The sequence below is a fragment of the Saccharothrix ecbatanensis genome (assembly GCF_014205015.1).
GTDB lineage: Bacteria > Actinomycetota > Actinomycetes > Mycobacteriales > Pseudonocardiaceae > Actinosynnema > Actinosynnema ecbatanense.
On record NZ_JACHMO010000001.1, the window covers coordinates 8,303,357 to 8,360,049 of the forward strand.

General features: G+C 70.5%; 56 protein-coding genes and 1 pseudogene (2 of these 57 running past the window's edge). 31 read left to right on the forward strand and 26 right to left on the reverse strand.

What is annotated here, in order from left to right:
- Together xseA and F4560_RS36765 are read right to left on the reverse strand one after the other, a co-directional pair.
- Positions 1-944, reverse strand: partial view of an exodeoxyribonuclease VII large subunit gene (xseA, locus tag F4560_RS36760; RefSeq protein WP_184927678.1) — the 5' portion only. 388 nt of this gene lie to the left of the window's left edge; 944 of the gene's 1,332 nt are visible here — the first part of the coding sequence; its start codon is at positions 942-944; its stop codon lies off the left edge, out of view.
- Positions 941-1,426 (reverse strand): lipid droplet-associated protein, encoded by a 486-nt coding sequence (locus tag F4560_RS36765; protein WP_184927679.1) that lies wholly within the window; start codon positions 1,424-1,426, stop codon positions 941-943. The genes xseA and F4560_RS36765 overlap by 4 nt, the downstream gene beginning before the upstream one ends.
- A gap of 85 nt (positions 1,427-1,511) precedes the next feature.
- On the opposite strand from F4560_RS36765, the gene F4560_RS36770 reads away from it, so the two are divergent.
- The gene (locus F4560_RS36770) at positions 1,512-2,456 is read left to right on the forward strand and encodes a 4-hydroxy-3-methylbut-2-enyl diphosphate reductase (protein ID WP_184927680.1); all 945 of its coding nucleotides are present in this window, start codon (positions 1,512-1,514) and stop codon (positions 2,454-2,456) included.
- A 69-nt stretch (positions 2,457-2,525) separates the two neighbouring features.
- Here F4560_RS36770 and F4560_RS45180 read toward each other — a convergent pair whose 3' ends face one another.
- The gene (locus F4560_RS45180) at positions 2,526-2,720 is read right to left on the reverse strand and encodes a hypothetical protein (protein ID WP_246479275.1); all 195 of its coding nucleotides are present in this window, start codon (positions 2,718-2,720) and stop codon (positions 2,526-2,528) included.
- Here F4560_RS45180 and F4560_RS45185 point away from each other — a divergent pair.
- Both F4560_RS45185 and F4560_RS36780 read left to right on the forward strand, forming a co-directional pair.
- Positions 2,685-2,849 carry an IS3 family transposase gene (locus F4560_RS45185; RefSeq protein WP_246479064.1) on the forward strand — a complete coding sequence of 55 codons (165 nt, stop codon included), beginning with the start codon at positions 2,685-2,687 and terminating at the stop codon, positions 2,847-2,849. The two genes, F4560_RS45180 and F4560_RS45185, sit on opposite strands and share 36 nt — an antisense overlap.
- Positions 2,850-2,896: 47 nt before the next feature.
- Entirely contained in the window at positions 2,897-4,795 is a 1,899-nt protein-coding gene (locus F4560_RS36780; RefSeq protein ID WP_184927682.1) for an ABC transporter ATP-binding protein, read from the forward strand.
- On the opposite strand, the gene F4560_RS36785 is transcribed toward F4560_RS36780, so the two are convergent.
- From F4560_RS36785 to F4560_RS36800, 4 genes are all read right to left on the reverse strand, one after another.
- Positions 4,792-5,187, reverse strand: coding sequence for a VOC family protein (locus F4560_RS36785; RefSeq protein WP_221483769.1), 396 nt, complete (start codon positions 5,185-5,187; stop codon positions 4,792-4,794). The two genes, F4560_RS36780 and F4560_RS36785, sit on opposite strands and share 4 nt — an antisense overlap.
- A 128-nt stretch (positions 5,188-5,315) precedes the next feature.
- A complete protein-coding gene (locus F4560_RS36790; protein ID WP_312869689.1) occupies positions 5,316-6,323 on the reverse strand; it encodes a PLL family lectin in 1,008 nt (335 codons plus the stop codon).
- A 220-nt stretch (positions 6,324-6,543) separates the two neighbouring features.
- Complete coding sequence (locus F4560_RS36795; RefSeq protein WP_184927684.1) at positions 6,544-9,423, reverse strand: AAA family ATPase; 2,880 nt, start codon at positions 9,421-9,423, stop codon at positions 6,544-6,546.
- Positions 9,420-10,562 (reverse strand): metallophosphoesterase family protein, encoded by a 1,143-nt coding sequence (locus F4560_RS36800; RefSeq protein WP_184927685.1) that lies wholly within the window; start codon positions 10,560-10,562, stop codon positions 9,420-9,422. The genes F4560_RS36795 and F4560_RS36800 overlap by 4 nt, the downstream gene beginning before the upstream one ends.
- Positions 10,563-10,659: 97 nt before the next feature.
- Between F4560_RS36800 and F4560_RS36805 the strand changes: the two genes are divergently transcribed.
- Positions 10,660-11,598: a DNA recombination protein RmuC gene (locus F4560_RS36805; protein WP_184927686.1), complete on the forward strand. Its 939-nt coding sequence runs from the start codon at positions 10,660-10,662 to the stop codon at positions 11,596-11,598.
- 38 nt (positions 11,599-11,636) lie between these two features.
- Positions 11,637-12,431 (forward strand): DUF6542 domain-containing protein, encoded by a 795-nt coding sequence (locus tag F4560_RS36810; protein WP_184927687.1) that lies wholly within the window; start codon positions 11,637-11,639, stop codon positions 12,429-12,431.
- Positions 12,432-12,439: 8 nt separating this feature from the next.
- Here F4560_RS36810 and F4560_RS36815 read toward each other — a convergent pair whose 3' ends face one another.
- Together F4560_RS36815 and F4560_RS36820 are read right to left on the reverse strand one after the other, a co-directional pair.
- Entirely contained in the window at positions 12,440-12,937 is a 498-nt protein-coding gene (locus tag F4560_RS36815) for a methylated-DNA--[protein]-cysteine S-methyltransferase (protein ID WP_312869690.1), read from the reverse strand.
- Positions 12,934-14,238: an AlkA N-terminal domain-containing protein gene (locus tag F4560_RS36820; RefSeq protein WP_184927688.1), complete on the reverse strand. Its 1,305-nt coding sequence runs from the start codon at positions 14,236-14,238 to the stop codon at positions 12,934-12,936. The genes F4560_RS36815 and F4560_RS36820 overlap by 4 nt, the downstream gene beginning before the upstream one ends.
- An 80-nt stretch (positions 14,239-14,318) precedes the next feature.
- On the opposite strand from F4560_RS36820, the gene ychF reads away from it, so the two are divergent.
- Complete coding sequence (gene ychF, locus F4560_RS36825) at positions 14,319-15,398, forward strand: redox-regulated ATPase YchF (protein ID WP_184927689.1); 1,080 nt, start codon at positions 14,319-14,321, stop codon at positions 15,396-15,398.
- A 9-nt stretch (positions 15,399-15,407) separates the two neighbouring features.
- On the opposite strand, the gene F4560_RS36830 is transcribed toward ychF, so the two are convergent.
- Positions 15,408-16,034 (reverse strand): Uma2 family endonuclease, encoded by a 627-nt coding sequence (locus tag F4560_RS36830; protein ID WP_184927690.1) that lies wholly within the window; start codon positions 16,032-16,034, stop codon positions 15,408-15,410.
- Positions 16,035-16,402: 368 nt separating this feature from the next.
- Between F4560_RS36830 and F4560_RS36835 the strand changes: the two genes are divergently transcribed.
- A complete protein-coding gene (locus F4560_RS36835) occupies positions 16,403-17,626 on the forward strand; it encodes a mannosyltransferase (RefSeq protein ID WP_221483770.1) in 1,224 nt (407 codons plus the stop codon).
- On the opposite strand, the gene F4560_RS36840 is transcribed toward F4560_RS36835, so the two are convergent.
- Entirely contained in the window at positions 17,582-17,875 is a 294-nt protein-coding gene (locus F4560_RS36840) for a 4a-hydroxytetrahydrobiopterin dehydratase (RefSeq protein ID WP_184927692.1), read from the reverse strand. The two genes, F4560_RS36835 and F4560_RS36840, sit on opposite strands and share 45 nt — an antisense overlap.
- Positions 17,876-18,012: 137 nt before the next feature.
- Between F4560_RS36840 and F4560_RS36845 the strand changes: the two genes are divergently transcribed.
- From F4560_RS36845 to F4560_RS36855, 3 genes are read left to right on the forward strand one after another with little or no spacing between them, the layout of a single operon-like run.
- Positions 18,013-19,047: a thiamine ABC transporter substrate-binding protein gene (locus F4560_RS36845; protein ID WP_184929615.1), complete on the forward strand. Its 1,035-nt coding sequence runs from the start codon at positions 18,013-18,015 to the stop codon at positions 19,045-19,047.
- Complete coding sequence (locus F4560_RS36850; RefSeq protein WP_376775382.1) at positions 19,023-20,636, forward strand: ABC transporter permease; 1,614 nt, start codon at positions 19,023-19,025, stop codon at positions 20,634-20,636. Before F4560_RS36845 ends, F4560_RS36850 begins: the two co-directional genes overlap by 25 nt.
- On the forward strand, positions 20,636-21,622 hold the full coding sequence (locus F4560_RS36855; RefSeq protein WP_184927693.1) for an ABC transporter ATP-binding protein: 987 nt from the start codon (positions 20,636-20,638) through the stop codon (positions 21,620-21,622). Before F4560_RS36850 ends, F4560_RS36855 begins: the two co-directional genes overlap by 1 nt.
- Before the next feature lie 243 nt (positions 21,623-21,865).
- Here the strand turns inward: F4560_RS36855 and F4560_RS36860 are convergent, their stop codons facing one another.
- The 4 genes from F4560_RS36860 to F4560_RS36875 are packed head-to-tail and all read right to left on the reverse strand — an operon-like array spanning position 21,866 to position 25,371.
- Positions 21,866-22,393, reverse strand: coding sequence for a GNAT family N-acetyltransferase (locus F4560_RS36860; RefSeq protein WP_184927694.1), 528 nt, complete (start codon positions 22,391-22,393; stop codon positions 21,866-21,868).
- Between the two features lie 4 nt (positions 22,394-22,397).
- The gene (locus F4560_RS36865; RefSeq protein WP_184927695.1) at positions 22,398-23,231 is read right to left on the reverse strand and encodes an ABC transporter permease; all 834 of its coding nucleotides are present in this window, start codon (positions 23,229-23,231) and stop codon (positions 22,398-22,400) included.
- On the reverse strand, positions 23,228-24,247 hold the full coding sequence (locus tag F4560_RS36870; RefSeq protein ID WP_184927696.1) for an ABC transporter ATP-binding protein: 1,020 nt from the start codon (positions 24,245-24,247) through the stop codon (positions 23,228-23,230). The genes F4560_RS36865 and F4560_RS36870 overlap by 4 nt, the downstream gene beginning before the upstream one ends.
- On the reverse strand, positions 24,244-25,371 hold the full coding sequence (locus F4560_RS36875) for a LolA family protein (protein WP_184927697.1): 1,128 nt from the start codon (positions 25,369-25,371) through the stop codon (positions 24,244-24,246). The genes F4560_RS36870 and F4560_RS36875 overlap by 4 nt, the downstream gene beginning before the upstream one ends.
- Positions 25,372-25,500: 129 nt before the next feature.
- Between F4560_RS36875 and F4560_RS36880 the strand changes: the two genes are divergently transcribed.
- From F4560_RS36880 to F4560_RS36890, 3 genes are all read left to right on the forward strand, one after another.
- Entirely contained in the window at positions 25,501-26,235 is a 735-nt protein-coding gene (locus tag F4560_RS36880; RefSeq protein ID WP_184927698.1) for a response regulator transcription factor, read from the forward strand.
- Positions 26,232-27,497 (forward strand): sensor histidine kinase, encoded by a 1,266-nt coding sequence (locus F4560_RS36885; protein WP_184927699.1) that lies wholly within the window; start codon positions 26,232-26,234, stop codon positions 27,495-27,497. Before F4560_RS36880 ends, F4560_RS36885 begins: the two co-directional genes overlap by 4 nt.
- 79 nt (positions 27,498-27,576) lie before the next feature.
- On the forward strand, positions 27,577-28,389 hold the full coding sequence (locus tag F4560_RS36890; RefSeq protein WP_312869692.1) for an NUDIX domain-containing protein: 813 nt from the start codon (positions 27,577-27,579) through the stop codon (positions 28,387-28,389).
- Positions 28,390-28,682: 293 nt separating this feature from the next.
- Here F4560_RS36890 and trpS read toward each other — a convergent pair whose 3' ends face one another.
- The gene (trpS, locus tag F4560_RS36895) at positions 28,683-29,648 is read right to left on the reverse strand and encodes a tryptophan--tRNA ligase (RefSeq protein WP_184927701.1); all 966 of its coding nucleotides are present in this window, start codon (positions 29,646-29,648) and stop codon (positions 28,683-28,685) included.
- Between the two features lie 188 nt (positions 29,649-29,836).
- On the opposite strand from trpS, the gene F4560_RS36900 reads away from it, so the two are divergent.
- Entirely contained in the window at positions 29,837-30,136 is a 300-nt protein-coding gene (locus F4560_RS36900; protein WP_033440072.1) for a YciI family protein, read from the forward strand.
- A 165-nt stretch (positions 30,137-30,301) separates the two neighbouring features.
- Here the strand turns inward: F4560_RS36900 and F4560_RS36905 are convergent, their stop codons facing one another.
- Entirely contained in the window at positions 30,302-30,511 is a 210-nt protein-coding gene (locus F4560_RS36905) for a hypothetical protein (RefSeq protein ID WP_184927702.1), read from the reverse strand.
- A gap of 147 nt (positions 30,512-30,658) precedes the next feature.
- Between F4560_RS36905 and typA the strand changes: the two genes are divergently transcribed.
- The 10 genes from typA (at position 30,659) to F4560_RS36955 (ending at position 42,796) form a co-directional block, all read left to right on the forward strand.
- A complete protein-coding gene (typA, locus tag F4560_RS36910; protein WP_184927703.1) occupies positions 30,659-32,560 on the forward strand; it encodes a translational GTPase TypA in 1,902 nt (633 codons plus the stop codon).
- A 118-nt stretch (positions 32,561-32,678) separates the two neighbouring features.
- Positions 32,679-34,325 (forward strand): ABC transporter family substrate-binding protein, encoded by a 1,647-nt coding sequence (locus F4560_RS36915; protein WP_446692423.1) that lies wholly within the window; start codon positions 32,679-32,681, stop codon positions 34,323-34,325.
- A gap of 291 nt (positions 34,326-34,616) precedes the next feature.
- On the forward strand, positions 34,617-36,434 hold the full coding sequence (locus F4560_RS36920; protein ID WP_184927705.1) for an ABC transporter family substrate-binding protein: 1,818 nt from the start codon (positions 34,617-34,619) through the stop codon (positions 36,432-36,434).
- 145 nt (positions 36,435-36,579) lie between these two features.
- Positions 36,580-37,578, forward strand: coding sequence for an ABC transporter permease (locus F4560_RS36925; protein ID WP_184927706.1), 999 nt, complete (start codon positions 36,580-36,582; stop codon positions 37,576-37,578).
- A complete protein-coding gene (locus tag F4560_RS36930) occupies positions 37,571-38,527 on the forward strand; it encodes an ABC transporter permease (RefSeq protein ID WP_184927707.1) in 957 nt (318 codons plus the stop codon). Before F4560_RS36925 ends, F4560_RS36930 begins: the two co-directional genes overlap by 8 nt.
- Positions 38,524-39,708: an ABC transporter ATP-binding protein gene (locus F4560_RS36935; RefSeq protein WP_184927708.1), complete on the forward strand. Its 1,185-nt coding sequence runs from the start codon at positions 38,524-38,526 to the stop codon at positions 39,706-39,708. Before F4560_RS36930 ends, F4560_RS36935 begins: the two co-directional genes overlap by 4 nt.
- Entirely contained in the window at positions 39,705-40,769 is a 1,065-nt protein-coding gene (locus tag F4560_RS36940; protein WP_184927709.1) for an ABC transporter ATP-binding protein, read from the forward strand. Before F4560_RS36935 ends, F4560_RS36940 begins: the two co-directional genes overlap by 4 nt.
- A gap of 92 nt (positions 40,770-40,861) precedes the next feature.
- Positions 40,862-41,701, forward strand: a complete 840-nt coding sequence (mshB, locus tag F4560_RS36945) for an N-acetyl-1-D-myo-inositol-2-amino-2-deoxy-alpha-D-glucopyranoside deacetylase (protein ID WP_184927710.1) — start codon at positions 40,862-40,864, stop codon at positions 41,699-41,701.
- The gene (locus F4560_RS36950; protein WP_184927711.1) at positions 41,698-42,090 is read left to right on the forward strand and encodes a hypothetical protein; all 393 of its coding nucleotides are present in this window, start codon (positions 41,698-41,700) and stop codon (positions 42,088-42,090) included. Before mshB ends, F4560_RS36950 begins: the two co-directional genes overlap by 4 nt.
- Positions 42,071-42,796, forward strand: a complete 726-nt coding sequence (locus tag F4560_RS36955; protein ID WP_184927712.1) for a hypothetical protein — start codon at positions 42,071-42,073, stop codon at positions 42,794-42,796. Before F4560_RS36950 ends, F4560_RS36955 begins: the two co-directional genes overlap by 20 nt.
- On the opposite strand, the gene F4560_RS36960 is transcribed toward F4560_RS36955, so the two are convergent.
- Positions 42,772-43,530, reverse strand: coding sequence for a GNAT family N-acetyltransferase (locus F4560_RS36960; RefSeq protein WP_184927713.1), 759 nt, complete (start codon positions 43,528-43,530; stop codon positions 42,772-42,774). The genes F4560_RS36955 and F4560_RS36960 overlap by 25 nt on opposite strands.
- A 146-nt stretch (positions 43,531-43,676) precedes the next feature.
- Here F4560_RS36960 and fdxA point away from each other — a divergent pair, with 146 nt between their 5' ends.
- Together fdxA and dapC are read left to right on the forward strand one after the other, a co-directional pair.
- Complete coding sequence (gene fdxA / locus F4560_RS36965; RefSeq protein WP_221483771.1) at positions 43,677-44,003, forward strand: ferredoxin; 327 nt, start codon at positions 43,677-43,679, stop codon at positions 44,001-44,003.
- Positions 44,000-45,118, forward strand: a complete 1,119-nt coding sequence (gene dapC / locus F4560_RS36970; RefSeq protein ID WP_312869695.1) for a succinyldiaminopimelate transaminase — start codon at positions 44,000-44,002, stop codon at positions 45,116-45,118. Before fdxA ends, dapC begins: the two co-directional genes overlap by 4 nt.
- A gap of 212 nt (positions 45,119-45,330) precedes the next feature.
- Here dapC and dapD read toward each other — a convergent pair whose 3' ends face one another.
- Positions 45,331-46,302, reverse strand: coding sequence for a 2,3,4,5-tetrahydropyridine-2,6-dicarboxylate N-succinyltransferase (gene dapD, locus F4560_RS36975; protein WP_312869696.1), 972 nt, complete (start codon positions 46,300-46,302; stop codon positions 45,331-45,333).
- Between the two features lie 25 nt (positions 46,303-46,327).
- On the opposite strand from dapD, the gene dapE reads away from it, so the two are divergent.
- Genes dapE through F4560_RS36990 form a run of 3 tightly spaced genes read left to right on the forward strand, consistent with a single transcriptional unit; the run spans position 46,328 to position 48,718 of the window.
- The gene (dapE, locus tag F4560_RS36980) at positions 46,328-47,389 is read left to right on the forward strand and encodes a succinyl-diaminopimelate desuccinylase (protein WP_184927716.1); all 1,062 of its coding nucleotides are present in this window, start codon (positions 46,328-46,330) and stop codon (positions 47,387-47,389) included.
- 28 nt (positions 47,390-47,417) lie between these two features.
- Positions 47,418-48,185: an LOG family protein gene (locus F4560_RS36985; protein WP_184927717.1), complete on the forward strand. Its 768-nt coding sequence runs from the start codon at positions 47,418-47,420 to the stop codon at positions 48,183-48,185.
- Positions 48,182-48,718, forward strand: a complete 537-nt coding sequence (locus F4560_RS36990) for an LOG family protein (RefSeq protein ID WP_246477931.1) — start codon at positions 48,182-48,184, stop codon at positions 48,716-48,718. The genes F4560_RS36985 and F4560_RS36990 overlap by 4 nt, the downstream gene beginning before the upstream one ends.
- Here the strand turns inward: F4560_RS36990 and F4560_RS36995 are convergent.
- Genes F4560_RS36995 through F4560_RS37005 form a run of 3 tightly spaced genes read right to left on the reverse strand, consistent with a single transcriptional unit; the run spans position 48,715 to position 50,342 of the window.
- Positions 48,715-49,758, reverse strand: coding sequence for a DNA glycosylase AlkZ-like family protein (locus F4560_RS36995; protein WP_184927718.1), 1,044 nt, complete (start codon positions 49,756-49,758; stop codon positions 48,715-48,717). The genes F4560_RS36990 and F4560_RS36995 overlap by 4 nt on opposite strands.
- Positions 49,751-50,122, reverse strand: coding sequence for a DUF3224 domain-containing protein (locus F4560_RS37000; protein WP_184927719.1), 372 nt, complete (start codon positions 50,120-50,122; stop codon positions 49,751-49,753). Before F4560_RS37000 ends, F4560_RS36995 begins: the two co-directional genes overlap by 8 nt.
- Positions 50,123-50,162: 40 nt before the next feature.
- Positions 50,163-50,342 (reverse strand): hypothetical protein, encoded by a 180-nt coding sequence (locus F4560_RS37005; RefSeq protein ID WP_221483772.1) that lies wholly within the window; start codon positions 50,340-50,342, stop codon positions 50,163-50,165.
- A gap of 106 nt (positions 50,343-50,448) precedes the next feature.
- Here F4560_RS37005 and folP point away from each other — a divergent pair, with 106 nt between their 5' ends.
- Together folP and F4560_RS37015 are read left to right on the forward strand one after the other, a co-directional pair.
- Positions 50,449-51,309 carry a dihydropteroate synthase gene (folP, locus tag F4560_RS37010; RefSeq protein WP_184927720.1) on the forward strand — a complete coding sequence of 287 codons (861 nt, stop codon included), beginning with the start codon at positions 50,449-50,451 and terminating at the stop codon, positions 51,307-51,309.
- Positions 51,309-52,208, forward strand: coding sequence for a glucosyl-3-phosphoglycerate synthase (locus F4560_RS37015; RefSeq protein WP_184927721.1), 900 nt, complete (start codon positions 51,309-51,311; stop codon positions 52,206-52,208). Before folP ends, F4560_RS37015 begins: the two co-directional genes overlap by 1 nt.
- Before the next feature lie 197 nt (positions 52,209-52,405).
- Here the strand turns inward: F4560_RS37015 and F4560_RS46385 are convergent.
- The 4 genes and pseudogenes from F4560_RS46385 to F4560_RS37035 all read right to left on the reverse strand — a co-directional run.
- Positions 52,406-53,593 (reverse strand): annotated as a pseudogene (locus tag F4560_RS46385) (ATP-binding cassette domain-containing protein); the annotation flags it as partial.
- Entirely contained in the window at positions 53,590-55,359 is a 1,770-nt protein-coding gene (gene cydD / locus F4560_RS37025) for a thiol reductant ABC exporter subunit CydD (protein WP_184927722.1), read from the reverse strand. The gene cydD and the pseudogene F4560_RS46385, both read right to left, overlap by 4 nt.
- Positions 55,346-56,191 (reverse strand): cytochrome d ubiquinol oxidase subunit II, encoded by an 846-nt coding sequence (locus F4560_RS37030; protein WP_184927723.1) that lies wholly within the window; start codon positions 56,189-56,191, stop codon positions 55,346-55,348. The genes cydD and F4560_RS37030 overlap by 14 nt, the downstream gene beginning before the upstream one ends.
- 40 nt (positions 56,192-56,231) lie before the next feature.
- Positions 56,232-56,693, reverse strand: partial view of a cytochrome ubiquinol oxidase subunit I gene (locus F4560_RS37035; RefSeq protein ID WP_184927724.1) — the end only. It continues 705 nt past the right edge of the window; only the last 462 of its 1,167 coding nucleotides appear in the window; its start codon lies off the right edge, out of view; the stop codon is at positions 56,232-56,234.

Sequence of the window (56,693 nt, forward strand, 5' to 3'; positions counted from 1 at the left end):
TCGGAAAGCGCGGGTCGGGTCCGCAGCGACGCGAGCAGCTTGCGTTCCCGGTCCACCCAGCCGTGCAGCGCGCGACGGCTGCGGTCGCGCAGTTGGCGGATCCGCTCGTTCTCCTCCGCGACGTCCGGGACGACCCGCTTGCCCGCGTCGGTCGGCGTGGAGCAGCGCACGTCCGCCACGTAGTCCACCAACGGGGTGTCCGGCTCGTGCCCGATCGCGGACAGCACGGGCGTGCGGCACTGCGACACGGCCCGGCACAGCGCCTCGTCGGAGAACGGCAGCAGGTCTTCCACGCTGCCGCCGCCGCGGGCCAGCACGATGACGTCCACTTCGGCGTCGCGGTCCAGAGTCGACAGTGCGGTGAGGATCTGCGGTACGGCCAAAGCCCCTTGCACCGCAACGGTGATCACGCGGAACCGCGCTCCGGGCCAGCGGGCGTGCGCGTTGGTCAGCACGTCCCGTTCGGCGGCCGACGCGCGGCCCGTGACGAGGCCGATCTTGTTCGGCAGGAACGGCGGTTTGCGCTTGCGGCGCGGGTCGAACAGGCCTTCGGCGTCGAGCAGCTTGCGGAGGCGTTCGATCCGGGCCAGCAGCTCGCCGATGCCGACCTGCCGGATCTCGTCCACGCGCAGGCTCAGCGTGCCGCGGTTGGGGAAGAAGTTCGGCTTGCCGTGCACGACAACCCGGCTGCCCTCGGTCAGCTGGAGCTCGCGCACCATGCCGACGGGCGCGGTCAGCTGCATCGACATGTCGACCGACGGGTCACGCAGGGTGAGGAACGCGGTCGCCGTGCCAGGTCGTGCGCTGAGCTGCGTGACCTGGCCCTCGACCCACACGTCGCCGAGTCGGTTGATCCAGTCGAAGATCTTGCGCGCGACCGTCCGCACCGGCCACGGGTGCTCGGGGCTGGACTTCTCGGTGACGGGCGGCTTCTCCGGGTTCACCGGTTCTTGAGGTTCGCGATGCGACGGGTGAGCATGCCGGTGAACTCGGGGCGGGCGGCGTGCGTGCGCTCGTGCGCCAGCAGCTGATCGAGGTCCTCCGCGGTCAACGTTCGCAGACGGGCCCTGAGCTGCGCCAACGACAACTCGTCGTAGTTCGGCAGCACGGCCGGCGGCTCGGCGGCCAGCGCCTGCTCTTCCTCGGCCCACGGGTCGTCGGCACGCACGGGCGGCGTCTCGGGCTCGTCCTCGTCGAAGGTCGCCCACTCGGGTTCCGGCTCCGGCTGCTTGAGCATGGCCAGCACTTCGTCGCCCTTGATTGCGAGTTCCGTCACCTCCTGCTGGACCCGCATGGTCAGCCGCATGGCCTCGCTGATGACGGTGACCGGCAGGCCCGCGAGTTGCATCGGAAGCTTCCGGACCTGCTCGACGGCGGTGACCGCCAGTCCCGCGGCGAGGCGGACGGTCAGCGGCAGTTGCTTCATGCCTACAGCCTGCCGCAGTCGGAGGTCCGATGCCTACATTCGGCGCGCCATACGCTGAGAGCGGTCACGCCGTACCCTGGGACCCATGGACAAGCGAGTGCTCCTGGCGAAGCCGCGCGGCTACTGCGCCGGTGTGGATCGTGCGGTCGTGACCGTGGAGAAGGCGCTGGAGCAGTACGGCGCTCCGGTCTACGTGCGCAAGGAGATCGTCCACAACAAGCACGTCGTGGAGACGCTGTCCCGTCGTGGCGCGATCTTCGTGGACGAGACCGACGAGGTGCCCGAGGGCGCGCTCGTGGTGTTCTCGGCGCACGGCGTGTCGCCCGCGGTGCACGAGGAGGCCGAGGCCCGGCAGCTCCGCACCATCGACGCCACGTGCCCGTTGGTGACGAAGGTGCACTACGAGGCCAAGCGGTTCGCCCGTGAGGACTACGACATCCTGCTCATCGGCCACGAAGGACACGAAGAGGTCGAGGGCACCTACGGCGAGGCGCCGGAGCACATCCAGCTCGTGGACACCGCTGAGGACGTCGACAAGGTCGTCGTGCGCGACCCGTCCAAGGTGATCTGGCTGTCCCAGACGACGTTGTCGGTGGACGAGACGATGGTGCGGGTGCGCCAGCTCCAGGACCGGTTCCCGGATCTCCAGGCGCCGCCGTCGGACGACATCTGCTACGCGACGTCGAACCGGCAGACCGCGGTGAAGACCATGGCGCCGGAGTGCGACCTGGTGCTGGTGGTCGGGTCGAAGAACTCGTCCAACTCGGTGCGGCTGGTCGAGGTGGCGTTGCAGGCGGGCGCCCGGGCGTCGTACCTGATCGACTACGCGAACGAGGTCGACCTGGCGTGGCTGGAGGGCGTGACGACGGTCGGTGTGACGTCGGGCGCGTCGGTGCCGGACATCCTGGTGATGGAGCTGCTGGAGTTCCTGGCCGGGCACGGCTACGGGAACGTCGAGGAGATCACCACGGCGAACGAGAAGATCGCCTTCGCCCTGCCGCGCGAACTGCGCAAGGACATGGTCCGCTAGGACGTTCGACTTACGGGAAGCGCCCACGCCGGTGTTCTGCGGCGGGGGCGCTTCGTGGTTCTGCCGTCGTCACGCCGCGCCGTCGAACCCGCCGTTCTTGGCGGCGGTGACGAACGCGGCTTCGTCGATCACCGCGACCAACTCCAGCGCCGAGAACTTCTTCGGCCACGTGAAGAAGAACTGTTCCACCACGACCGGTTCGACACCGTCGAGGAGTCCACCACCGCCCTGGACGACTACCTCGACTGGTACAACACCACCCACATCTCCACCACGCTCAAGGGCCTGAGCCCGGTCCGACATCCGGGGACCAGTTCACCCAGGGGACCCCTGCTTTCATTCTGCCGGCGGGGTACGACAATTTCGGCCTCCGGGCGGGTTGAGCTGCGCTGACGGTGAAAGCGGTTGGCGGGGTGGGGGAGTTCGCGTTTGCTGGGTGGATGAGCGTTGGGTCGACGAGCACGGTGCTGATCGGGGTGGAGAACGTGGCCACCCCCAAGTGGGCCCGGCGCCGGGGTGGGACGTCCGTCAGCCTCGGCAAGGCGTTGCGGAGCCTGCCGTCGGCCGTGTCGATGGTGGTGCGGCTCGCCTGGCGCACCTCGCCCCGGCTGACTGTGCTGGCAGGCGTCGTGCACGTCCTGTCCGGCTGCGTGACCGCGTTCGGGCTCCTCGCCACGGCCGACGTGTTCTCAGCCCTGCTGCGCGAAGGCCCTACGCCGCAGCGGATCACCGAAGCCTTGCCCGCGCTGGCCGTGGTGGTCGGGTCGTTCGTCGTCCGCGCACTGCTCGACACGGCGGTCGCGGCGGTCGAGAGTTCGTTGCGGCCCAGGGTCGCCCGTGAGGCCAACGACGAGGTGAAGTCCGTCCTCGTGCGGGCGTCGCTGCTCGCGTTCGAGGACGCGGACTTCCGCGAGCTGGCACGGCAGGGCGGTCGGCGCGGCGTCCGGTCGCTGGAAAGCAGCCTGCGCTACCTGGCGGACCTGGTGTCCGGCGGTATCTCGCTGATCGCGGCCATCGTCACGGTCGGGCTGCTCAACCCGTGGCTCGCCCCCGCCCTGATGCTGGCCGCGTTCGCGAACGCCTGGGCGTCGGCGCGCGCGTCCAAGCTGCGGTACGAGCACTTCCTCGACTCCGTCACCCGCAACACCCGCAAGGGCGTGGTGGAGGAGGTCGCCACCGACCGCGACTTCGCCCTCGAACGGCACGCGCTCACCTTGCAGGAACGCCTGCTCGGCGAACACCGCCGCATCGCGGACAGCCTGATGGCGGACGAGATCCGGATGGCGCACCGGACGAACGTCGTGCGGCTCACCGGACGCGCGTTGGCCGGCGTCGGCACGGCGATCGCCTATGTCGTCCTCGGCGTCCTGCTGCACACCGGCGGCATGGAGTTGGCGCTCGCGGGCACGGCGGTGCTGGCCATGCGCACCGGCTTCTCGTCGCTGGCCTCCACGACGCGCGCCGTGAACTCGCTCTACGAGGACTCGTTCTACATCGACTTCTACCGGAAACTGCTGGTGGAAGGCGCGGAACGGGCGCAGGGCAGCTCACCGGTCACCGCACCGGCCGACCCGTCCCGGATCACGCTGACCGACGTCTCCTTCACCTACCCGGGCGCTCCCGAGCCCGCGCTGCGCGACGTGAACCTGACCGTGGCCAAGGGCGAGGTCGTCGCGCTGGTCGGCGAGAACGGCTCGGGCAAGACGACCCTCGGCAAGGTCCTCACCGGCCTGTTCCCGGCCTCGTCCGGCACCGTCGCGTGGGACGACGTGGACCTGGCGACGGCCGACCCGCACTCGGTGCACTCGTCCATCGCGGTGATCGCGCAGAACCCGGCGCAGTGGCCGATGACCGCGCGGCACAACGTGACGGTCGGCCGGCTGGAACGCGACGACGAGGACGCGTGGCGGGAGGCGGTGGCGAAGTCCGGCGCGGACGAGGTGCTGGCGTCACTGCCCGCCGGGCCGGACACGGTGCTGTCACGGCAGTTCAACGACGGGCAGGACCTGTCCGGCGGGCAGTGGCAGCGGATGGGCATCGCCCGCGGCATGTACCGGGACGCGGCGGTGCTCGTGGCGGACGAGCCGACGGCCGCGCTGGACGCCAAGGCCGAAGCGCGTGTGTTCGAGGGCCTCAGACAAGCGACCGCGCGGCGCACCACGATCCTGGTGACGCACCGGCTGGCGAACATCCGCAACGCCGACCGGATCGTGGTGCTCGACCGGGGCCGGATCGTGGAGCAGGGCACGCACGAGCAGCTGATGGCGTTGCGCGGCCACTACTTCGAGCTGTTCGAACTCCAGGCCTCCGCGTACCGGGGCGGGCTGCTCGCGTCCTAGGCCGGTGCGGTGATCATGACCGGGTTGCCGTCCGGGTCGGCCACGAACGCGATCCGCTCACCCCACGGCGTGTCGTTCGGGGCCTGGAGGACGGGGTGGCCCCGGCGTTCGAGATCGGCGACGGCCGTGTCGACGTCGTCGTGGTAGACGCACAGCTCGAACGCGTGACCGGTGGTCGGGCGCTGCGGCAGCCCGTGCACGCCCTTGCCGTCCGGCGCCACCTGGCCGAGGCCTAGCTTCGAGCCGTCGGGCAGGTCGACCGCGACGTACGCCGGGTCGCCGTCCGCGGGGAAGCGGTACGTCACGGTGAAGCCGAGGGCGTCGCAGTAGAAGGCGATCGACCGCGCCAGGTCGTCGCAGATCAACATCGGGAACGCGGACCGGTAGACCATGGCGCGAATTCTAGTGCAGCCGGGTACCCGCACGCATTACCCTGAGGAACGCGCGCGGGTACCCGGCAGCAATACTGAAGAATGAGGACGTTTACCGCGAAAGTGCAGAACTCAACGCCGTGATGAGCTCAGTACCAAGCCTTGTGCCACAGGTGGTTATTTGTTCCCTCGACGAAGACGTCGATCCGGTTCGGCCCCCACGAGACGGCGGCCGGGTTGTGCAGGAACGTGCCGCCGAGGCTTTCCCAGCCGGACCACGAGCCGTTCCAGTACTTGTGCCAGAGCGCGTTGTCGGTGCCCTTGACGAAGACGTCGAGGCGGCCGGAAGCCCACGACGAGACGCCCGGACCGGCGGTGATCACGCCGCCGAGGCTCTCCCAGCCGGACCACGACGAGCCGTTCCACCACTTGTGCCACAGCGCGTTGTCCGTGCCTTCGACGAAGATGTCGAGCCGGTTCGGGCCCCAGGCCGCGATCGCCGGGTTGTCGATGATCACGCCGCCGAGGTTGCTCCAGCCGGACCACGAGCCGTTCCAGTACTTGTGCCACACCGCCGAGTCGGTGCCCCGGACGACGACGTCGAGACGGCCGGACGACCACGACGCGACCGCCGGACCGGCGGTGAGCACGCCGCCGAGGCTTTCCCAGCCGGACCAGGACGAGCCGTTCCACCACTTGTGCCACAACGCGTTGTCCGTGCCCCGGGCGAACACGTCGAGCCGGTTGGGCCCCCACGAGACGACGGCCGGGTTGTCGATGATCACGCCGCCGAGGCTGGTCCAGTTGGTCCAGGACGACCCGTTCCAGGCCTTGTGCCACACGGCGGAGTCCGTGCCCCGGGCCACGACGTCGAGCCGGCCCGCCGACCACGACGCCACGGCCGGACCCGCGGTGATCACGCCACCGAGATCGCCCCAGCCCGACCACGTCCGGCTCTGGCCTTCGGCGTCCTGATTCTGCGGGACCTCATTCCCGGCCACCTGATTCGGCGCCGCCTGGTTTTGGGCGGGCTCATTCCGGGCCGCCTCGTTCTGGGCCGCCGATCTGTCTGCGGGTGCGGCCGCGGCCACGCTTGCGCCGGTGGAGAACAACGTGAGCAGCACGGCGATCAACAATCGTGCGAATCTGGAATGCACCGGTTTTCCCTCCGTTATCCGGATGCGTGCAGAGTGAAGCAAGTTGGAACGTAGCACGGTTGGCGGAAACCGAATGGTGGAAAAATGTTTCATCCGCCCTGGTGGGCGTTCTCCGCAGAAAGGGCACTTTTCCGCCCTCGCCGGTGACGCGCTGTGATTAGACCCGGAAGTTAATTCGAGAAGGTGAACCCCATTGGGGTCGGGCGGGCGGAGCGGGCCGTTAGGCCGTCAGTTCGAGCGACGAACCCTCGCGGGCTTTGCGGACCCGGAGCCTGGTCGGGATGCGCTGCCGCAGCTCTTCCACGTGCGAGACGAGGCCGACGACCCGGCCGCCGGCGCGCAGCTCGTCCAGCGTGGTCATCACCAGTTCCAGGGTCTCGGCGTCGAGCGTGCCGAACCCCTCGTCGATGAACAGCGTGTCCAGCACGGCTCCCGCCGCGACCACGTCCGCCAGGCCCAGCGCCAGCGCCAGCGACGCCAGGAACGACTCGCCGCCGGACAACGTCTTCGCCGGCCGCTGCTGCCCCGAGTAGTCGTCCATGACGTCCAGCCCCAGCCCGCCCCTGGTGCCGCGCGGACCGGCCTCGATCGAGTGCACGAACCGGTAGCGGCCCTGGCTCATGCGTTCCAGGCGCGCGCTCGCGGCCACCGCGACCTCCTCCAGCCGGGCGGCCAGCACGTAGGTGCGCAGGGTCATGCTCTTGGAGTTCTGGCCCAGGCCGTTGATCACGTCGGTCAACGCGTCCAGCTCGGCGTACTCGGCCTCCACCGGCTCCAGCCGCAGCCACGCGGCCCTGAGCTGCTCGGCCAGCGCGGCGGCGCGGGTGGCCCTGGTGCGGGCGTTGGTCCGCGCGGTGGTGGCCTCGGTCGCGCGATCGGTCGCCCGGCGGAACCGCTCCTCCGTGCCCGTCACGTCGACCTCGGCGTCCGGGTCGACGTCGGGCAGCTCGGCCAGCGTGCTCTCAGCGGCCGTCCTGGTCTTCTCGACGTCCCGGATCCGGGTCTCCAGCTCGGCGACGGCGGCGGCCGGGCGTGCGGCGGCCAGGGCGTCCGCCACGTCGGCGAACCCGGCGTCCGACGCCAGCCGCGCCACCTCGAGGCGCTGGTCGGCCAGGCGTTCCTCGTGCTCGGCCACGGCGGCACGGCGCGTCGCCAACGCGGTCAGCGCGTCGGCCAGGTCGCTGAGGTGGGCCCGGCGCGTCACCACGTCCGGGAAGTCGCCGCGCGCCTCCTCCAGCCGCGCGCCACGCTCCTCGACGGCCTCCACGAGCTGAGCGTGCTGCGTGCGAGCCTCGGTCAGCTGGCGTTCCAACGTGCCGCGCTGGTCGAGCGCGCGCTGCACCTTGTCCTCCAGTTCCGCCAGCGCGGCCTGCCTGCTCTCCAGCTGCTCGGCCGACGCGGCCACGGACCGGTACTCGCGTTCCAGCTCGGCCGGCGGCCGGTCGCCCAGCTGCTCGCGCAGCAACCCCAGCCGTGCTTCGAGCTTCTGCGACTCCTGCTCGGCCCGCTGACGCACGTCGAGCGCGCGCTGATCTTCCTCGGCGGCACGTTCCTCGTCGACCGCCGTCACCGCGTTCAGCATCGGCTGCGCGGGCGACGGGTGCTCCGCCGAACCGCACACCGGGCACTCGTGGCCGGCACGCAGTTGGCCCGCCAGCTCGACGGCCATGCCGTCCAGCCGTTCCCGACGGATCCGGAGCAGCGTCTCGCGGGCCTTCTGCTGCGCGTCCACCGCGACCCGCCGCGCGTCGTCCGCCTCCCGGAACGCCCGATCGACGCGGGGCAACTCGACGGCGGCAGCGGCCAGACCGGACACCTGCGCCAGCCGTGCGGCGGCCTCGGCCGACTCCTCGACGGCGGTCTTCGCGGCGGCCAACTTCGGCGGCACCTCGTCCAGCTGCGTGACGAGCGCGGCCAGCTGCCGCGACGTGGCGGCGACGTCCTTGTCGAGCTGGACGATCCGCCGCTGGTCGACGCGCTGCCGCTCGGCCTCGGCCGCCAGGCTCGTCAGACTTCCGGCCTCCTCGCGCAGGCGTTCACCGTCGCCGCGCAGGTCGGCGCCCTGGTAGCCGAGGGCCTGCACGGCGTCGGCCGCGGCCACCTCGTGCGCGACGGCGGCGGCGAGTTCGCGGTCCAGCTTCACCGAGCGTTCCTGGGCGGGCACCACGACGGCGGCTTGACGGGCCGCGTCACGTTCGGCGATCCACTCCCGCAGGCTCGGCTCCACCTCGGCGTACCGGTCGAGGTTCCGCCGCGCCTGCCGCACCCGCAGCACGCGCTCGTGCCGCGCCCGTGCCTCCTGCCAGTCCTTCTCCGCGTCCGCCCGCACGGCGCCCGCTTCCGCCGCCACCTGGTCGGCGTCACGTTCGGCCTCGTCCAGCCGCTTGAGCAGGGAGCTGAGCCACTCCTGGTCGCCACCGGCCTCCGGCGGCTCCTCGTGCGCGGCCTCGGCGACCCGCTGCACCAGGTCGCGGTGCACCAGCCCGAGCTGGTCCACCTCGCGCTTGCACTCCTTGCGCCGCTCGCGGAACCACTTCTCCACGTCCAGGAAGCGTTCCGTGCCGAACAGCTTCTCCAGCAGCTTCTCCCGCTCGGCCGTCTCCGCGCGCAGGAACCGGGCGAACTCGCCCTGCGGCAGCAGCACCACCTGGAAGAACTGCTCGGCCGTCATCCCGAGCAGACCCTCGACCTCGCGGGCCACGTCGTCGATGCGGCTGTGGCCCTCACCGGTCCAGCCGCTGATCCACGTCAGCGACACCTGGGCCTGCTGCCGGGTCGCGCCGTCGCCGCGCTTCTTCGGCCGCTCGTACTCGGGGCTGCGCTTGATCCGGAACCGCCGACCGCGCACGGTCAGCTCGAGGTCGACGTACGTCTGCGTGTCGCGGTGGGCGTAGTCGCAGCGCAGCCGCTTCACGTCGCCGCGCGCGCCGGGCACCTTGCCGAACAGCGCGAACGCCACCGCGTCCAGCAGCGTCGTCTTGCCCGCGCCCGTGTCGCCGTGCAGGAGGAACAGGCCGTCCGCGCCGAGGACGTCGAAGTCGACCTCCTCGCGCTCCGCGTACGGGCCGAACCCGCTGACCGCCAACCGGTGCAGCTTCACGACTCACCCTCCCGGGCAGCCGCCGCGAACGCCTCGCGCAGCAGGTCCAGCTCACGCGGGCCCGGCACGTCACCGCGCACGTCCTCGATGAAGCAGCACGCGATCTGCTCGTCGGTGCGACCGCGGACCCGTTCGGCGAACCGCAGTTCGCCCGTCCGCCCGCCCTCCGGCCGCCACTCCACGTGCACCGCGTGCGGGAACCGCTTTTGCAGGCGCCGCAACGCATCCAGCGGCCGTACCCGGTCGGTCAGCGTGACCGACAGGAAGTGGTCCTCGACCGGCTCGTGGTCCGGGTCGAGCAGCAGGTCGTCGAGCGCGCCGTTCAAGGTCGACAACGCCCGGGGCACCGGCAGCGAACGCTGCTCCACCCCGGCGAGGCCGCTCGCGTCCAAGTCGACCAGCCACACCGATTTGTGGTGCCGCGCCTCGGAGAACGAGTACGCCACCGGGCTGCCGGAGTACCGCAGGTGATCGGCCAACGTCTGCTGCCCGTGCAGGTGACCCAGCGCCACGTAGTCGACCCCGGCGAACACCGCGCCCGACACGTCCTGCACGCCGCCCACCGCGATCGTGCGCTCCGACTCGCACGGCTCGCCGCCCGTCACGAACGCGTGCGCCAACACGACCGACCGCGTCCCCGGCCTGGCCGTCAGGTCTTCCTTGATCCGCCGCATCGCCTCGGTCAGCACGCCGCCGTGGCCCTTGGCGTCCACGCCCAGCGCCTGCCGCGCCGTTTCCGGCTCCAGAAAAGGGATCCCGTACACGGCGACCGGCCCGTGGTCGTCGGCGAACAGCACCGGCTCGTGCAGCTCGGCGATCCGCGTGCGCAGGTGCAGCCCGCCCGCCTCGGTGAACGCGCCCAGGAAGCCCAGCCGGGCCGCCGAGTCGTGGTTCCCCGGCGTGATCACGATCTGCGCGCCCGCCTCGCGGACGCGCCTGAGCACCCGGGAGCACACCGCGACCGCCTCGGCGTTCGGCACCGCCCGGTCGAACAGGTCACCGGCGACCACGACCACGTCGATCCGCTCGTCCGACACCGTGTCCGCCAGCCCGCCCAACACCGACTCCTGCTCCGGCAGCAGGTCACGGCCGTGGAAGGTGCGCCCCACGTGCCAATCGGACGTGTGCAGGATCTTCACGCCGGCCACGCTAGGGCCGCGCGGGGGTGAACCCCGGAACCCCGCTCGGCGTGTCGCTCGAACGTGTGGTCGGACACCTGTGCGCGATGATCGGGGGATGACAGCGGTCCTCAGCACGGCGGCGGTGGTCGTGGCGCTCCTGCTCGCGGGTGCGCTGGTGTTCCTGTGGCGGCTCTACCAGGACGGCGTTCGGCGCACGGACGCCGCGCTGGCCGCGGTGAGGGCGGAACGGGAACGCGGCGACGCGCAGTGGGTGGCGTTGCAGCGGTACGAGGTGGCGTTCTCGTCGGTCAGCGGTCGCGGTGAGCTGGGCGAGAAGGTGCTGGTGGAGACCGCGCGGGCGTTGGGCCTGCGCGAGGGGATCCACTTCAGCCTCCAGGTCGACGTCGCCGGCGGCGGTTCGGTCCGGCCCGACCTGGTGCTGAACGTCGGCGGCGGCCGGCAGGTGCCGGTGGACGCGAAGATGAGCATGGCCACGTGGGCGGAGGCGGTGGAGACCGACAACCCGGCCGAGCGGGTCGACGCGTTGCGCGTGCACGTCCGGAACATCCGGTCGCGCGCCGCGGAGTTGGCGGGCAAGGGCTACCAGCGGTGGGCCGACGCGATCTACGGGACGATCATGTTCGTGCCCAACGACGGCGCGGTGGTGGCGGCCCTCGACACCGACCCGGAGTTGCTGCGGTGGCTGCTCGACCGGCGGGTGTTCCTGTGCGGGCCGACCGGGTTCGCGGTGATCGCGTCCGCGGCGATGTTCGCGGTGACCGACCGGGCGCTGGCGGCCGACGTGGAGGAGGTCAGGGCGGCGGCGTCCCGCGCGCACCGGGCCGCGGACGGCGCCGTCGAGGCGGTGAACCTGTCCAGCACGCACCTCCAGCGGTTCCTGTCGGCGCGGCGGCGCGAGCTGGAGGCGTTGGAGGGATTCCGGGCGGCGGTCGAGCCGTTGAGCCACGCGTCGACCGACGTCACACCCCTACCGCTGGTGCGGCGGGCGGACGAAGCGGGCCTTGGTGCACCCTTGGACGCCCGGGAGGCGTAATAGAGTGTGTCGGGACTGAGCCGAACTAGGAGTGTGCGTTGACCGCTGCAACGCGTGACGACTCGCGCAGCGAGCCGGAGGACGAGCCGTTCGCCGTCCGCTGGAACGACCGCGCCATGTTCGGCAGTTTCCGGGGTCTGCCCTGGTGGGCGGCGGTGGCCATCGCGTTCGTGGTGGCGATCGTCGGCACGTTCGTCGACGTCAACTCGGCCGAGCCGACCGTGGGCCTGGTGTTCGCCATCACGTTCTTCGTGGGGTGCGTCGGCGCGGTGGTGTTCGTCGAGCGGCGCTCGATGTTCGGCCCGATCGTGCAGCCGCCGCTGATCCTGGCGATCGTGGTGCCGCTGCTCGTGATGATCACCCAGGGCATGCCTGCCGGTGGGCTGGCGTCGATCGGGCTCAAGCTGGGCAAGCCGTTGATCGACGGGTTCCCGGCGATGGCGCTGACCACGGCGTTCACGGTGATCCTCGGGATCGTGCGGGTGATGACCCAGAAGGACCCGAACCGGCCGACGAAGGACGAGATCCGCGAGGCCAAGCGCAGGCCCGACAAGCCGCGCCGTGCCGACCGTCCGGATCGGGCCGACCGTGCCGACCGTGCCGACCGGGCCGGTCGTCCGGAGCGCGTCGAGAATCCGTCGTCGGAGGACCGTCCCAGGCGCCCTCGCGGCGGTGAGTCCGATCGCCGTCGTCCCGCGCCTGTGGACGAGGACCGTCCCAAGCGTCCGCGTCCACCGGCTGCGGGCTCCGCCGACCGTCCTCGCCGTCCCGCACCGCCCCGTGAGGGCGGCCGTCCGGCGCGTCGGCCCCGCCCCCCGCGCGACGAGGCCTGACCGGTCCGTCAGGACTCGTGGTTCAGGAGCCAGCGCTTGACGTCCGAGCCCCAGCGGAAGTTGCCGATCGCGCCGCCCGTCCGGATCACCCGGTGGCAGGGGACGAACAGCGTGGCGGCGTTCCGGGCGCACGCCGTGGCGGCGGCTCGGACGGCTGCCGGGCGTCCAGCCAGCAGGGCGTAGTCGGCGTAGCTGACCGGCTTGCCCGCCGGGACGGTGCGGAGGGCGTCCCACGCCTGCTGCATGAACTCGCCCGAGCGCTGCCGGACCGGGATCTCGGCGATCGCGTCCAGGTCACCCCCGTGGTAGGCGCGGACCGCCTTCGTCACCGCGCCCAGGTCACGGCGGGTGGTGAGGGTGGTCGGGCGCAGGGACGGCGAGATCTGGGGCAGCAGGTCGTCGGTGCTCGCGGTCCAGCCGCTGGCCAGGACGGCGCCGTCCATGGCGACGATGGCGGTGAAAGGGCTGATCGGGGTGTCGATGGTCGACACGTGGCCGGTGCTCACGCGGTCCTCCTGAGGTGCATCGCGGCGTAGGAGCGCCAAGGGCGCCACGCGGTGTTGTCGCTGGTGGAGATGGTCGAGTTGGTTGCGCTGGTCGGGCTGGTCAGAGGGATGTCGGGGGCGCCGAGTACGCGCATCACGACGTACGAGGCGACGGACGGGCCGATGCCGGGGAACGCCGACAGCTCGGCGTGCAGTTCGTCGGCGTCACGGCCCACGTCGACCTTCAACGCGCCGTCCGCCAACGCCCGCGCCACCGGCGAGTCGATCGCCGACGGTGCCGGGTACAGGTGCGTGACCGGGCCGTCCGGGCGTTCCAGCCGCTCACCCGGCGTGTTGTGGCCGAGCGCGCGGAGCAGGGTTTCCGCGCCGTCGACGCTGCCCGGCAGCCGCACGCCCGGCCGTGCCAGGACCGAGGGGCGCAACGTCGGATCGGCGGACAGGAAGTCGTCCACGGCCACCGGGTCGGCGTCCAGGTCCAGCAGGCGGCGCACCCGGCTCACGGCGCTGCCCAGGTCACGCAGGTCGGTCAACCGCAGCGAGCACGACACGTGACCCGCCGCCGGTTCCAGCCAGACGGTCGCCTGGCCGTGCGGCAGGCGCAGTGAGCGCGCGTAGCTGTGGTCCGTGACGTGCTCCACGCCCGGGATGGCGTTGGCGCGGAAGTAGGCGAGCAGGCCAGCCGCGTCGAACGGCGGCCGGTACGGGAGGCGGAGCGTGATGCGGCCCGCCGTGGTGGACGCGGTGCGGGCCGAGCGCATGGTCGACGGGGTGGCCGCGAACACCGTGCGGATCGTGTCGTTGAACTGCCGCACGCTGGCGAAACCGGCGGCGAACGCGATGTCGGCGAACGACAGGTCCGTCGTTTCGATCAGCAACCTCGCAGAATGCGCGCGGTGGGCCCGTGCCAAGGCCAACGGGCCGGCGCCCAGTTCGGCGGTCAGGACGCGGGTCAGGTGGCGTTCCGAGTAGCCGAGGCGCGACGCGAGCCCCGGGACGCCCTCGCGCTCCACCACGCCGTCCGAGATGAGACGCATGGCGCGCGCGGCCAGGTCGGCCCGGAGGTTCCACTCCGGGGAGCCGGGCACGGCGTCCGGCAGGCACCGCCGGCACGCCCGGTAGCCGGCGGACTGGGCGGCCGCCGCGGTGGGGTAGAACTCGGCGTTGCGGCGCTTCGGCGTCATGGCTGGGCACGACGGGCGGCAGTAGATGCGGGTGGTGCGCACCGCGAGGATGAAGCACCCGTCGAAGCGGGCGTCGCGGGCCGCGACGGCCCGGTACGCGCGTTCGTCGTCGAGGAGCATGTCGACCACTCTGCCAGGGGCGGGAGGTCTGGTCTCGCGGGAATCGGACACGGCGTCGGGGACGCGTAGACTCACCCACCGTGAGTTTGACCCTCGGCATCGTCGGCCTGCCCAACGTCGGCAAGTCCACCCTGTTCAACGCCCTCACGCGCAATGACGTGCTGGCGGCGAACTACCCGTTCGCGACCATCGAGCCGAACGTCGGCGTGGTGTCGCTGCCCGATGACAGGCTCGGTAGGTTGGCGGAGATCTTCGCCTCCGAGCGCGAGGTGCCGGCGGTGGTGTCGTTCGTCGACATCGCGGGCATCGTGAAGGGCGCGTCCGAAGGCGCCGGGTTGGGGAACAAGTTCCTCGCCAACATCCGTGAGGCCAACGCGATCTGCCAGGTAATCCGGGTGTTCGACGACTCCGACGTGGTGCACGTCGACGGTCGGGTCGACCCGGTGTCCGACATCGAGACGATCAACACCGAGCTGATCCTCGCGGACCTCCAGACCCTGGAGAAGGCCGTGCCGCGGCTGGAGAAGGAAGCGCGGACGCAGAAGGACCGCCGTCCGGCGCTGGAGGCGGCGCAGAAGGCGCGCGACATCCTCGACGGCGGGCGCACGCTGTTCTCCGCGCAGTCCGAAGTGGACGGTTCGCTGCTGCGCGAGCTGAGCCTGCTCACGTCCAAGCCGTTCCTGTACGTGTTCAACGCCGACGAGGCCGTGCTCACCGACGAGGCGAAGCTCAAGGAGCTGCGCGAGCTGGTGGCGCCCGCGGACGCGGTGTTCCTGGACGCCAAGGTCGAGGCGGAGCTGCTGGAGCTGGACGAGGAGTCCGCCCGCGAGCTGCTGGAGTCGATCGGCCAGCACGAACCGGGCCTGTCCGCCCTGGCCCGCGCCGGCTTCCACACCCTCGGTCTCCAGACCTACCTCACGGCCGGTCCCAAGGAAGCCCGCGCGTGGACCATCCCCAAGGGCGCGACCGCCCCGCAGGCCGCCGGAGTGATCCACACGGACTTCGAGCGAGGCTTCATCAAGGCCGAGGTCGTCTCCTTCGCGGACCTCGTGGAAGCCGGCTCCATGTCCGCCGCCAAGTCCGCGGGCAAGGTCCGCATCGAGGGCAAGGACTACGTGATGGTCGACGGCGACGTGGTCGAGTTCCGCTTCAACGTCTGACGGGCGGGGTCACGCTGCCGGCATGAGCTTCGCCAGGTCGATGTCGATCTCGAACGGCACTGTGACGTGCAGCGAGTCGCGGAAGAGGCCGGTCGGCGCGTAGGACCTGGTCGGCTCGTCCAGCTCGTAGACGTGCACGACCGGGCCGTCGGCCTCGTCCTCGACCAGCCAGTAGTGCCGGATGCCCGCCGCGGCGTACTTCCGCAGCTTGACCGTGCGGTCCCGGAAGGCGGATTCGGGTGAGACGACCTCGACCACGAGCATCACATCCTCCGGTTCGAACCACGTCCGGTCCGGTTCGAACGGGGTGGTCGAGGCGACGATGTCGGGTTCAAGGCGGTTGCGGGCGTCGAGTCGGACCGTGATCTCCCGTTCGACCTCGACACCGTCGGGCGCGTCATCTCCAAGGGCTGTGGTGAGCCTGTCGATGATGCGACTGTGCCACGCCCGTTGCGGGGCCAGCATGAAAACGAGCGCTCCGTCGATGAGTTCGGTGTGTCGGGGCGCCTCGGTGAGTCGGTCCAGATCCTCCGCGAACCAGCCTTCCGCGCGCGGTGGGCGCATCCAGTCCGGCAAGTCGGTGGTCTCGACATCGTGCGATTCATCGTGCGATTCGATGAGTCGAGCGGCAATCATGGGTGATCGGCTCCTAGGCGTGGTGGCGCTCGTGAACGCTAGGGCGGCGTCGGGTTCGGGGGTAGTCGCACGATGGCGTGGCCGGATCACGCTGTTGACCACTGGTACCAGGAAAGGCCTCGGGGCGGTGCGTTGAACGCACCGCCCCGAGGTAGTGTGCTGTGACGTCAGCGCACCTGGTTGCGGCTGTAGCGGGCCAGGGCGAAGACACCCCCCGCGGTGGCGAGCATGCCCAGTGCGGCGACGGTGAACACGACGATGTCGGCGGTCATGCGGTTATCCCCTTGCGTTGATCTCCCACTCGTCTTGACGCCCGGGTACCCGGTTTCGTGGCCTGACAGTCGTGCAATTCACACAATCGTGGAGGTATGAGGGTGGGACTGCGTGCACTGGAGGGACGGGCACTCGCGCTCGCGCCGTGGCTGTTCGGCCTCTCCATGCTCGGACACCTGGCGATGGTCGCCTTCCAGACGAAGATGACCATGGTGGACCTGATGGTCTACCGGAACGCCTCACCCGAGCTGTTCACCGGTCTGCTCTACGAGTGGCGGCTGAAGGAGTTCTCCGACCAGTTCGCCCTCCCGTTCACCTACCCGCCGTTCTCCGCGCTCGTCTTCGTCCCGCTCTCGTGGGTGCCGTGGGGCGCGGCACGGTGGTTCTGGCAGCTGGTCAGCCTCGCCTGCCTGTGGTTCATCACCCGCAAGTCGTTGCAGCTGGCGGGCAGCGCCGACCCCCGCCGCGCGCTGCTCTGGACCGGCCTGTTCATCTGGATCGAGCCGGTCCGCACCACGCTGAACTACGGGCAGATCAACCTCGTGCTCGCGGCCCTCCTGCTCGGCACGATGGTCAGCGCCCGGAGCTGGGCACAGGGCGCGGGTGTCGGCATCGCGGCCGGGTTGAAGCTCACGCCCGCCATCTCCGGCCTCTACTTCCTGGTCACCCGCCGGTACAAGGCGGCGGTGTGGTCGATCGCGGCGTTCTTCGGCACGGTGGGGCTCGGCTACCTGATCTCGCCGAGCCTGTCGAACCAGTACTGGTTCCACCTGCTCGGTGACGCGACCCGCGTCGGCCCGGTCGGGTCGGCGATCAACCAGTCGCTGCGCGGCGCGCTGTCCCGCACGTTCGGCTACGACGTGGAGACCGGGCCGGTGTTCCTGGCCGGGGTGGCGGTGGCCGTCGTGCTCACCGGGTTCGCCCTGCACGCGGCGGTCAAGGCGCGGGACACGCTGGCGATGATCGTCACCGTGCAGTTCCTCGGCCTGCTCGTCTCGCCGATCTCGTGGAGCCACCACTGGGTGTGGGCGGTGCCCGCGCTGATGTGGCTGGTCTACCGGGCGGAGCACCGGCTGGCGACGATCACCGCGACCGCGTGGATCCTGGCGATCGGCAGCTACCTGATCTCGTTCCTGCTCAAGGTCCAGCCGTCGATCTGGATCATCCCGCGCCCCTGGTACTACGCCGTGCTCGGCTGGGCGTACCCGGCTGTGGGCGTGCTCACGCTCGTGACCGTCGCCGTGGTGCTGAGGCAGGCGAACCAGGCCGAGCGGTCACAGGAAGACGTCGAGCACCCCGTCGATCTCCTCCGCGAGTGACACGTCCAGCGCGGTGATCCCGCCGCTGGAATGCGTGCTGCACCGGAACGTCAGCGTGCGCCAGCGGATGTCGATGTCCGGGTGGTGGTTGTCGTTCTCCGCGATCTCCGCCACCCGGTTCACCACCTGGAGCGCCTGCGAGAAGCTCTCCAGCTCCACCGTGCGCACCAGCACGGCGTCCTGGGCCTGCCACGAGGGCAGCTTCGTCAGTGCGGCGGTCACCTGGTCGTCGGTCAGCAGTTCGGCCATGGGCTCGATCGTCCCACCGCGCGGGGTAAGCTGCGCGTTCGCCACGGGAGTCCGGTGCTGCGCCGGGCTGAGAGGAAGGCGCGCGAGCCTTCGACCGTCCACACCTGATCCGGGTCATGCCGGTGTAGGGAGAGATGATGTTTCGACGAGTGCTGACCACGGTGACCGCGTTCGCGCTGCTCACCGGCTGTTCGGTGACCGCGACGGAGACACAGCCGCCGGGGGCGCGGGTGGTCACGCTGGTGACGCACGACTCGTTCGCGCTCACCCCAGAGCTGCTGGACAAGTTCAAGGGCGCCACCGGCATCACGATCAAGCCGCTGGCCAGTGGTGACGCGGGCGAGGTGACGAACAAGCTGGTGCTCACCAAGGACGCCCCGATCGGTGACGTCGCGTTCGGCGTCGACTCCACGTTCGCCTCCCGTGCCCTCAAGGAGGGCGTGTTCGCCGAGTACGCGAGCCCGGAGGCGCAGAAGGGCGCGCAGCGCTACCAGCTCGACCCGCCGAACCGGCTGCACGCGGTGGACGTCGGCGACGTGTGCGTGAACATCGACGTGGCCGCGTTCAAGGACATCGGCGAGCCGAAGGGTTACGCGGACCTGGCCGACCCGAAGTACAAGGACATGCTGGTGGTCGAGGACCCGGCGACGTCCTCGCCCGGCCTGGCGTTCCTGCTCGGCACGGTCGACGAGTTCGGCGCGGACGGCTGGACGGACTACTGGACCCGGTTGAAGGCGAACGGCGTGAAGGTCGTCAGCGGCTGGGAGGAGGCCTACACCCAGGACTTCTCCGGTTCCGCCGGCAAGGGCCCGCGGCCGATCGTGGTGTCCTACGCGTCTTCGCCGTCCGCGGAGATCGGTGACGACGGCGCGGCGCGCACCAAGGCGCTGCTGGACACGTGCTACCGCCAGGTCGAGTACGCGGGCGTGCTGAACGGCGCGAGGAACCCCGAGGACGCGAAGAAGGTCGTGGACTTCCTGCTCGGCGAGCAGGTCCAGGCTGACGTGCCGGGCCAGATGTACGTCTACCCGTCACGTGAGGGTGTCGCGCTGCCCGAGGCGTGGACGAAGGCCGCGCCGCTGCCCGCCACCGCCCGATCGCTGCCCGCCGCCGACGTCGACGCGAAGCGCGAGCAGTGGGTGCAGCAGTGGCGCATGCTGGTCCAAAGCTGAGTCCACGGCTGGGCCCACGGCTGGGTTGGTCGCTCGCGGCGCTGCTGCCGCTGGCGTTCCTGGGGGTGTTCTTCGCCTGGCCGGTGCTGGCGATCGTCGCGCTCGGCCTGGGCGAGGGTGGCGTGCTGCCCGCCCTGGCCCGCGCCGACACGTGGGACCTGGTCGCGTTCACCCTCGGCCAAGCCGCTGCGGCGACGGTGTTGGCGCTGGTCACGGGCATGCCGGTGGCGTTCCTGCTGGCCCGTTGCCGGGTGCGCGGCACGGGGGTGGTGCGGGCGGCGGTGATGGTGCCGTTCGTGCTGCCGACCGTGGTGGTCGGGCTGGCGTTCCGGGCGTTGTGGCCGGACGGCGGTGTGCTGCCGATCGTGCTGGCCAACGCGTTCTTCAACGTCGCCGTGGTCGCCCGCACGGTCGGTGGCCTGTGGGCGCGGGTGGATCGGCGGGCGGAGGACGCGGCCCGTGCGCTCGGTGCGTCACGCTTCCGCGCGTTCACGTCGGTGGTGCTGCCGTCGTTGGCTCCGGCGATCGGGTCGGCGGCGTCGGTGGTGTTCCTGTTCTGCGCCACCAGTTTCGGGGTGGTGCTGGTGCTCGGCGGCGCGCGCCACCGCACGTTGGAGACCGAGATCTACCTGCGCACGGTGCAGCTGTTCGACCTGTCGGGCGCCGCCGCGTTGTCGCTGGTGCAGTTCGCCGCCGTGATCGCGGTGCTGGTGATCGGCGGTGCGGCGCGGCGGAAGCGGGAGAAGGCGTTGCCGCTGCGGATCGAGCCGCCGCGTCGGCCGACCGGCGGCGAGTGGGGCGTGGTCGTGGCGGCCTGGCTGGTGGTGTTGGCGCTGCTCACGCCCGTCGTGGGGCTGATCGTGCGGTCTCTGGCGACCGACGACGGCTGGAGTTTCGCCGGGTACGCGGCGCTGGCCGGCACGGGGGAGCGCGGCACGCTGGCGGTGTCCGGCCTCGACGCGGCGCTGAACTCGGTGCGCACGGCCACTGACGCGACGGTGGTGGCGCTGCTGGTGGGCGTGGTGTCGGCGGTGGTGCTGGTGGGGCTGCGGCGGCACCGTTCGTGGTTCGCGGAGACGTTGGACACCGCGTTGATGCTGCCGCTGGGCGTGTCGGCGGTGACCCTCGGCTTCGGCTACCTGATCACGATGGACGCCCTGCCCGGCGATTTCCGCACGTCACCGCTGCTCGTGCCGCTGGCCCAGGCGTTGGTGGTGACGCCGTTGATCGTGCGGATCGTGCTGCCGGTGCTGCGTGCGGTGGACGAACGGCTGCGGCAGGCGGCGGCGACGTTGGGCGCCAGTCCGTGGCGGGTGTGGTGGGAGGTGGACTTCCCGTTGGCGGCGCGGTCGTTGCTCGCGGCGGCGGGGTTCGGGTTCGTGGTGGCGTTGGGTGAGTTCGGCGCGACGAGCTTCCTGGCCCGGCCGGACGCGCCGACGTTGCCGGTGGTGATCGCCCGGCTGATGTCGCGTCCGGGGGAGTTGAACAGCCAGATGGCTTATGCGGCGTGCGCGTTGCTGATGGTGGTGACGACCGCGGCGGTGTTGGTGATCGAGCGGCTGCGGGCGCCGAGCGGCGGGGAGTTCTGATGTCGTTGCGGGTCAACGGGTTGAGCGTCCGGTACGGTCCCGTCGCCGCTGTGTCCGATGTGGACTTGGCTATCGCGGACGGTGAGGTGGTGGCGCTGCTCGGGCCGTCCGGGTGCGGCAAGTCGACGTTGCTGCGGGCGGTGGCCGGGTTGGAGCCGGTCGACGCGGGCGTGGTGTCGTGGGACGGGGTGGACCTGGCCGGGACGCCCGTGCACCGGCGTGGGTTCGGGCTGGTGTTCCAGGACGGTCAGCTGTTCCCGCACCGGGACGTGGCGGGCAACGTGGCGTTCGGGCTGCGGATGCACCGGGTGGAGCGGGAGGCGCGCGAGAAGCGGGTGTCTTCGCTGCTGGAACTGGTCGGTCTCGCGGGTTACCGGAAGCGGCGGGTGACGTCGTTGTCCGGTGGTGAGCAGCAGCGGGTCGCTCTGGCGCGTGCGCTGGCGCCACGGCCGAAGCTGTTGTTGCTGGACGAGCCGCTGTCCGCACTGGACCGGGCGTTGCGGGAGCAGTTGGCGGTGGACCTGGCGCGGCTGCTGCGGGAGACGGGTGCGACGGCGTTGGTGGTGACGCATGATCACGACGAGGCGTTCACGCTGGCCGACCGGGTGGCGGTGATGCGGGCGGGGCGGATCGTGCAGGTCGGCGTGCCGACGGAGGTGTGGCAGCGGCCGGCGGACGTCGAGACGGCGCGGTTCTTGGGCTGCGGCAAGGTGTTGCCGGCTTCGGCGGCGCGGGCGTTGGTGGGGGTGGACGGTCGGGTGGGGCTGCGGGCGACGGCGTTGCGCGTCGATCCGGAGGGCGTGATCGAGGCGGAGGTGCTGGAACGCGTCCACCGCCGTGACCACGTCCGGTTGTTGGTGCGGCTGTCGGACTGGTCCTCTGACGGTGACGAGTTCGAGGCGGTGGCGCCGGTCGCCGAGCCGCCGTCGCCGGGGGATGTGGTCAGGCTGTCGGTGGACCACGACGGGGTCGCGGTCATCGGCTGAATGGACCATTCATCTGCTTGAACGCCCGCCGGCCCCGTCTCCGACCCCGGAATTGTCAGACCCCGCCGGTAAGATCAAAGCAGGGGTCCCCTTGGCGAGGACCCCTGCGAAGCATGGCCGGCGACTTCGCCGAGCACGGCCGGCGACTTCGCCGAACACGACCGGCGACTTCGCCGAGCACGGCCGGCGACTTCGCCGAACACGACCGGCGACTTCGCCGAGCACGGCCGACGAGTGCCGCCATCACCTGGCGCTGAAATCCAGGGCGTACTCGACGTCCCCGTGCTCCGCACCCTCGATGTAGTCCGGCCACTCCTCGTGGAACGTCCGCACGTACCGCAACCCGGCCTTCTCCAACACCCGCCGCGACCCGGTGTTCACCACCATCGCGTACGCCACGATCCGCGCCAGCCCTTCCTCCGAACCGAAAGCGACCAGCGCGGACGCGCCCTCCGTGGCGTAGCCGTGCCCCCAGAAGTCCGGGTGCAGCCGGAACCCGAGTTCGGCCACCCCCTCGCCGACCGGGCTCAGCTCGAACCAGCCGATGAACGCGCCCGAAGCCTTCTCGTGCGCCGCCCACCAGCCCGGCCCGCCCAGCACCTTCGGCAGCACGACCCGCTCCACCTCGGCCCGTGACACCGGCTTGCCGTCCTCGATGTGCCGCATCACCCGCGGCTCGCCGAGGAGCCACGCCACCAAGTCCACATCGGACGAGGACGAGGTGAACTTGCGCAACACCAACCGCTCAGTCTCCACGACCTCGACGACCACAGACCTAATTGTCCTTGGTGGCCAACCTCATCGCCGCCAGCGACAGGCCGATCACGATGTAGCACCCGGCCACCACCGTGCCGCGCCACAACTGCTCCGTCGGCAACGGGTCGCGCATGACGTCGATCATGCCCTCCCACGCCGACGTGATGAGGTACGGGTGCAGCCAGTCCAGCGCGCTGAACAGCCCCAACACCGCGAACACGATCACACCGGCCATCGTCGCGGCCATCACCACCAGCGGGTGCTCGGTGCACGCCGAGATCGCCATCGCGATCGCCGCCACACCCCACACCTGCACCGTGACCAGCAAGATCGTCAACGCGATCCGCCCGAGCCCTGCGCCGAACGACAGCGTCGAACCCGACAGCGTGAGCATCCCGTCACCGCCGAACAGCACCACACCGGTGATCATGCCCACCACGGCGATCAACGTGACCGCCACCAACGACATGAACGCCACGCCGAACGACTTGATCGCCAGCAGCCGGATCCGCCCGACCGGCGAGAGCAGCAACCCCCGCAACGTGCCGTGCTGCGCCTCACCGGCCAGCCCGTCCGCCGCCCAGATCGCACCCACCAGCGGCAACAGCAGGGGCAGGGCCAGGAACAGCGTGAACACCGGCAGCACCAGGCCGTTGCCCGCGATGATCGCGGCCAGACCAGGCCCCGCGGGGCCGTCGCCGTCGGTCGCGAACCACAGCCCGACACCGGCCAGGATCGGCACCAGGCACAGCGAAGCCAGCCCGATCACGGTCCGCGGCCGGCGCAGGATCCAGCGCAGCTCCGAGCGCAGTTGCCTGCCCAGCGGAGCGCGCACCGCCACCAGCGCGCTCATCGGGGTCCCTCCTCGATCGTGTCCACCGCGGACAGGTTGTGGTCGGACTCCTCGGCCTCGGTGAGCCGGGCGAAGAGGTCCTCCAGGCCGGTCCGGTGCCGACGCGCCTCGTGCACCGCGACCCCCGCGTGCACCAACGTCTCCAGCACCACGGGCGCGGTCGTGCCGATCAGCTCGACCCGCACGCCGTCCTCGAAGGGCCGCGCCGAGATCCGGCCCGCGCGCAACGCGCTCAGCGCGTCCTCCACGTCCGGCGTGACGATCAGCAGCGAACTGCTGTCCGCGTGCAGCAACTCGGCCAGTTCCCCTTGCGCCACAACGGTTCCCCGGTGCAGCACGGCAACGTGCGTGCACGTCGCCTCGATCTCGCTCAGCAGGTGCGACGACACGACGACCGTGCTGCCCGCCTCGTGCAGGTCCGCGATCACCTTGCGCACCTCGCGCGTGCCCGCCGGGTCCAAGCCGTTCGTCGGCTCGTCCAGCACGATCAGCCTGCGCGGCACGAGCAGCGCCGAGGCCAGCCCCAGCCGCTGCTTCATCCCCAGCGAGTACCCGCGGTAACGCCGGTGCGCCGCGGCGGCGAGACCGACCCGCTCCAACGCGTCCTCCACGGCCTGCCGGATGTCACCGCTCGCCAGCAGCGGCTCGAACGCCGCCGCCCGCCGCAGGTTCTCCCGACCGGACAGGAAGGGGTGGAACCCCGGACCCTCGACCAGCGCACCCACGTGCGGCAACGCCTGCGCGACGCCGTCGGGCAACGCCTTCCCCAGCAGCTCGACCTCCCCCTGGGTCGGCCGCACGAGCCCGAGCAGCATGCGGATAGTGGTGGTCTTGCCCGACCCGTTCGGGCCGAGCATCCCGAGCACCGCCCCCTCCGGCACGTCGAGATCGACCCGGTCCACCGCGACCGTGCGCCCGTACACCTTGCGCAGTCCTCGCGTCCGGGCCGCGAAGACCGGGGTGGAGCCGGCCGCCGAAGCGGTCGACCCCACCCGTGCGCTGGTCGAGGTGGTCACTTGACCTGACCGATCGCGTCCACCAGCACCTGCTCCGGCACCGCGCCCGCGACCACTCGGCCGTCGTCGGCGACGAGCACGGCGCCGACCCGCGTGGTGATGAGCGTGCCCGAACCCCAGGCGCCGCTGACCTGCTTGCCCAACTGCTTCAGCAGGCCCTCGACGTCGACGTCCCCGCCTTCGGAGAACTGCGGGCGACCCTGGCCCCGCTGCTCCTGCTGCTCGGCGAAGCCGGCCAGGGCGTCCTGCGGGGTGCGTACGGCCACGACGACGTCCCAGCCCTCACCGATGAGCTGCGGCTTCGCCTCGGTCAACGCCTGCTCGGCGGCGGCCTTGTCCTCCGCCGTCGGCTCCTCGAGCTCAGGCTCGGTCACCTTCGCCCCGGCGGGCGGGGTGAACGCGAACAGCGACGCGTCCTGCGGGCCGACGTTCAGCTCGGAGAACCCGACCTGCACGGCGGGCGCGTCCGTGCCGTTGGTCAGCACGGCCATCCGCAGCGGCAGCCGCAGCTCCGAGTCGACCGCGATGCGCACCTCGCGCAGCACCGTCTTCTCGGTCGGCTTCGGCGTCAGCACCAGCTCGTACGCGGGCCGGTTGGCGACCCGCGCGGTGCCGTCGACGGTGACGTCGCTGTACTGCTGGATCGCCGCCACCACCTGCCGTGACACCGTCACCGGGTCGGTCGGCGCGGAGTGCTCCTGACCCAGCTCCAGCTTCTGACCCTCGAACGACCCGTGCGGCGTCTTGAACACGGTCTGCTCGGCCGAGTTCCACAGCCACGCGGTCTGGCCGTCGTCCACGAACGTGCGCTCCGCGTCGCCGCCCGGCAGCTGCACCCGGATCTTGCCCGTGCCGTCGCTCCACATCCGCACCGTGCTCGCGCCGTCCGACAGCTGCGGCACACCGGCGAGCGCCGGGATGCCGAGGTCGTTGTTCACCGCGACCGAACCGCCGAACGCGGTCGGCTTGGCGTTGAGCACCGACTCGACCAGCGCCTCGGCGCTGACATCCGGCAGCACCGGTGCGGGTCCCGCGCCGGCCGGCATCGCGAGCACCCCGAGCCCGGTGGCTCCGGCGATCACTCCGGCCGCCGCCGCCACGACGGTCACCCTTCTCCGGTCCATTGTTCCCTCCTCCTACCGGGCAGCCCCTTGCGTCCCGACACCCCAGACACTGCTCCGACGGCCCTGAGACACCGCTGAGACGCTGAGAGGGCACTGAGACTTCCGCGCCGATTGTCCTCCTCAACAGGCATGCTGTGGGGCGTGAGACCACGGGTGTTGGTTGTGGACGACGAGATCGGTGTCCGACGCGCGCTGGAACGCGGCTTGTCCGCGGAGGGCATGGAGGTGGTCACCGCCGCCGACGGTCCCAACGCGCTGCGGGTGGCGTTGACCGGCGCGTTCGACGTCGTGCTGCTGGACATCATGCTGCCGGGCCTGTCCGGTTACCGGGTGTTGCAGCGAATGCGGGCGGACGGTGTGCGCACGCCCGTGCTGATGGTGTCGGCGAAGGACGGCGAGGTGGACCAGGCCGACGGCCTCGACCTCGGCGCGGACGGCTACCTGGTGAAACCGTTCTCGTTCGTGGTGCTGGTCGCGCAGGTCAGGGCGTTGCTGCGGCGGAATTCGTCGGACCTGGCGCGGCGTCGGCTCAAGCTCGGCGAGCTGGTGGTGGACCGGGCGACGCGTGAGGTGAGCTGGGCCGGTGAGCACGTGGCGCTGTCGCCGCGCGAGTACGCCGTGCTCGACGTGCTGGCCAGCCGGGCCGGGTCCGTGGTGACGAAGGACGAGCTGCTGCGCACGGTGTGGGGTGACGAGCAGGCGGCGACCCGCAACGCGGTCGAGGTGTACGTCGGCTACCTGCGGCGCAAGCTCGACGCGATGGGCGCGGGCGAGGTCGTGCGGACCGTGCGCGGTCACGGCTACCTGGCGTCGACGCCCGACCTCGACGCGGCGCTGGGTTCGGCGGGGACCAGGCGCAGGTGAACCCGCGCTGGTGGCTGCGGCGGACGCTGCGGTTCCGGATCACCGTCGTGGCGACCGGCGCGGCCCTGCTGTGCCTGCTGGCGTTCACCCTGCTCGCGCCGTTCCTGATCGGGTCGGTGCAGGTCACCGCGGTGGACCGGGAGCTGGCCAAGCAGGAGAACGTGCGGGTGCTGGACACCGCGGGCAACCCGTTGGACGGCGGGCCGCGGCCCGACCTGACCGCGGCGGAGGTCCGGCAGCTCAAGTCGGGCGAATCCGTGCTGCGGATGGACGGGCCGAGCGCTCAGCGGTGGGTCGGGCGGGTCGTGTTCGCGCCGGACGGCACGCCGCGGCTGCACGTCGCCGGTGACACGCTGCTCGGCTACCGGGGGGCCAACGTCCTCGGCACGCAGTGGCTCGCGTTGGCCGCGGTGCTGGTGGCGGGGATGGTGGGGATAGCGACGTGGCTGGCGGTGCGGTCGTCGTTGCGGCCGGTGGAGCGGATGCGGGTGGCCGCGGCGGAGTTGCCGCGCGGTCAACGCCTGCCCGTGCCGGCCGCGAGGGACGAGCTGCAAGCGCTTGCGGTCGCGTTGAACGCCCTGCTCGCCCGGCGTGACGAGGCCACCGAGCGGCTGCGCCGGTTCACCGGTGACGCCGCGCACGAGCTGCGTTCGCCGGTGACGTCGGTGCGGGCGCAGGCCGAGGTGGCGGTGGCGCACCCCGATCCGGACTTCTCCATAGAGGTGCTGGAATCGGTGGTGGAGGAGTCCGAACGGCTGTCCGCGCTGGTGGACGCCTTGTTGATCTTGGCACGGGCGGACACGGGCGAGCTGCCCAGGGCCGAGCCGGTCGACCTGGTGTTGCAGGCGCAGGCCGCGGTGGACCGGCTGGGTGAGACGGAGCTGCTGGTGCAGCTCGCCGCGCCGATCAGCGCGTGCCTCATCTCGGCCGCGCGGACCGAGGTGGAGCTGGTGCTGGACAACCTGCTGCGCAACGCGGCCCGGTACGCCCGCACGTTCATCCGGATCTCGGTGCTGCCGGCGGCGCGGGAAGTGCGGCTGCTGGTGGACGACGACGGTCACGGCATCCCCGAGGAGCACCGGGAGAAGGTGTTCGACCGCTTCTACCGGGTCGAATCCGACCGGGGTCGGGCCACCGGCGGGTTCGGGCTGGGGCTGGCGCTGGTCGCGCACCTCGTGCGGCGGCGGCGCGGCACCATCAGGGCGGGCGAGTCACCCGAGGGCGGCGCACGGCTGGAAGTGCGGTGGCCGCTCTACCGGTGACCGCTCTACCGGTGACCGGTTCTTTTCGACCGCTTCATAGGTCATGAATGGGGCTCCGGGAGTGGCAGGATCGACGTTCGTGCCCGAGCTCAGGATCACCACGCTCATCGACGCCCCGCTGCGGACGGTCGCCGCCGCGTTGCTGGACGCCCGACTGCTGGCCCGTGCGGTGCGTGGGCTGGGCGTGCGGATCTCCGGTGGGCCGGTGCTGTTCGCGGGGGCGACGCTGGACGGGTCGGTCGGGCCGGTCGACGGGACGTTGTTCGTGACGCGGGCCGACACCACCGGTGTGTCGGCGGAGCTGGTCGGTGGGCCGTTGCCCCGGTTCACGCTGGTCACGGACCTGCTGCACACCGGCGGCGGCACGATGGTGGTCGACTCGGTGGAGTGGTCCAGCCCCGGCGGTCCGTTCGGGCGGCTGGCTGACGTGCTCGTCGGGCGCGGGTTGGCGTTGAAGGTGCTTGAGGCGCGTGCTGCCGCCGTGTCCGCGCGGAGTGTCGAGCTGCTGAGCGCGCGCGTAGTAGTAGGTGCGGCGATCATCCGTGACGGGCTGCTCTTGGCGCAGCAACGCTCGTACCCGCCTGAGGCCGCGGGGAAGTGGGAGCTGCCCGGTGGTCGGGTGGAGCCTGGCGAGACCGACCACGCCGCGGTGATCCGTGAATGCTCGGAGGAGTTGGGCGTCACCGTGGAGCCGGACGACCAGATCGGACCCGACATCCCGCTGCGTGCCGACCTCGTGCTCCGCGTGTTCGCCGCCCACCTCACCGAGGGCGAACCCGAGGCCGTCGAGCACCGCGCCGTCCGCTGGCTCACCGCCGCCGACCTGGACACCGTCGACTGGCTCCCCGCCGACCGCGTCCTGCTCCCCGCCCTACACCCCCTCCTGACCTGACCCCTCCCACCTAACCCTCCCCGCGCGTGTCGAACCCCCAGCGCCCGCGTGTCGAACCCCCAGGCCCCGTGAGTCCTACGTTCGCGTCCCGCGAGTCCTACGTTCAGAACAACCGTGTCCTACGTTCAGGACCCCTGAATTCAACGCTCGGAACACGGGTCGGCCGACCCGAGCCGTCCTGAGCGTTGAATTCGGGGTACGGGAACGTAGGACTCACGGGTCCTGAACGTAGGACTCACGGGGGCTGGAGGTTCGACACGCGGGGCCTGGGGGTTCGACTCGCGCGGAGGGGGTCAGGTCAGGCCGGACATGCGCAGGGCGGCGTCGAGGCGGTGGCGGCAGCGTTCGCGGGAACGGTCGGCGCCGTGGGCTCGGGCCCGGTCCAGTTCGGCCGGGTCGTCCAAGAGCCGCTGCGTGCCCTCGCGGACGGGACGCAGCTCCTCCACCACGGCCTCGGCGGTGGTCTCCTTCAACTCCGCGTAGTCCTTCACGGTGCCCGCCAACTCCTCCGGGTCCTTCCGCGTGCACGCCGCCAGGATCTCCAGCAGGTTCGCCACGCCCGGCTGCTCCTCCGGCGCGTAACGCACCTCGCCCCGGTCGTCCGTCACCGCCCGCCGGATCTTGCGGAGCACCAGGTCAGGCGGGTCGAGCACGAACACCGTGCCCGCCGCGTCCTTCGCCGTCTTGGCCATCTTCCGCGACGGATCCGCCAGGTCGCGAACGCGTGCGGCGGTCGGCGGCACGACGGCGCGAGGCGTCACGAACACCTCGCCGTACGTGCCGTTGAACCGCCGCGCCAACACCCGCGCCAGCTCCACGTGCTGCCGCTGGTCGTCACCGACCGGCACCTCGTGCGCCCCCTGCAACAGGATGTCCGCCGCCATCAGCACCGGGTAGGTGAGCAGGCTCAACCGGACCGACGACCGACCCGCCGACTTCTCCTTGAACTGGATCATCCGGGCGGCCTCGCCGTACGTGCAGGTGCACTCCAGCACCCACGTCAGCGCGCCCAGCTCCCGCACCAGGTCGGACTGCACCGCCACCGACGTCGGATCCACGCCGGCGGCGATGAGCACCGCCAACTGCTCCCTCGTCAACGACCGCAGCCGGGACGGGTTGTGCGACGCCGTCATCGCGTGCAAGTCGCTGATGAAGTAGACGTCCTCGTCGGTGCCCTCGGCGGCCCACCGCCTGATCGCGCCGAGGTAGTTGCCCAGCTGGACGGGGCCGGACGGGGTGATCGCGGACAGCCTGATCATGGTGATCCCTTCGGGTGTGCCCGCCCGACGGACCCCCGAAAGCACGAAGGCCGCCCCAGCGGGCGGCCTGCGTTCGTCTGCGCGCAGTTCTCAGGGCCGCCGGAAGGCGGACCACCAGAACGTGTGAAGAGTGCGCACGCCGCGATCTTAGCGTGTCGACGGGCATGTCACGGGTCTACATTTCATCCATGTACGTCGTGCTGCTGGAGTACACCGCACCGCTGGATGAGGTCGACTACGCGCTCCCGGACCACACGGAGTGGCTGAAGAAGCAGTACGAGGCCGGGTACTTCCTGGCCTCGGGCCGTCAGGTGCCCCGCGTCGGCGGCGTGATCATCGCCCGGCCGATGGTGCGCGGGAAGCTGGACGCGCTGCTCGCCACGGACCCGTTCGCGATCCGCAAGCTGGCGAAGTACCAGGTGGTGGAGTTCCAGGCCACCCGGACGGCGCCCGAACTGGCCAGGGTCAACGAAGCGGTGATGGGCTGACCGCAGGCACGGCCCGCGTCCCACCCGGCGTCGGCCGGGCGGTAGGCCTCACGCGGCCTGATCGCGGTCGGTCCAGCGGCCCGCACTCGGTCCACCGGCCTGCAGGCGGTCCGGCAGTTGGTCCAGCGGCCCCGCAGGTGGCCGCAGCAGGGCTTGCGCTAGGCCTCACGCGACCTTCTTGCGTTCGGCTTTCCGGCCCTTCTTCTGGTCCTTCTTGCGGAGCCCCAGCTCCTTCCGCTCCTGCTTGGCGGCCTTCTTCGCCGCCTTCTTCCGGGCCTTGAGCAGCACCACCACCGGACAGCTCTTGCACCGCGGCGTCGAGCGGCAGCACTTCTTCTTCACCTTGACCTTGCCCACAGGGCGTGCTCCACTCATCCGGGTGTCCACAGAGTAGGTGAGGCTGACCTCACCTGCGGTACGTGTGTGGTAAGGGCGTCCGGACCGGTAAGCTGTTGTAAGGCTGCGCGCGATCCAACGTCCGGCGCCTGGCTTCCCTCGCACAGACAGCTCTAGGAGTTCCGCGTGCCCACGGCCACCGCGTCGATCAAGGAAACGCTGGTCCGCAACGACCTGCGCAACGTCGCGATCGTCGCGCACGTTGACCACGGCAAGACCACTCTCGTCGACGCCATGCTCCGCCAGTCCGGCGCCTTCTCCGCACGAGCCGAGCTCGTCGACCGGGTCATGGACTCGGGCGAGCTGGAGCGCGAGAAGGGGATCACGATCCTCGCCAAGAACACGGCGGTCCGCCGCCACACCCCAGACGGGCCGGTCACCATCAACGTGGTGGACACCCCCGGTCACGCCGACTTCGGTGGTGAGGTCGAACGCGGCCTCTCCATGGTCGACGGCGTGGTGCTGCTGGTGGACGCCTCCGAAGGCCCGCTCCCGCAGACCAGGTTCGTGCTGCGAAAGACGCTGGCCGCCGGTCTGCCGGTGATCCTGGTGGTGAACAAGGTCGACCGCCCCGACGCCCGGATCTCCGAGGTCGTCGAAGAGGCCCACGACCTGCTGCTCGACCTGGCGACCGAGGTCGGCGCCGACGACTCGGTGCTGGACCTGCCGGTCGTCTACGCCTCCGCGCGCGCCGGCCGGGCCTCGCTGACCCAGCCCGCCGACGGCGGCCTCCCCGACGAGGAGAACCTCGACGTCCTGTTCGAGGTGCTCTTCAACCACATCCCGGCCCCGCTGGGTGACGCCGACGCGCCGCTGCGCGCGTTGGTGACGAACCTCGACGCGTCGTCGTTCCTCGGCCGCATCGCGCTGTGCCGGATCGAGTCCGGCACCATCCGCAAGGGCGAGACGGTGGCCTGGTGCCGCGAGGACGGCTCGATCCACAAGGTCCGGATCACCGAGCTGCTGATCACCGAGGCACTGGACCGCGTGGCTGCCGAAGAGGCGCGCGCGGGTGACCTGGTCGCCATCGCCGGCATCCCGGAGATCACCATCGGCGACACGCTCGCCGACGTGGACAACCCCGAGGCGCTGCCGCGCATCACGGTGGACGAGCCGGCGATCTCGATGACGATCGGCGTCAACACGTCACCGCTGGCCGGTCGCGGCGGCGGCACCAAGCTGACCGCCCGCGTGCTCAAGGCCCGGTTGGACTCGGAGCTGGTCGGCAACGTGTCGGTGCGGGTCCTGCCGACCGAGCGCCCCGACACCTGGGAGGTGCAGGGCCGCGGTGAGCTGGCGCTGGCCATCCTGGTCGAGCAGATGAAGCGCGAAGGCTTCGAGCTGACCGTCGGCAAGCCGCAGGTGGTCACGAAGATGGTCGACGGCAAGCTGCACGAGCCGTTCGAGCGGCTGACGATCGACGCGCCGGAGGAGTACCTCGGCGCCGTCACCCAGCTGCTGGCCGGCCGCAAGGGCCGGATGGAGAACATGTCCGGCCACGGGTCCGGGCGGATCAAGCTGGAGTACGTCGTGCCGTCGCGCGGCCTCATCGGCTTCCGCACCGAGTTCCTGACCGAGACGCGCGGCACCGGCATCGCGAACGCGGTGTCCGACGGCTACGGCCCGTGGGCCGGCGAGATCCGGACCAGGCACAACGGTTCGCTGGTCGCCGACCGGTCCGGGTCCATCACGGCGTACGCGATGACCCAGCTGGCCGACCGCGGCACGTTCTTCGTCGAGCCGGGCGCGGACGCGTACGAGGGCATGGTCGTGGGTGAGAACCCGCGGGCCGAGGACCTCGACGTCAACGTGTGCCGTGAGAAGAAGCTGACGAACATGCGGATGTCGTCCGCCGACGTGATGGAGACCCTGGCCCGGCCGCGGAAGCTCTCGTTGGAGGAGGCGCTGGAGTTCTGCGCCGCCGACGAGTGCGTCGAGGTCGCGCCCGAGGTCGTGCGGGTGCGCAAGGTCATCCTGGACGCCAACCAGCGCGGCCGGGAGCGCAACCGCAACAAGCTGCGCGGCTGATCGACTACTCCTTATATACAGGGTGTGCTGAAGGGCACCTCGGGCTTCGGCCCGGGGTGCCCTTCGGTTTGCGCCGTCTGGCACGCTCGTACCCATGGGGACGCGAAAGGTACTTGCGGTGGTTGCTGCGTTCGCCCTGGTGGGCTGCACGGCGACGCCTCCACCGCCCCTGGTGCCGTCGACGCCGGGGATGACGGTGGTCCCCAAGGAGAAGCAGAACGAGATCGTGGTCGGGGTGGACGACGTCAAGGGCGGCTACAACCCGCACACCCTGGCCAACCAGAGCACCGTCACCACCGCCCTGTCGTCGCTCCTGCTGCCGTCGACCTTCCGCACCGACGCGGACGGCAGCCCGCGGCTCGACCTGGACCTGGTGGTCAGCGCCGAGGTCACCAACGCGGAGCCGTACACGGTCACCTACACGCTGCGCCGGGACGCCAGCTGGTCCGACTCGGCGCCCATCGCGGCCGAGGACTTCGTCTACCTCTGGCAGCGGATGCGGGAGGAGCCGGGTGTGGTGGACCCGGCCGGGTACCGGCTGATCGACGACATCGCCAGCCGTGAGGGCGGCAAGGTGGTCGAGGTCGTGTTCACCAGACCGTACCCCGGCTGGCGGAGCCTGTTCCACAACCTCCTGCCCGCCCACTTGCTCAAGGACGCCCCCGGCGGCTGGAGCACGGCCCTCGCGGACAGCTTCCCGGCCACCGCCGGCCCGTTCGCCGTCCGCACGCTCGACCAGCCGCGAGGCGAGATCGTCCTCGAACGCAGCGACCGGTTCTGGGAGCAGCCGCCGGCCCTCGACCGGCTGGTGCTGCGCCGCGCCGGCCAGCACGACACGATCGAGGCGTTGAACACCGGTGACGACCAGGTCGCCCTCCTCCGCGCCGACTCGATCGTCACCAAGGACATCGCGGAACTGGCGAAGACCACTCCGCTCTCCTCGACCGTCGTGCCGAGGCCGGAGGTCGTCCAACTGCTCCTGCGCCCCGCCTCTCCGCGAATGCAGGACGTCCGCGTCCGCACCGCCGTGATGAACGCGCTGGACCGCGACGAGTTGATCGCCATCGGCGCCCGCAGCGGCCCGAGCGCGAACCTCCGCGCGGACGCCCAGGTGATCCCGCCGAGCAAGGCCGGCTACACCCCGACCATGCCCGCCAAGGCCGGTGACCCCGCGCAACTGCTCACTGAAGCGGGTTACACCCGACCGGATGGCGGCCAGTGGGGGCGTGACAACACGACGTTGGAGTTGACCATCGCCGCGCCCGCCGATGTCGAGCCGTACGTCGCCATCGCGAACCAGGTTCAGCGTCAACTGTCATTGTCCGGAATCGCCGCACGCGTCCTGACAACGCCCGCCAATCAGTTGTTCGGCCAAGATCTGTCGGATACCGCCGCTTCCAAAGAGAGCATCGACATTGCCGTCGTGCCGCGTGTCGACACCGGTGATTCGGCGGCCGTTCTGGCTTCCGCATTCGGCTGCCGACCGTCGCCGGAGGACGGCGGTACACCCATTCCGGCGAATCTCTCCGGTTTCTGCGACCAGACCGTCCAGCCGGTGATCGAACAGGCCCTCAGTGGTGAAGTGCTGCTCGCCGACGCCCTGCGGACGATCGAGCCGGTGCTCTGGCAGCAGGCCGTCGCACTGCCGTTGTTCCAGGTAGCGGACCTGCTGGTGACCTTGCCGACGGCCGGGAACGTCACCTCGGGAGCCCCGTTCGCCGGTCCGCTCAGCACCGCTCGCACCTGGCGCCGTGAAGATCGTTGACCGTTGACTCCTATGAAACATGGTCTTCAAGATGCGTTCGTGGAGCAGTATTGACAGTATTCTCGTCGTCCGGTTAACGAACGCTCCCGGCCGGTAACGACGGAGTCGCGTGCTGCGACCAACGTGTCACCCTTTGGTCACGATCGGCCGATGGGCAGTGACCGTGCGGCGCACTGGTTCTTATCGTGCTGCAACGGTGTGTCGGTTCGGGGCGCGTTTGGCACATCACGGTTATGGGTGGAAGTCGGCCCAAACGGTCGCTCCAACCCAGTGCTAGGAGGGCACGTGTCGATGAGTAGATCAAAGACTGTCTCGGCGCTCGCGCTGTTGACCGGAGCCGCGCTTGTGCTGAGCGCGTGCGGTGGCGGCGGCACGAGCGGCGGCGAACAGGGCGGTCCACAAGACCTCGACCCCGGCGCGATCGGCGGTCAGGACGAGCTGTTCAAGCGTCCGAAGGTGGAGGACATCGGCGAGATCGCGGTCGCCGTCGAAGAGGGCTTCCACAACTACAACAACAACATCGGCGCGACGAACAACTTCTCCAGCACCATCGCGCTGTCGAACGTGCAGCCTTCGCCGTACATCCCTGTGATGGTGGACGGCAAGATCGTCATCAAGATCGACAACGACCTGATGGAGTCCATCAAGGTCACGTCGAGCTCGCCGCAGACGATCGAGTGGAAGGTGCAGAAGGCGGCCGTCTGGTCCGACGGCGAAGCCATCGACTGCGACGACTTCCACCTGCGCTGGCTGGCGGGCACGAGCAAGGCGACGACCAAGAGCGAGTCCGGTGAGGAAGCGTCGATCTTCGACGCCTCCCCGACTGGCTACGAGGACGTCGAGTCGCTCGAGTGCGCCGACGACGGCAAGACCATCACCACGAAGTTCAAGAAGTCGTTCGCCGACTACCGCAGCCTGTTCTCGCAGATCGGTAGCGACGGCCTGCTCCCGGCGCACATCCTGGAGCAGAAGACCGGCGTCTCGGACATCACCGCGGTGAAGCCGGAGCAGAACGACGACACCGTCAAGAAGGTCGCCGAGTTCTACACCACCGGCTGGCTGGGCTTCGACCCGTCCGTCGCCCTCTCCGGCGGCCCGTACATCATCACGTCCTCGGACCTCAAGGACCAGACGGTCCTGGAGCGCAACCCGAAGTGGTGGGGCAACCCCGGTGGCCCGGCCAAGGTCATCCTGAAGACGAACACCGACGCCCAGTCGTCGGCCCAGCAGCTGGAGAACAAGGAAGTCCAGGTCATCGCCCCGCAGGCGGACCCGGCCGTCGCCCAGCAGCTGCGCGGCAACAGCGCGTTCAAGGTCTTCGCGGCCGGTGGCCAGACCTACGAGCACGTCGACTTCAACATGGCGCTGCCCCTGTTCAAGGAGAACAAGGACCTGCGCCTGGCGATCGCCCAGTGCTTCGACCGCGAATCCCTGATCGAGAAGCTCGTCGCTGACGTGGACCCGAACGCCAAGCCGCTCGGCAGCCTCACGTTCCAGCCCAACGAGGTCGGCTACGAGGACCACTACGGCGATGTCGGCAAGGGTGACGTCGCGGCGGCCAAGAAGACGATGGACGAAGGCGGCTGGACGCTCGGCGCCGACGGCATCTACACGAAGGGCGAGTTCCGCGCGTCCTTCAAGCTGGGCCACAAGATCGTCCAGCGTCGTGCCGACACGGTCCGGATCCTCCAGGACAAGTGCAAGCAGGCCGGCATCGAGATCGTCGACGACCAGGCTGCCGACTTCAACGACAAGCGCCTCCCGGCGAGCGAGTTCGAGTCCGCTCTGTTCGCGTGGGTCGGCCAGCCGGTGAAGGCGGGCGCGTACGGCAACTACGCCCGCAAGGCTGACGGCGGCACTGGCAACTACAACAACTACGACTCGGCCGCGCTGACGCAGAAGTGGAAGGACGCGAACAGCGAGCTGGACTACCAGAAGCGCATCACCATGATGAACGAAGCCGACAAGATCATGCGTGAGGACCTTCACAGCATCCCGCTGTTCCAGTTGACCGACTTCGCCGCGTCGAGCGCGGACATCGGCCCGATCTCGTACATCGGTGTCGGCGGCGGTGTCACCTGGAACCTCTTCGAGTGGCAGAAGAAGTAACGTCCGGATTGTGAATCCAGGCAGATAAGCACGACCCAACCGCCGGGGGGTCGGTGCCACAAGCACCGGCCCCCCGGACGGTGTCCGCGTCCGGTAGGCTCCCACGCTTGCACGCGGGGGTGCCTAGGGAGACTAGAGACTCGTCATGTTCCGTTACATAATCCGGCGGTTGTTGATCTCGATTCCGCTGCTGGTCGTCGCTTCATTCCTCTGCTTCGGTCTCGTCAACGCGATGGGTGACCCCCTGGGCGAGTGGAAGCTCCAGAAGGCCCGGTCACCGGCGGAGATCGCGGCCGCTTATGAGCGGACCGGCTACAACAAGCCGTTCATGGAGCGCTACGTCGACTGGGCCGGCGACTTCGTGACCGGTGACTGGGGCGAGTCCGTCGTCCCCGGCAACGCGGGCAAGCCGGTCAAGGAAGAGCTGATCACGGCCTTCGGCGTGACGCTGCGGCTGATCCTGGTCGCGGAGGTCATCGCCCTGCTGCTCGGCGTGGGCGTCGGTGTCATCGGCGCGGTCAGACAGTATTCGATATTCGACTACACGGCGACCGGAATATCGTTCGCCATGTTCTCCATGCCGTTGTTCTGCGTCGCCCTGGTGCTCAAGGCAGGCGGCATCCAGTTCAACAACTGGCTGGAGTCCATAGGCGCGGAGCGATGGCTCACCATGGCCGGTCCGCCGGGTGAGGGCTTCTCCGGCGGTTTCATCGACCAGGTCTACCAGTATTCCGGCGCGTTCATCCTGCCGACGATCTGCCTGGTGGTGATCCAATTCGCGCTGTACAGCCGTTTCCAGCGCGCCTCGATGCTGGACACCCTCAACGCCGACTACGTGCGCACCGCGCAGGCGAAGGGCATCTCGGAGAGCCGGGCCATCTTCAAGCACGCTTTCCGCAACGCGCTGATCCCGATCGTCACGGTGTCGTCGCTCAACATCGGCGCCCAGTTCGGCGGCGCGGTGATCACCGAAACGGTGTTCGGCTGGTCGGGCATGGGCAAGTTCCTGGTCGACGCGATCACCGACTTGGAGCCGTACCAGGTGCTCGGCTTCATGATGGTGACCGCTGTTTTCATCATCGTGTTCAACCTGATCGCGGACGTCATGTACGCGTTCCTGGACCCGAGGATCCGCCTTGACTGAGATCGGTTCCCCCGTGGCGCAGGCCCCGTCGCCGAGCCCGGCCGAGGCGAGCCAGTTCGACACGACCGCCACGCGGAAGCAGTCGCAGGTGATCCTGCGCCGGTTCATGCGGCACAAGGCCGCCGTGTTCGGTGTCGTGCTGCTGGTCCTGCTCGTGCTGTTCGCCTTCCTGGGCGGCGCGATCTGGAAGTACTCGTACACCGACCTGGGCTTCAAGCGGTACCTGCCGCCCAGCCTCGACCACCCGTTCGGCACCGACCGGCTCGGCGCGGACATGGTGGCGCAGCTGATCCGCGGCACCCAGTTCTCGCTCCAGATCGCGGTGGTCGTGGCGGTCCTGTCCACGATCATCGGCGTCGTGCTCGGCGCGCTGGCCGGCTACCTCAAGGGCTGGGTCGACACGGTCATCAGCCGCTTCATCGACTTGCTGCTGGTCATCCCCAGCCTGGTCATCGCGGCCGTGCTGGTGCGCAACAGCTTCGTGGTGTCGGTCGCCGGCAACGGCGGCCGGAGCAACTGGATGATCGTGGCCCTGTACATGGGCCTGATCGGCTGGCTGTCCATCGCCCGCGTGATCCGCGGCATGGTGCTGTCGCTGCGCGAGAAGGAGTTCGTGGAGGCCGCCCGCGCGCTGGGCGCGTCGACGTTCCGGATCGTGTTCCGGCACATCCTGCCGAACACCGTGGACGTGATCATCGTCAACGCCACGCTCGCGATCGCGCAGGCCGTGCTGCTGGAGGCCGCGCTGTCGTTCCTCGGCCTGGGCGTGCAGAGCCCCGACACGTCGCTCGGCCTGATGATCAGCTTGAACAAGAACGAGCTGACGCTGCACCCGTGGCTGTTCTTCACCACGTTCGTGTTCATCGTGCTGATCTCGCTCGCGGTGAACTTCATCGGTGACGGTCTCCGGGACGCCTTCGACCCGCGGCAGAAGAGGGTGAAGGCATGAGTGAGGTGGACGTGATGAACGCACCCGAGTCCTCGGCGTGGGGTGACGCGGCCGGCGGCGACAAGCTGCTCCGGGTCGAGAACCTGTCGGTGGACTTCCCGACCGACGACGGCGTCGTGCACGCCGTGCGGGACGTGTCGTTCACCCTCGGCCCCGGTGAGGTGCTGGGCGTCGTCGGCGAGTCGGGCTCGGGCAAGTCGGTGTCGTCGATGGCGGTCATGGGCCTGCTGCCCAAGACCGCGAACATCGGCGGGTCGATCAAGTTCAAGGACCGCGAACTCGTCGGCCTGAGCTACAAGCAGATGCAGCCGGTACGCGGCAACGGCATCGCGATGATCTTCCAGGACCCGATGACGTCGATGAACCCGGTGTACACGGTGGGCTGGCAGCTCGCCGAGGCGCACCTGGCGCACCACGACGTGTCGAAGAAGGCGGCTTGGGCCAAGGCCGTCGAGGTGCTGGAACTCGTCGGCATCCCGCAGCCGGACCGCCGTGCGTCGCAGTACCCGCACGAGTTCTCCGGCGGCATGCGGCAGCGCGCGATGATCGCCATGGCGATCATCAACGACCCGGACGTGATCATCGCGGACGAGCCGACCACGGCGCTGGACGTGACGGTGCAGGCGCAGATCCTGGACACGCTGCTGCGGATCCGGGACGAGACGAGCGCCGGCATCATCGTCATCACGCACGACCTCGGCGTGGTGGCGGGCATGGTGGACCGCGTGCAGGTCATGTACGGCGGCACGGTCGTCGAGCAGGGCACCGTGGACGAGGTGTTCGAGGCGCAGCGGATGCCGTACACGGTGGGTCTGCTGGGCTCCATCCCGAACCCGAACCTGCTGGGCAAGCGGCTCACCCCGATCAAGGGCGCGCCGCCCTCGCTGATGAACCTGCCGAAGGGCTGCTCGTTCTCACCGCGGTGCCCGCTGGCGATCGACGAGTGCCGCGAGACCGAGCCGCAGCTGCTGGAGACCGACCGGCACGGCCACTTCGCGCGGTGCCACCGCTCCGCGCACCTGGCCACCATCGAGAACCCGCAGCGGTTGTTCGCGCACGACGAGATCGGAGTGGTGGAGAACCCGGCTTCGCTGACCACGGCGAACCCGGACATGCCCATCTCCGAGGACGTCGACGTGGTGGAAGCGCGACTGCACGAAGGGGAGAACCCGACCTCATGACGTCCACCGAAGTGAACCCACAGGCCGGTGGCCTCGCCTCCGGGCGTCCGGGCGAGACCCCGCTGCTGCAGGTCACGGACCTGGTCAAGTCCTTCCCGGTGCGTGGCGGCGGCATCATCCCGCGCACGGTCGGGCAGGTGCAGGCCGTGTCCGGCGTCAGCTTCGAGCTGTACCCGGGCGAGACCCTGGGCCTGGTCGGCGAGTCCGGCTGCGGCAAGTCCACCACCGGCCGGGCCATCCTCCAGCTGCACAAGCCGACGTCCGGCTCGGTGAAGTTCGAGGGCCGCGAGCTGACCACGCTGCGCGGCAAGGGCCTGCGGTCGGTGCGCCGGGACATGCAGATCGTGTTCCAGGACCCGTACGCGTCGCTGAACCCGCGTTGGCAGATCAACGAGCTGATCTCCGAGCCGTTCAAGATCCACGGCGTGCCTGCGGACGGCGGCGGCGACGTGCAGCACCGGGTCAACGAGCTGATGGAGCTCGTCGGCCTGAACCCGGAGCACCGCGGCCGGTACGCGCACGAGTTCTCCGGCGGCCAGCGCCAGCGCATCGGCATCGCCCGCGCGCTCGCGCTCAACCCGAAGCTCGTGGTGCTGGACGAGCCCGTGTCGGCGCTGGACGTGTCGGTGCAGGCGGGCGTGGTGAACCTGCTGGAGGAGTTGCAGGACCGCCTCGGCCTGGCGTACCTGTTCGTGGCGCACGACCTGTCGGTCGTCCGGCACATCTCCGACCGGGTCGCGGTGATGTACCTCGGCAAGATCATCGAGATCGGCGACCGGGAGGACATCTACGCCCGGCCGATGCACCCGTACACGCAGGCCCTGCTGTCCGCGGTGCCGGTGCCGAACCCGAAGATCGAGCGCGGGCGTCAGCGGATCGTGCTCACGGGTGACGTCCCGTCGCCGGTGAACCCGCCGTCGGGCTGCCGCTTCCGCACCCGCTGCTGGAAGGCGCAGGACATCTGCGCCACCGAGGAGCCCAAGCTCGAACGGCGCGGCGACGGCGAAGGCACCCTCTCCGCGTGCCACTTCGCCGAGGTCATGCCGGCACTGGCCGGCTAACACCTGGTGTGACATAGCCGCTGCTCCGCAGGCTCCCGCGAGGTCGTGACCTCGCCGCCGTCTGCGGAGCAGCGGCCAACTACGCTGTTCCGGTGACGCTCACCTCTCCACCGCGGTTGCTGCTGGTACACGCACACCCTGACGACGAAAGCCTGTGGACGGGTGGCACCATCGCCCGCTACTCGGCGATGGGCGTGCACGTCACAGTGGTCACCTGCACCCTCGGCGAGGAGGGGGAGATCATCCCGCCGGCACTCCGGGAGCTGACCGCGGACGCCGCCGACCAGCTCGGCGGGTACCGGGTCGCGGAACTGAGATCCGCCTGCGCGGCCCTGGGCGTGACCGACCACCGGTTCCTCGGCGGCATCGGCCGCTGGCGCGACTCCGGGATGGTGGGCGTCGAGGCGAACACCCACCCGCGCGCGTTCGTGAACGGCTCGTTCGACGAGCAGGTCGCCGCGCTGTCCGAGATCATCGCGTCGGTGAAACCGCAGGTCGTCGTCACGTACGACGCGTTCGGCGGCTACGGGCACCCCGATCACGTCCGGGCGCACGAGATCACCACGGCGGCGGCGGTGGACGTGGACCGCGTCTTCCACGCCGTGACGTCGCGTGCGGCGACCGAAGCCGGCGCCGCCGCGTTGGCGGAGATGGCCGACCTGCCGTGGCGGCTGCCCGCCGAGGGCGAGCTGCCGGTCACCGACGACGCCGCCATCACCACCACGATCGACATCTCGGAACACCTGGTGGCCAAGCTCCGGGCGTTGCGGGCGCACTCCACGCAGATCAGCGTGTGGCAGGACGGTTCGGGCGGCGCCAGCTACGCGCTGTCCAACGGCATCGCGCAGCCCGTCGTGCACGCCGAGTACTACGTGCTGGCCAAGGGTCCCGCGGAAGGTGCGGAGACCGACCTGTTCGGGGGGCTGGATTGACCGATCGCCTGGCGCTCGTCGGGATCGCGGTCGCGGCGTTCGTGCTCGCGGTGCTGGAGCTGTTCTTCCTGCCGCTCCGGCTGGACGGCACCCTCCTCCCTCGGGCCGGTGACTGGCCGTTCCCGGTCACGGTGGTGCTCGCGATCGTGACCACGCCGATGCTGGTGCTCGCCGCGTCACGGCACGCGCACCACATGCTCGCCGCCGTCTCGCCGCTGCTGGTGTGGATCGGTACGTTGCTGCTGTTCGGGCTGTTCGGCCCGGGTGGCGACGTGGTGCTGCTCAACGACTGGCGCACCCTGGTCCTGTTCGCCGGCGGGACGCTGCCCAGCGCCATCGCCGTCGGCGCGCACATGGGGAGACAGGCCGGTGCCCGAGACGATCACTGACCGGGACGTGGTGCGGGCGCTGCGGCCGTTCGTCCGGGCCACCGGGCCGCTGCTCGACACGCTCCGGGACGTGAACCTGCTCGGTCTGCGCGACCGTGAGGCGGAACGGGGCGCGGACCGCAAGCTCGTGGACAAGCTGTGGGACCAGCTGGCCGCCGTGAAGGTGCCCGGCACAACTGCTTGGGCGCGCATGGACGTGGAGCAGCGGGACGAGTTCTGGCTCAACCGTGTGGGACGGCTGGTGTCGCTGCTGGCCGCGCTGCCCGGTATCGGCGGCGTGCTGGCCGACCGCCTGCCGATCCAGTCCGCGTTGGGCGCGGCGGGGCAGGGGCTGCTGCTGTCCGCGATGGCCGGCGAGCACGGGTTCACCTCGACCGAGGACCGGGTTCGGCTGCTCGCGCACGTGCTGTTCCAGCGTTCGGTCGACGGGCGCGCGGTCGACCCCCGCGAGGACGAGCAGACCGCCGAGCTGACCGAGGAGCTGCGGAAACGGTCCACGTTCCGGGCCATCGGTGCGACGGTGTGGAAGCTCGCCAAGGTCCTCTGGAAGCTGGAGGACGAGCTGGACAAGCGGCCCCAGGGCCGGTTCTACCACCAGGCGCTCGGGATGCTGCCGGTCGTCGGCGTGGTCGGCGACTACTTCGGCGAGCGGTCGGCGTTGAAGCGGGTCCGCACGGCCGCCTACGAGTGGTTCGGCACCCAGTAGCGGTAGCGGTGGTGCTCGACGCAGCCCAGCGACTCGTAGAGCGTGATCGCGGGCTTGTTGTGCTCGGCCACCTGCAACGCGCACGTCGTCGCGCCCCGGTCCCGGCCCCACGCCGCCAGCCCGGCCATCAGCACGCGGGCCAGGCCGAGGCGGCGTGCTGATGGCCGCACCGCGAGACGTGCCACGTGGAGCAGGTCGCCGACGACCGCGCCGCGCACGACGGCCAGCACCTCCCCATCCCTGGTGACGGCGCCGAACCCGACCGACGGCCCGGACGCCAGCACGTGCCGCTGGGCCGGGGTGGGGTTCGCTTGCGCGGCGAGCTCCCACCATCCGGGAGGCGGCGCGTCCGACACGGTGACATCTGCGGACTTCGGAGTGGCGTACCCATTCGGCGCAGCGGTGTGCCCGTTCAGCGGGCCGGTCATCACGAGCGACTCGGCCCCGCCCGGGTGCTCCAGGTCGATCCGCCACCCGGCCTCCGCGACCCCGTTCTCGGCGGGCGCGCCGATCACCACGTGTGCCGCCGGCTTGATGCCGTTGGCGACCGCGAAGCTGATCACCTCGGTCAGTGCGTCGGCTAGCGGCAGGCCGGGGTTTCCGGTGGTCAGGGCGCTGTTCGCGCGTCCGGTGAAGCCGCCCGCGGCGCGCAGCCGCCACTGACCGAGCGGTCGGTCGACGAGTGCCGGCCAGGCGTCCGCGCACCGTTGTTCCAGCTCGGTGATGTGCTCCACCCGCGCATCTTGCACCGCGTGGGCCTGGGCACGGTCTGTGAGGTGGAGCACGGTCCCAAAAGGCCGGCCTGAGCGTCGGGCCGGCGACCCCGCCGCGTATTCTCCGGCTTGCGCGGTGTGGACCAGAACAAGAGCAGGAGAGCGCAATGACCTATGTGATCGCCCAGCCGTGCGTGGACTTGCTTGACAAGGCGTGCATCGAAGAGTGCCCCGTGGACTGCATCTACGAAGGCGACCGGATGCTCTACATCCATCCGGACGAGTGCGTCGACTGCGGTGCTTGCGAGCCGGTGTGCCCCGTCGAGGCCATCTACTACGAGGACGACGTGCCGGACGAGTGGAAGGAGTACACGAAGGCGAATGTGGACTTCTTCAACGAGCTCGGCTCGCCCGGTGGCGCCTCCAAGGTCGGCAAGGTCAGCGCGGACCCCGCGTTCGTGAAGGCTCTCCCGCCGCAGGCGTCCCACGAGTGACCTCGGGCCTGTCGAATCCGGGCGCCTCGGCTAGGAGGCTCCCGGATTTCCCCTGGGATTCACTGGCCGACCACGCCGCCAAAGCGCGCACGCACCCCGGCGGCCTGGTCGACCTGTCCATCGGCACGCCGGTGGACCCTGTCCCGGAGTTGATCCAACACGCCCTCGGCACGGTCGCCGACCAGCCCGGCTACCCGACCACGCACGGTGTGCCGGAGTTGCGCGAGGCCGTGGTGGGCGCGTTGACGCGACGGCACGGCGTGCCGCCGTTGGATCCGGTGGCGGTGCTGCCGACCATCGGGTCGAAGGAGCTGGTGGCGTGGCTGCCGACGTTGCTGGGCCTGGGGCCGGGCGACGTGGTGGCCATCCCGGCGTTGGCGTACCCGACTTACGAGGTGGGCGCGCGGTTGGCCGGCGCCACTCCCGTGCGGCTGGCCGATGGTGAGCCGCCGCCTGCCGGCACCGCTTTGGTGTGGCTGAACTCGCCGTCCAACCCGACCGGTCGGGTGCTGGACGCGGCGCGGTTGACGCAGGCCGTGGCCGATGCGCGCGCGGTGGGGGCGGTCGTCGCGTCCGACGAGTGCTACCTGGCGTTGTCGTGGACGGCGGAGCCGGTGTCCGTGCTGCTGCCGTCGGTGAACGGCGGTTCGCTGGACGGGCTGCTGGCGGTGCACTCGCTGTCGAAGTCGTCCAGCCTGGCCGGGTACCGGGCGGGGTTCGTGACGGGCGATCCGGCGCTGGTGGCGTCGTTGCTGGAGGTGCGCAAGCACGCGGGCATGATCATGCCCCGGCCGGTGCAGGCGGCGATGACGGCGGCGTTGAACGACGACGCGCACGTGGCGGAGCAGCGTGAGCGGTACCGGGCGCGGCGCGACCTGCTGCTGCCCGCGTTGACCAAGGCCGGGTTCACGGTGGACCACTCGGAGGCCGGCCTGTACCTGTGGTCGACCCGGGACGGCGAGCCCGCTTGGGACACCATCTCGTGGCTGGCGGAACGCGGCATCCTCGCCGCTCCGGGCACGTTCTACGGCCCCACGGGCGACCGGCACGTCCGCATCGCCCTCACCGCGACGGACGACCGCATCGCCACCGCCGCCGACCGCCTAACCCCTTAACCCCGCGCGAGTCCTACGTTCAGAACGCGTGAGTCGTACCTTCAGGACCACCGTGTCCTACGTTCAGGACCCCCGAGTTCAACGCTCAGAACAAACGATCTTGTACTGAACGTTGAACTCGGGGTACGCGAACGTAGGACTCACGGGACCTGAACGTAGGACTCACGGGGCTTGGGGGTTCGACACGCGGGGTCTGGAGGTTCGACTCGCGGTTAGTCGTTGGCGTGGAGGGCGGCGTTCAGCTCGATGCCGGTGCCCTTGCGGGGCAGCACCTTGACGACGCCGGTGGTCGAGTCGCGGATGAACAGCAGGTTCGACATGCCGGACAGCTGACCCGCCTTCACGACAGCGCCGTCCGCGCCGGTGACCTTCGTGCCCGCCGTGATGTAGAGACCGGCCTCCACCACGCAGTCGTCGCCCAGCGAGATCCCGACGCCGCCGTTCGCGCCGATCAGGCAGCGCTCGCCGACGGACACGACCTGCTTGCCGCCACCCGACAGCGTGCCCATGATCGACGCGCCGCCACCGATGTCGGAGCCGTCGCCGACGACCACACCGGCCGTGATGCGGCCCTCGACCATGGACGTGCCGAGCGTCCCGGCGTTGAAGTTCACGAAACCCTCGTGCATCACGGTCGTGCCGGACGCCAGGTGCGCGCCCAGCCGCACGCGGTCCGCGTCCGCGATCCGGACCCCGGTCGGCACGACGTAGTCGACCATCCGCGGGAACTTGTCCACCCCGTACACGCTGACCTGGCCACGGGTGCGCAGGCGCAACCTGGTCTGCTCGAACCCGTCGACCGCGCACGGCCCGAAGTTCGTCCACACCACGTTGTTGAGCAGCCCGAACAGGCCGTCCAGGTTCGCGCCGTGCGGCCGGACCAGCCGCGACGACAGCAGGTGCAGCCGCAGCCACACGTCGTAGGTGGACGCGGGCGCGTCGGCCAGGGAACCGATGCCGACCCGGACGCCCACGACCTCGACGTCACGCTCGGCGTCCGCACCGAGCTGGTTGGCGGCGGCCTCACCGAGCTCGGCCGAGACCTCGGCGGACGACAGCGGCGTGACGCCCGGCTCGGCGGTCCCGAGCGACGGCGACGGGAACCACGTGTCCAGGACGGCGCCGGTGGGGGTGACGGTGGCGAGTCCGACGCCGTACGCGCCGGTGGGGTTTGTGGTGCTCACGGGTGCCAACGGTAACGTGCGCCGGGTGGCCGACACCTTGCACCTCGCCTCCGATCCCGTCGAGCTGACCGCCGCACTCGTCGACGTGCCGAGCGTCTCCGGCGACGAAGCCCGCATCGCCGACCTCGTGGAGCGGTCCCTCAAGGAGCAGACCGCGCTCGAAGTCACGCGGTCCGGCAACACCGTGCTGGCCCGCACGAACCTCGGCCGCCCGTCCCGCGTGGTGCTCGCCGGCCACCTGGACACCGTGCCGATCAACGACAACATGCCGTCCCGGCTGGAGAACGGCATCCTGCACGGCTGCGGCACGGTCGACATGAAGGGCGGTGACGCGGTGATGCTGCACCTCGCCGCCACCATCCAGGACCCGCGCCACGACCTCACCTTCATCTTCTACGACTGCGAAGAGGTCGACGCGGTCCGCAACGGCCTAGGTCGCATCGAGCGCGAGATGCCGGCGTGGCTGAACGGCGACCTGGCGATCGTGTGCGAGCCGTCGAACGGCGTGATCGAGGCGGGCTGCCAGGGCACGATGCGCGTCGACGTCCGCACGAAGGGCGTCCGCGCCCACCCGGCCCGGTCCTGGATGGGCGTGAACGCGATCCACGCCATGGGCGAAGCCCTGCGCCGGCTGGAGGCCTACGAGTCGCGCCAGGTCGAGATCGACGGCTGCCTCTACCGCGAGGGCATGCTGGCGGTGAAGATCAGCGGCGGCGTCGCGGGCAACGTCGTCCCGGACGAGGCCGTGCTCCAGGTCAACCACCGCTTCGCCCCCGACCGCACCCCCGAGCAGGCCGAGCAGCACCTGCGCGAGCTGTTCGAGGGCTACGAGGTCACGGTCACCGACGTGTCCGCGGGCGCCCTGCCCGGCCTGGGCGCGCCGACCACCCGGGAGCTGATCGAGGCCGCCGGCGGGACCCCGGTCGCCAAGCTCGGCTGGACGGACGTGGCCCGGTTCGCCGCGCTCGGCATGCCCGCCGTCAACTACGGGCCTGGTGACCCGCTGCTCGCGCACACGCAGCAGGAGAACGTCCCGGTGCACCAGATCCAGCAGTGCGCCGACGTGCTGCGCCGCTTCCTGAGCTGACCCACGCGCCCCGTCTAGACTCCCGGCAATGACTGAGAACGACGTGGACGAGCACCCCAAGGAGAAGCAGCGCGGACCGGTCGTCCTGCGGCGCGAACGCCGCGATGAGCTGACCACCACGGATCAGCGGCTGCTGGACTCGCGCGGCCCGAGCGACTGGGTGCACACGGACCCGTGGCGCGTGCTGCGCATACAGGCGGAGTTCGTCGAGGGCTTCGGCGCGCTGGCCGAGGTCCCGAGCGCGGTGACCGTGTTCGGTTCCGCCCGCACCGGCCGCGACCACCCCGAGTACGAGACGGGTCGCAAGCTGGGCGGGGCGCTGGCCGAGGCCGGGTTCGCGGTGATCACCGGCGGTGGTCCGGGCGCGATGGAGGCGGTCAACCGGGGCTGTTCGGAGGCGGGCGGGTTCTCCGTCGGCCTCGGCATCGAGCTGCCGTTCGAGCAGGGCCTGAACCCGTGGGTCGACCTGGGCGTGAACTTCCGCTACTTCTTCGTGCGCAAGACCATGTTCATCAAGTACTCGCAGGCGTTCATCTGCCTGCCGGGCGGGTTCGGCACGCTGGACGAGCTGTTCGAGGCGCTGACCCTGGTGCAGACGAAGAAGGTCACCAAGTTCCCGGTGGTGCTGTTCGGCAAGGCGTACTGGCAGGGCCTGTACGACTGGGTGCGCGACTCGGCGCTGGCCGGCGGCAAGGTCGGCGAGAAGGACCTGGACCTGCTGTACCTGACCGACGACATCGACGACGCGGTGCGCGTGGTGAACGACGCGCACAAGGCCTGGGCGGACGCGCATTGACCACGGTGACGGTGTACTGCGGGTCGTTGCGGACGGTCCCGGACAGCTACCTGAAGTTGGCGGCGGACGTGGGCACGCACATCGCGGCCCGTGGCTGGGGCTTGACGTGGGGCGGCGGTCGGACGTCGATGATGGGCGAGGTGGCGCGGGGCGCCCGTGAGGGTGGAGCCCGCACCACCGGCGTCATCCCGCGCAGCCTGGTCGACCGCGAGGTGGCCGACTCCGACGCCGACGAACTGCTCGTGGTCGAGACGATGCGCGACCGCAAGGCGTTGATGGAGGCGCACGGCGACGCGTTCCTGGCTCTGCCGGGCGGGATCGGCACCTGCGAGGAGCTGTTCGAGGTGTGGACGGCGCGGGTGCTGGCCATGCACGCCAAGCCGGTGGTGCTGCTCGACGTGGACGGCCACTACCGCGGGCTGCTGGAGTGGCTGACCGAACTGCACGGGCGCGGGTTCGTGTCCCGTGCCGCGCTCGACTTGTTGGTGGTCACGGACGACGTCGAGGCCGCGCTGGACGCTTGTGCCGGTTAGCTGACGCGGGCCTCACCGAGCCCACGGGCGGTCGCGAGTCGGTTGGCTTCCTCGGCGAACATGTCGACGTCCAGCGGCACGAACGGCGAGAGCTTCACGTCCAGCCGGTCGGTGGCCGCCTTGGCCTGCCAGGTGCCGAGGATCTCGCCGTCCACGAGCAGCGCGCCGCGTCGGCCGAGGATGCGCCACACCTCCTTCTGGTGCGCCTTGTCCGGCACCAGCACGTCGCGGTCGCGGGCGTTGAGGTACGGGTCGAGCGGCGGCAGGAGGCGGACCACCTCGGGTTGCGGCGGGTTCTCGAACGCCTCCATCCGGTCGGCGGGCAGCCACGCGCGTTTGGAGATGGCGACCAGGTCGTCCGGCCACACGTCCTTGACGTCGTGAACGGGCGCGCCGAAGTAGTTCGCCACCTCTGACGGGCCGGCGGGGCCGTGCAGCCGGAGGTAGTCGGCGATCAGCGCGTCGAAGCCGCGTGAGGTGTCGGGGACGGCCTGCCGGTTTTCCAGCGGCACGAACGTCACCGTCTTCTCGGCCGGGTCGAACCGCAGGCCGGCGGGCAGCACGGCGAGCCGGAAGATCGGGTCCAGCACGTGCGTGGTGTCGCAGCCCCGGCACCAGCCGGTGACCTCGGGACGCACCTTCGACGTGAGCCGGGACGACGCCTCGCCTTTCGTCATCGGTTCGGTGACCACTGCGCGCAGTGCGGACGCGACCTCGTGCAGCGCGGCCCGGCCGTCCGCCACGGGTGGGCGGTTCATCCGCGCCACGGCGTCGGCGTCGCTCAACGGCCACAGCCGGGCGGCGAGGTCGGGGACGTCGTCGGGGCGGTGCCAGTGCGGCGCGCCCCGCACGCTCCACGTGAGCGTGAAGGTGGTCAGGTCGGGGACGTGGTCCAGCCGGGCGGCCAGCGCGGGCGTCGCGGACCGTTCCGAGTCCTGGAGGCCGAGGTCGAACACGCGCAGGTCGGACGCGTCGGCGGTGGTCCGGTCGAACTGGTGCGCGGCGACCCGGTAGGCGATCACCCGTTCCCGGTCAGCCAAGGTCGTGGTCCAGGGTGATCAGCTCGTGCTCCAGGCGGGCGGTGCCGGAGATCCCGGCCAGCTCGCCCGTGCCCGACCCCGGCACGATGTGGCCCCAGAACTGGGCGCCGTTCTCCGACATGACCGCGCCGTGCTGGAGCACGAACGTCCCGGACTTGCCGTCCAGCGTGCCGATGAACCGCTCGGTGCCCACGTAGCCCGCAGAGCTGTCCGACGGTTGGCACGTTGTCAGCTCGGCGGTGCTAGTGCCCTCCATGACGCCGCTGTACACCTTGTCCACGAGCACCCGGCCCAGCTGCGGCTCCGCCTCGTCGTACACCGTCTGGTCCCACCGCGTGATCTTGAACGTCGACTTCGATTCCATGTCGGCGATCCTCGCAGCAAATCCTGCCGCCTGCTGTCAGCTATGTGGACAGGTCGGGGTTATCCACAGGCCCGGCCCGCACGCCCTCGATTTGTCGGATCCGCGGGTCGGCCGCCGCGGCGAGCAGGGACTGGCCCGCGCCGTACGAGATGCCGCCGACGTCGATCCGGGCGGGATCGCCGTCGGCCCGCGCCAGACCCCAGTCGATCACCCGGCTCACGTCGGCCACGGTGTCCGGCCACGTCGATCTCGCCGGCCGAGTACTCGCCAGTATCACATGCCTGTGACGCAGCTCACCGCCATGGGTGACGTGGCACGATGCGGTCATGCGGTTCGGGTCACGAGAAGTCGCCGGAGATCGCGCGCTGGTGATGGCCATCGTCAACCGGACGCGCGACTCCTTCTACGACCGCGGCGCCACGTTCGAGGACAACGCCGCCATGGCAGCGGTGGACCGGGCGGTCGCCGACGGCGCGGACATCGTCGACATCGGCGGGGTGAAAGCGGGCTCCAAGGGCGAAGTCGTGGACGCCACCGAAGAGGCACGACGCGTCGTGCCGTTCGTCGCCGCAGTCCGTGAACGGCACCCCGACCTGGTGATCAGCGTCGACACGTGGCGGCACGAGGTGGGCCGGGCCGTGTGCGAGGTGGGCGCCGACCTGATCAACGACACGTGGGCCGGCGCGGACCCGGCGCTGGCCGAGGTGGCGGCCGAGTTCGGCGTGGGCATCGTCTGCTCGCACACCGGCGGCCTGGAGCCGCGCACCGACCCGCACCGCGTCCGGTACACCGACGTGGTGGCGTCCGTGGCGGCGGAACTGGTCGAGCGGGCCGAGCGGATGGTGGCGCTGGGCGTGCCGGCGGCGGGCGTGCTGATCGACCCGACCCACGACTTCGGCAAGAACACCTGGCACGGGCTGGAGCTGCTGCGGCGGCTGGACGAGCTGGTGGCGACCGGGTGGCCGGTGCTGATGGCGTTGTCCAACAAGGACTTCGTCGGCGAGACGCTGGGCGCGGAGGTGGAGGACCGGGTGGACGGCACGCTGGCCGCGACGTCGGTGGCCGCGTGGACCGGCGCGAAGGTGTTCCGCGCGCACCAGGTGCGGCAGACCCGCCGGGTGGTGGAGATGGTGGCCAGCATCGCCGGCACGCGTCCGCCGGCACGGGTGCTGCGGGCGTTGGCCTGATGCCAGACTGGTTCGCGTCCAACACGTGGCAGAGTCCGCAGTGGACGGTGGCGGAGCTGGTGGCGTGCAAGGGAAGTCGCACGATCAGCGTGGTGCTGCCCGCGTTGGACGAAGAGGCGACGGTCGGTGACGTCGTCGGCGTGGTGCGTCCGCTGCTGGGCGGTCTGGTGGACGAGCTCGTGGTGATGGATTCCGGCTCGGTGGACGGCACCGGGCGGAAGGCCGCCGAAGCCGGCGCGCGGGTTGTGCACCGGACGGACGTGCTGCCCGAGCTGGAACCGCGGCCCGGCAAGGGCGAGGTGCTGTGGCGGTCGCTCGCGGCCACGTCCGGTGACCTGGTGGTGTTCCTGGACTCCGACCTGGTGGACCCGGACCCGGAGTTCGTGCCCGCGCTGCTCGGTCCGCTGCTGACGCGGGACGTGCACCTGGTGAAGGGCTTCTACCGACGGCCGTTGCGGCTGGAGAGCACCGGCGGCGGACGGGTCACCGAGCTGACGGCCCGTCCGCTGCTCAACGCGTTGCGGCCGGAGTTGGCTGGTGTCGTGCAGCCGTTGGGCGGGGAGTACGCGGGCACGCGCGAGTTCCTGGAGTCGGTGCCGTTCGCGCCCGGTTACGGCGTGGAGATCGGGCTGCTGCTCGACGCGCACGCCCGGTATGGGCTGGACGGGATAGCGCAGGTCAACCTGGGTGTGCGCAAGCACCGCAACCGGGACCTGCGCCAGCTCGGTCCGATGGCGGCTCAGATCATGGGCACCGCGCTGCGGCGGTGTGGCGTGCCGGTGTCGTCGTCCACGTTGACGCAGTTCGTGCCGTTCGACGGCGAGTGGCTGCCGTCGCCGGTGGACGTGCCGGCGGAGGACCGGCCCGCCATGCGTTCGGTGCTCCAGCGGTCGCGGTAGTAGCCGGGGACTTCGACCAGTTCGGCGTGCGTGCCCTGCTGGGTGATCCGGCCGTCTTCGAACACCAGGATCCGGTCGAAGTCGACCAGTGGCGCGAGCCGGTGCGTGACCAGGACGACGGTTCCACCGGCTTCGTCCAGGACGCGGCGCAGCACGGCGTCACCGTGGTCGATCGCCAGGCCCTCCGCCGGTTCGTCCAGGAGCAGCACTTCGGGGTCGGCGAGCAGTGCGCGGGCCAGCAGCAGCCGTTGGCGTTGACCGCCGGACAGCGCGTCGCCGTCCTCGCCGACGATGGTGTGCCAGGGCACGTCCAAGTCCACCAAGGCGGCCACTCGGTCCAGGTCGTGTTGTGACGCTTCGGGGCGGGCGAACCGGACGTTGGCCTCCACGGTGGCGTGGAAGACGTGCGCGTCGTCCAGCACGCCCTTGGCGACGCCGGGGTGTGCGGCGGCCAACGTCCGTAGATACGTGCTCTTCCCCGCGCCGCTCGCGCCCACGACCCCGACTCGGCCGACGGGCAGGTCCACTTCGGGTGGTGTGGCGTTCTGGGAAGCCAGCACCTCGCGTACCCGGCGGACGGATCCGCGCACCTCGGCCCAGCGTTGGGCGGCGGACGCCAACGGCATCGTCACTTCCAGCACCGCGACCGACCCCAGCACGACGTGCGCGGGGGCGCCGGATCGCAGGAACGCCAGCGCGACCCCGAACTGCACGATCACCGCGACGGCCGCCAGCACCGCCGCACCGAACCCGCCCCGCCGTTCCCCTTCGGCCAGCGCGTCGACCACCCGGCCGGTCGCGGCCAACTCGCGGTCCAGCGCGCCGAACGCGGTCAGCTCGGCGGCGCCGTCCAGCAGCACGACGGTCCGTTCGGCGAGTGTCGACCGCAACGGCGCGAGCGCCTTCAAGTGCCGCACCGAAATACTGTATGCAACCCACGGAATAACGCATACAGTCACCAATAGACCGCATGCCAACGGCCAGGCGAACCCGGTCGCCGCCAACGCGATCGTGCCCACCGTCAACGCCACCGCGCCCGGCAGCAGGCAGCGCAACACAGCATCCTGTATACAGTCCACATCGGACACCAGTCGCGTGAGCGCGTCGCCGCTGGTCAACGGGCGGCGCAGCAGGGCGTCGTAGACCCGGCCCCGAACCTCCGCGAGGTTTCGCAGCACGGCGGAATGCCCGGCCAACCGCTCGACGTACCGCATCCCGCCGCGCGCGACGGCCAACGTCCGCACCGCCACGATCGCCACCGTCAACGCGGACAGCGGCGGCTGCTCGGCGGCACGCATGATGAGCCACACGGCCGTAGTCATGAGCCCGATGCCGGCCAGTTCGGCGGCGACCCCGGCGGCCACCGCGAGCACGAGACGCCTCATCCGAACGCCACCACCCGGTCGACCTCGCCGAGCATCACCTGCCGGTGCGCGACGATCAGCGCCGTACGTCCGGACGCGAGCCGACGCGTGGCCCGCAGCACGGCGTCCTCGGTCCCGGTGTCCAGCCGCGATGTCGGCTCGTCCAGCAGCAGCATCCGCGCGTCGTCCCGGACCAGCGCCCGCGCCAACGCGACCCGCTGCCGTTCACCGGAGGACAGCGGGTGCTCGGCGTCGATGAGGTGCGCCAACCCCATCGCGTCAGCCGCCGCCCGCACGTCACCACTGGAGCCCAGCGCGATGTTCTCGCCGACCGTGCCGGGGAACAACGTCGGCCGCTGCGGCACCCACGCGAGCTGCCGCCACCACGACTCCCGGTCCACGTCCCGCAGGTCCACCCCGCCGACCAGCACTCTCCCGGACGCGGGCGTCACGAAACCCATCACCACCGCCAGCAACGTGCTCTTCCCGACACCGCTCGGCCCCACCAGCGCCACCCGTTCACCGGGCGCGATCCGCAACGACATGCCACCCAACGCCGCCCGCCCCGGATACCGCACCACGACCCGGTCCACGACGATGTCGGCGGTCCGCAGGTCTGGCGTTCGGACGCCCGTCACGGCGGACGTCGCGGTGAGTTGTCCAGCGAGTTGTCCAGTGAGTCGTCCACAGGCGGTGAGTTGTCCACAGGCCGCGCCCGACGGCGCCGAATTGTCGGTCCCTTGTGGCAGTGTCAAATCAAGGGATCCCCTTGGCGGGGACCCGTGCGAAGCCGAGCCTTGCGGGCCAAGGTCCTCCGAAGCCGAAGCCGAAGCCGAAGCCGAAGCCGAAGCCGAAGCCGAAGCCGAAGCCGAAGCCGAAGCCTGAGGCGCTGAGCTTTGCGGCCCGGCGGCCTCCAGCACGGCCAGCCCCTCCGCGGACGCGTGGAACTGGGCGCCGGCTGCTCGCAACGGCAAGTACGCCTCCGGAGCCAGCAGCAGCACCAACAGTGCCACCTGCAACGTCACCCCGCCGTGCAGCAGCCGCAACCCCACTGGCACCGCCACCAAAGCCACGGACAGCGTCGCCACCAACTCCAGCACCAACGCCGACAGGAACGCCACCCGCAACGTCCGCATCGTCGCCGCCGCATGCGCCCCAGCCATCGCCCGCACCGTCTCCGCCTGCGCCGCCGCCCGCCCGAACACCTTCAACGTGCCCAATCCGCGCACCACGTCCAGGAAGTGCCCACCCACGACCGCCAGCCCTGCCCACTGCGCTCGCGTCCGATCCCGCGTGTGCATACCCACCAGCGCCGCGAACACCGGCACCAGCGGCAACGTCACCAGCACCACCACCGCCGACGCGAGGTCGGCGAACGACAACCGCACCACCACCGCGACCGGCACGACCGTCGCCACCACGAGCTGCGGCAGGTACCCGGCGAAGTACGGCTCCACCGCGTCCAGTCCTTTCACCACGAGCGTCGCCACCGACCCGGCCTGCTGACCCGAAAACCCGCCAGACCCGCCAGACCCGCCAGAGCCGCAAGACCGCCGCAACACCCGCTTGCGCAGCGAAGCCTTCATCCGAGCGGCGAACCGCTGCGTCACGACCCGCCCACCCCACACCACCAACCCGCGCACCGAGACCACCGCCACCAACCACCACGCCGACCACCCACCCGCGAGCACCGACGCCAACACCTCCGCCTGCGCCAACACCACAGCCGCCGTGACGACCGCGAGCACGCACAGGACGACGACATACCCCCGGTCAACGTGCCGCACGAGCCATCCGCCAAGTCGCCCACTGGAACACCAGCACCAACGGCACCACCACAACGGCCGCCCACGTCAACACCCGCAACGTCGACAAGTCCGCCATCACCGACACCGTCACCACCGACCGCGCCCCGAACACCGCCACCACCGGCAACGCGCACACCAAAGCGCTGCAACCGAAAGCCACCCGGTAACGCCCACCCCGCAACGCCACCCACACCCCGCCCAGCAGCCCGACGACAACCACCGCCACCAACCCGAAAGCAGGGACCGGCACCGACCCGGCCGTCAACACCGCCGCAACCACGAACGCAACACAAGGCAGCACAAGGGAAACCGCGACCGAAACCACCCGCCGACGCAACTCGCCGGACAACCGCCAAGCCAGGAAAACCGCGCCGTGCAAAGAGAACAGCGCCACGAACCCGGCACCCCACAACACCGACGGCCCGCCGAGCACCCGTCCCAGCAGCACGCCCCAGCCCACCGCGACCACCAGAGCCCCGCCCACCAACAGGAAATCCCACCCCGGCGACCGCAGCTGCACGGCGACCGTGAAGCACACCAACCCGGCCAACAACACCGCGAACACCGAGTGCTGCGACGACAACAACTCGCCTTCCAACCGGGGGAACGCGCCGAACAGCACGCCCACCGCGGCGACCAGCCACACCTCGTTGCCGAGGAAGAACGGCGTCATCGCCCGCAACACCTCACGCCGCGACGGCTCGTCCCGACCGACCAGCCGCAGCAGCAGCCCGACCCCGTAGTCGAACCCGGCCAGCGCGAAGTACCCGCAGGTCAGGAACGCCAACAGGACAACCCACACACCTTCCACGACACACCCCTCACAGAGCCGGAACTCGCCGAGCCGGAACTCACAGAGCCGGAACGAGCGGCGACACGGGCGCCTCGTCGGAGAACACCGGCCCGCGCCGCACCAGCCGGGCGATCAGCACCCAGTCGGCGACCGCCAGCACCGCGAACACGGCCGTGAACGCGACGAACGACACGAGCATCTGGTCCCGGCTCACGTGCGACACCGCGTCCGCCGTCGTCAGCAACCCCTGCACCAACCACGGCTGCCGCCCGATCTCGCGGAACAGCCACCCGCCGATCGCCGCCACGAACGGCAGCGGGATGCCGAGCACCATCAGGTACAGCGGGAACCGCAGCCGCACCACCCAGTCGCGGAACAGCAGTGGCACGGTCGCCCAGCTCACCAGCAGCAGCACGAACCCGATCTGGATCATGAACCCGAGGCCGATCCCGTCCAGCGCGCCGACCGTGTCCAACTTCTCCGGCTGGTGCTCCTGCACGACCGGGAACTGCCCGAACCC

Bases quoted from the DNA above. Each gene is read 5' to 3' on its own strand.
- F4560_RS36765 (WP_184927679.1), bottom strand. From the start codon at position 1,426: ATGAAGCAACTGCCGCTGACCGTCCGCCTCGCCGCGGGACTGGCGGTC.
- F4560_RS36770 (WP_184927680.1), top strand. From the start codon at position 1,512: ATGGACAAGCGAGTGCTCCTGGCGAAGCCGCGCGGCTACTGCGCCGGT.
- F4560_RS36780 (WP_184927682.1), top strand. From the start codon at position 2,897: ATGAGCGTTGGGTCGACGAGCACGGTGCTGATCGGGGTGGAGAACGTG.
- F4560_RS36785 (WP_221483769.1), bottom strand. From the start codon at position 5,187: ATGGTCTACCGGTCCGCGTTCCCGATGTTGATCTGCGACGACCTGGCG.
- F4560_RS36805 (WP_184927686.1), top strand. From the start codon at position 10,660: ATGACAGCGGTCCTCAGCACGGCGGCGGTGGTCGTGGCGCTCCTGCTC.
- F4560_RS36820 (WP_184927688.1), bottom strand. From the start codon at position 14,238: ATGCTCCTCGACGACGAACGCGCGTACCGGGCCGTCGCGGCCCGCGAC.
- F4560_RS36830 (WP_184927690.1), bottom strand. From the start codon at position 16,034: ATGATTGCCGCTCGACTCATCGAATCGCACGATGAATCGCACGATGTC.
- F4560_RS36835 (WP_221483770.1), top strand. From the start codon at position 16,403: ATGAGGGTGGGACTGCGTGCACTGGAGGGACGGGCACTCGCGCTCGCG.
- F4560_RS36840 (WP_184927692.1), bottom strand. From the start codon at position 17,875: ATGGCCGAACTGCTGACCGACGACCAGGTGACCGCCGCACTGACGAAG.
- F4560_RS36845 (WP_184929615.1), top strand. From the start codon at position 18,013: ATGTTTCGACGAGTGCTGACCACGGTGACCGCGTTCGCGCTGCTCACC.
- F4560_RS36855 (WP_184927693.1), top strand. From the start codon at position 20,636: ATGTCGTTGCGGGTCAACGGGTTGAGCGTCCGGTACGGTCCCGTCGCC.
- F4560_RS36865 (WP_184927695.1), bottom strand. From the start codon at position 23,231: ATGAGCGCGCTGGTGGCGGTGCGCGCTCCGCTGGGCAGGCAACTGCGC.
- F4560_RS36875 (WP_184927697.1), bottom strand. From the start codon at position 25,371: ATGGACCGGAGAAGGGTGACCGTCGTGGCGGCGGCGGCCGGAGTGATC.
- F4560_RS36880 (WP_184927698.1), top strand. From the start codon at position 25,501: ATGCTGTGGGGCGTGAGACCACGGGTGTTGGTTGTGGACGACGAGATC.
- trpS (WP_184927701.1), bottom strand. From the start codon at position 29,648: ATGATCAGGCTGTCCGCGATCACCCCGTCCGGCCCCGTCCAGCTGGGC.
- F4560_RS36900 (WP_033440072.1), top strand. From the start codon at position 29,837: ATGTACGTCGTGCTGCTGGAGTACACCGCACCGCTGGATGAGGTCGAC.
- F4560_RS36905 (WP_184927702.1), bottom strand. From the start codon at position 30,511: ATGAGTGGAGCACGCCCTGTGGGCAAGGTCAAGGTGAAGAAGAAGTGC.
- F4560_RS36920 (WP_184927705.1), top strand. From the start codon at position 34,617: ATGAGTAGATCAAAGACTGTCTCGGCGCTCGCGCTGTTGACCGGAGCC.
- F4560_RS36925 (WP_184927706.1), top strand. From the start codon at position 36,580: ATGTTCCGTTACATAATCCGGCGGTTGTTGATCTCGATTCCGCTGCTG.
- F4560_RS36935 (WP_184927708.1), top strand. From the start codon at position 38,524: ATGAGTGAGGTGGACGTGATGAACGCACCCGAGTCCTCGGCGTGGGGT.
- F4560_RS36940 (WP_184927709.1), top strand. From the start codon at position 39,705: ATGACGTCCACCGAAGTGAACCCACAGGCCGGTGGCCTCGCCTCCGGG.
- fdxA (WP_221483771.1), top strand. From the start codon at position 43,677: ATGACCTATGTGATCGCCCAGCCGTGCGTGGACTTGCTTGACAAGGCG.
- F4560_RS36985 (WP_184927717.1), top strand. From the start codon at position 47,418: ATGACTGAGAACGACGTGGACGAGCACCCCAAGGAGAAGCAGCGCGGA.
- F4560_RS37000 (WP_184927719.1), bottom strand. From the start codon at position 50,122: ATGGAATCGAAGTCGACGTTCAAGATCACGCGGTGGGACCAGACGGTG.
- folP (WP_184927720.1), top strand. From the start codon at position 50,449: ATGCGGTTCGGGTCACGAGAAGTCGCCGGAGATCGCGCGCTGGTGATG.
- F4560_RS37015 (WP_184927721.1), top strand. From the start codon at position 51,309: ATGCCAGACTGGTTCGCGTCCAACACGTGGCAGAGTCCGCAGTGGACG.